Genomic DNA, 57,671 nt, shown 5'->3' on the forward strand with positions numbered 1-57,671 from the left:
CGTAGCAGATAATATATCCAGAAGAGAACTTTGTCAGGAGCTTATTTTGTTGGACATTAAAGAAGGACTGGCCGAAGGCAAGGCAATGGATATGAGCCAGGCGGCTACGATTCTTGGATTAGACACCAAGGTTATTGGCTGTACTAATGATTACGCTCGGACTGCAGGAAGTGAAGTAGTAGTGATTACTTCAGGCATTCCTCGTAAGCCCGGCATGAGTCGTGAAGAATTGATTGGCACTAATGCCTCGATAGTGAAAGGCGTGGCAGATAACATTTTGAAACATTCACCAAATGCCATTATTGTGGTTATCAGCAACCCGATGGATACGATGACTTACCTAGCACTCAAATCTACTGGTCTGCCCAAAAACCAGGTAATAGGAATGGGAGGAATTTTGGACAGTGCAAGATTTAAATTTTATCTCAGCCAAAAACTCGCCTGCTCTCCAAGCGATCTTCAAGCAGTTGTCTTAGGAGGACACGGTGACACCACCATGATTCCGATGACAGGATTGGCTTCTTTAAATTCTCATTTAGTCAGCAATCTACTTTCTAAAGAAGATTTGTCAAAAGTCGCTGCCGACACCATGGTGGGTGGAGCTACGTTGACAAAACTAATAGGCACTTCGGCTTGGTATGCTCCCGGCGCAGCAGGGGCTGTTTTGGTAGAAAGCATTGTACGCGATAAGAAGAAAGTATTTACTTGTTGCGTATTGTTGGAAGGAGAATACGGTCAGAAGGACATCTGCATGGGTGTTCCGGTTGTAATCGGAAAATCAGGTTGGGAAAAAATTATCGAATACAAGCTTTCTAAAGAGGAAACAGAAAGTTTTGCAAAGAGTGCAGATGCCGTGCGCAACATGAATAGTGTACTCAGCACCTTGAGTATGTAAACCTAATTAATTTGCTATCCGCAGATTATTGCCAAAAGGAATTACCTTTTTCTGAGTAGGACCGTGTGTTCCGGTGCTTGCGGCCTCGGGTGCTTCTAAGGAATGAAACGTAATCTCTGCTGAAACCATTTTCTTATTAAATTCATAAGTTGGCTTGTCTTTTCTTGATAGCTGAAATATGTGGTCCAAGCCTGTCCATGTAGTGAACCACGCAATCGGCTCCAGAACCATAGGAATGTGGTTGATATATCGGATGTGTTCAACACTCGTTGACAAAAAAACGAGGGCAATAGAGAGCGCAAATCCTCCACTGGTCATGAAATATCCCTTGTTGCGGAGGGCAATCATCTCTTCCTGAATCCCCACCGCTATCCGATTAAAGTGAATCCGAATATTTTCCATGATGATAGCCTCCGTGGATAAATCACGCTGATTGTCCATCAATCGAAAAGTGAATTTGACATCTGACTTAGGCTGATTAACCACCATTTTCCTGACTTCGGTCAGGAAATCTGTAGAGAGCACCCTTTCGCTATAAGTGCGCGAATCAAAATCCGAGAAAACATCATCATACTTATCAATCCAGATGCTTATTTCCGAACTGTTTGATTGGTCATTATTCTCTGATTCCATGGGGTTCCTACCTGTCTTTTATACTGGATGATTTCTTCTTTATATTCTATACGGGCATTTGTATTATAAGTTACACAGTTTGTAATTATCACGAAAGCCGAGTAAACAAGCGGCTATTTCCTCTTCGCTAAGTTGTACCTGATATAGGTCAGTCTTAATATAGAATAGACTACTAAGTAGTACAATCCACCCTAAGTATTCATGAAAAAGGAGGGTTTATGCACTTTGGCCTAATAATTGCCATTTAAGTCCATAATAAAAAAATATCAGGATGGATCCAATAGTCGCTTTAATAGGGATAGCAATCTTACTCGGTGTTTACCAGATTTTTTTTGTAAAAGATCTGGATAAGCTAGATAACAAAGGAAACCCTCTTTTCAAAAAGGAGAAGTAATCTTCCTTCTCCTCTAGATATCCTACTCTAATCATTACAAATCATGCATCGTGTGTTTCCACTTGATGTTGCAGCCAATGCTAGGTCGCTGATCGGGTGAAAGAGGCTTGCCGGACAATACGTTATCAAGAGCTTTTCGAATATCATAGCCGGTGACTGGCAATCCGTTTGAAGGCCGGGAATCGTCCAACTGTCCACGGTAGACTAATTTCATATCTCCATCAAATAAATAAAAGTCAGGAGTACAGGCGGCATCATAGGCCTTAGCCACTTCTTGTGACTTATCATATAGATATGGGAAAGGGTATTTTAAAGCAAGTGCTGTTTCCTTCATCCGGTCTGGGGAATCATCAGGATAAGCCTCCGCATCATTGGAACTAATGGCAATGAACTTCACTCCTTTCGGCATATAATCATGTGCCAGTTTCACTAATTGCTCATTCACATGCTTTACATAGGGGCAGTGATTACTGATAAACAGGACCAATGTTGCTTTATCTGATTGTAATTCTTTCAGCGTAAAAGTCTTGCCGGATACCGTATCGGGCAAACTAAAGTCGGGGGCATTTGTCCCCAGAGGAATCATGTTTGAAGGAGTGCGAGCCATAAAATATTTTTTATTTCGTAAGAGTAACGAAATTAAAGATTTAGAGTTAATGAGCTAAATAAGTCACCCCATCGTTCTCATGCTCCAAGCCTCCGGTCTGTCAGCAAACCATTTTTTAACCGTTTCCCAGGTACTGTCAAATAAGGGAGAGTTGCGGTAAGCCTCCAAGCTGGCTTCGTCTTTCCATTTGCTGTAAGTAAAAAAGACATTAGGCGTATTAATGTCGCGCAACAAATCCACACCGGCGCAGCCTTCTGAGGCAGCGATAAAACTTTTCCTGCGATTAAATTCTGCAATAAAGTCATCAGCCTTCCCTTCGGCGAAAGTCATTTTTACAATTCGGATGAGCATAGATTTAATTTATCGGGCCATGATAAGAATAGGCGAATCTACTTTCAATCCCAAAAGATTCTCCGCCTTGCCTTTGTTGATTGCTACTTCCAAATAGCCGGTAGCATTGAAAAAACAAACCAGTTCGCCTTCTTCTACGTCGGCGTATTGGGTGCTGAGGTCATTCGTACTACCGGTTCCGCTTACCTGAATCGTAAAGGGTCTTAACGCTATAAACTGTTCTAAAATCGTGCGCGTGATATTGACTACCGCATTGCCGAAATGGTCTATATAAATCACTGTCCCGCGAATTTGACCGGAAGAAGTAATCGGTTGAAGCAACCGAAGATTCTGAGATTCGGTAATCAGGTGTGCAAAGTCTGAGGGTTTATATTCCGTCAAAAGCAGGTTCACCACTTTGGCAATCGCTTCCTCCACAATCAGGCTGTTGTTTTCCATTAGCTCCTCATTGACGAGATAGGTTTGGTGTGGAGTCTTTTCAAAAGCAATAGACAGCAAACCATTGTCAAAGGTGATAATATAATGACCATTCACGAATGCCAGCAACAAGCGATTTCGAGCATCGGTGGAGTTTACATGAACGATATGAATCGTCCCTTCGGGGAAATATCTGTAGGATTGACTAATTGTAAAAGCCGCTTCTTTGATATTGAAAGGAGCAATAGCATGAGTAACATCCACCATCGCTACCTCCCCCGCGTGGGACATAATCGCGCCCTTGAGCGCCGCGAGATAAAAATCTCGCGTGCCTAAATCTGAGGTGAGCGTAAGTAGCGCCATGAAATATTTCTAGTCGCAACAAAGGTGAACGAAAAATTCAGGCCGGGTAACCCAGTTGGTGGACAAAAGTGTGGATAGATATAGTTTGCTATACAGTCGGGCTGATTACCTTTGGGCATACAAAAAACATAAAGATTTGACAGAAATAACGATTAACATTGAAGGAATAGACTCGATTGATTTTTTCGGTGTCAATAATTCCCGATTCAACTTCATCAAGAAAAGCTTCCCCACGCTCCGAATGGTTTCGCGAGGCAACACTATCAAAGCCGAAGGCGCCGAGACCGATATCGCTACGTTCAAGCAAAAAGTAGAGCGCATGGTGGATCATATTGAGCGCTATGGCAAGTTGAATGAAGATAATATCGAAAACATCATCCAGACCGAAGGCGATAAAAAAGAGAAAATGGAAAAGGATTCATCTGGTATCATCGTTCATGGAAACGGAGGGCTGGTGGTGCGGGCGCGGACCGATAACCAGTTGCAGATGGTGAAGGAAAGCGAGAAGAACGATATTGTTTTCGCTATCGGGCCTGCCGGTACGGGCAAAACCTATACCGCTGTGGCGCTGGCCGTAAGAGCTTTGAAAGAAAAAAACGTCAAGAAGATTATCCTTACCCGTCCGGCTGTTGAGGCCGGAGAAAGCCTCGGCTTTCTTCCCGGTGATTTGAAAGAAAAATAGACCCCTATCTGCGTCCGCTGTACGATGCCTTGGATGATATGATTCCGCCAGATAAGTTGACATACTATATGGAAAACCGGGTGATTGAAGTAGCGCCGCTCGCCTTCATGCGCGGCAGAACGCTCGACTATTCTTTCATCCTTTTGGATGAAGCGCAGAACTGTACCGACATGCAGTTGAAAATGTTCCTGACCAGAATTGGTGCCAACTCTAAATGTATCATCACCGGCGACCCAACACAGATTGATTTACCTCCTAAAGTAAAATCTGGTTTGCTCACCGCGTTGCGGATTCTTCAACCCATTGAAGGAATCTCCACCGTGCAATTGAACGAAAGCGATGTGGTGCGTCACCGCCTTGTAAAAGAAATTATTAAAGCCTACGAAAAACTGAATGAAACCAGAGAGATTGACAATGCCACCCCTACAACACACTAATTTTCGTTTTCCGGGACAAACCAATGTTTATCACGGCAAAGTTCGAGATGTATATACCATTTCGGAAAAACTGGTAATCATCGCCACCGATCGCATCTCGGCCTTCGACCATATTCTGCCAAAAGCCATTCCGCACAAAGGCGCGGTGCTGAACCAGATTGCCCAACACTTTTTAAAAGCCACCGAAGATATTGTTCCTAACTGGCTCTTGGCCGTTCCTCATCCCAATGTATCGGTGGGCAAAACCTGCGAACCGGTGCGGATTGAAATGGTGATTCGCGGATACCTGGCCGGTCATGCGGCGCGCGAATACAAGGCCGGAAAGAGAATGCTCTGCGGCGTGGTGCTGCCCGAAGGGCTGAAAGAAAACGATCCACTCCCCTCTCCTATCATCACCCCATCCACCAAAGCCGTGGAAGGTCATGATGAAGATATTTCGCGAGCGGATATTTTGAAGCGACAACTTGTGCCGGAAGATGTTTACACGCAAATGGAACAATACACTTACGCGCTCTTCAAACGCGGGCAAGAGATGGCCAACCAGCGGGGTTTGATTCTGGTAGATACCAAATATGAATTCGGCATCTCCGAAGGCAAAGTCATGTTGATTGACGAAATCCATACGCCCGATTCTTCCCGCTATTTCTATCTCGAAGGCTATGAAGAACGGCAGCAAAAAGGCGAGCCGCAAAAACAACTGAGCAAAGAGTTTGTGCGCGAATGGCTGATGGAAAATGGTTTTCAGGGCAAGGACGGACAAACCATGCCCACCATGCCCGATGAATTTGTGGCCACCATCACCAACCGCTACATCGAACTATACGAAACCATCACCGGCAAGGAATTTATCCGCTATTCATCTCCCGATATTTTGAAGGAGATAGAAGATAGCGTGGTGAAGTATTTGGCCTGAAAACCAGATTGACAATCCTAAAAACAAAAAAGGCGCTCCCGGTTAGGGATGCGCCTTTTAATGCGGAATGAAAAAATTACTGGTTCAAAATCCAGATAGCCACCGGTGCGGTGTACCCGTCATATCCTGCGTGGCTAAGTGTGGCCACACGAAAGAAGTAACGCTCTCCGGGATTCAGGCCGCTGACAGAAGCAGAAGTCTTTTCAGACTCCGTATAGCCGGGCCATACCGGGTTTTCCAGATCCTGAGTCCACTGAACAAGGTAGCCTGAGTTCTTCAGCACCTTCTTCCACTTCAGATTAAGTTTGCCGAGCGTTTTCGTGTTTGAAATCACGAGACCGGTTGGCGAAGGAAGAAACCCGATATTAGTTTTTGGATTGTTCGGCTCCATACCGCTGCTGGCAGCGATAGCTATATCTCCCGCAGAAGTGAAGTCCGCATAGAACTGCTTTCTGATATTAGAAACAAACTCACCAAAAGTTTTACGCTGAAACTAAACCTGCCTGACGTGGATGATCAGTTGGCAGCAGATATAGAAACCATACTTTCCAAATATCCCGGCAAAACAAAACTCCGCTTCAAATTCCTCGATTATGATGAAGGACTGGAAGTGAGCCTAAACGCATCTTCCAAAAGCATTGAATTGAGCAATGAACTGCTCAAAGAGTTGGACCAGAAGCATATTGGGTATAGTTTGAATTAGGTTTTAGATTTCTTGCTGAGTCGCTAAGTTGCGAAACGGCAATTAAGACGGTACCTCCTTCATAGATAAATACCAATGCCCTCTATGCTAATTAGCAAGAACCCTTATGCTATATAGCAGGACATCTGATGCTAATTAGCAATGCCCCCTATGCTATATAACAGTACATCTGATGTTAATTAGCATTGCCACCCATGCTATATAGCATGGCACAAGATGATAACTAGCAATAACCCTCCTGCTATATATCAGGGCATGAATTACTAATTAGCAATGGCATCATGGCTATATATCAATAGCATCGTTGTTATTTATCATGGCTTTATCTGTTGGTAGCATTAAAGGAAACGCAATATGAAGTGCTGAAATTTCACTGAAATGAGGGAATGAATACTACCTAATCTGTTTAAGATGCAATTGCAGCATCAAAAAAATGACATTAAAATGACAAAACATCTGCAATATCTGGAGGGTGTTCGCGTATATTATGGTATGGGCCGGTAGATAGCAACCCGGCAAACGATTAAACAGAGGATTCATGAAACATCAGAACAGCTAAAAATCAACGATTCATCCCGCAAAACGGGAAATCAAAGACGGGTTTATTCCTTTTCCTTTCTGATATAGAGAGGAGGGGAGCAGGCACCACGAAACAACAGCCTTGATGTCTTTATTGTTTGTTCTTTTTTAAAATTTAATCGTTATGAAAACTCAAAGTACCCGTTCGCGCAAACTGAAACGCGGACCCAATCATCATCGTGTAAATCGTTTCCGCAACCAGCGCAGACCTTTATTATTTGTCACCCATCCTTTATTCATTTTGGTGACTCTTACCTACAATTTCCGGGCATTGACTACCGCTGAAAAGGTCTTGGCGCGTTTGCGATTGCACATTTTAATGCTGACCGGAAATGTCCATTTCCCTATCGTATCGCCAAGTTTAGCCGCCTTGCAAGCAAAGGCAGATCAGTTGGAAGGATTGATTGATAGCGCCAAAAGTGGCGATCATTTGATTATATTAAAACGCAATGGAGTGATGAAAGAGGCTATTGAATTAATCAGGCTGCTGGGTTACGACATTCAGAAAAAAAGCGACGGCAACGCAGAAAAAATTATCAGTGCTGGTTTTACCATTCGCAAGGAGCGAAATTCCTCTGCCTTATGTGCTAAGGTGCTGATAAAAAAGGTGAGGGCGCTTCTTTCGGCCAAGATTCATTTGGAATGGGAACGGGTGAATGATTATACGGTATATGTGATTGAAGTCAGCACCACGCGCGAAGGTGGCGAATGGTATTTGGCGGCTCATTCCGACAATCATTCCATCAATATTACCGGATATAAGCAGAGTGGGGAGTTTATTTTCCTAAAACCGCAACGACGATATTATTTCCGCATGTATGCCTGGAATTTTTTGGGTGATGGCGATTACAGCGAGACGGTGAATATGATTTGTATTGATTAGGATGAAAGTCGCATCGCTTTTGTTGTTGTTTTAATTTTCATTATTTATTGTAGGTCAAGCGCCACCAATGCCAAAGGCATGGATTACCACAAACAATCTTGGCGGTGGTTGTTGGTGACGTTCTTATATTTACTTTTATGGATGAACTAAACACCAGCAACGTCAAGCGTATGAAAAGAAATCTACTTCCCCTATTATTCCTTTGCTTTTCTGCTTTATTATCTGCGCAGACCTACCGCCCGCTTCCGGAAAATGCAAGGTGGCTATACCAGCAGATTGATGATTACGGCCAACCGACGCCTATTTCTTGTTCTTATGCTCTCAATGGGGACACAACCCTCAGTAATCACACTTACCGGAAGATGATAAAGGATGGATATTCTTATGAAGGGGCAATAAGAGATAGTGCCAGACGAATTTATTACAGAGGTAGCCGAGATATAACCGAACATCTTCTCTGTAATTTTAATTTCACTGTAGGTGATACGATTATCGCTCCATATCCGTTAGGCGGGAACGGAAGTGTTTGTGACACCGTTGTAGTGATTCGCGAGGATTCTTTTCTAATGAACGATGGTTATCACCGCATGTTAGTTATGGAAGCTTGTGCGCCCGCCCAATGGATAGAGGGAGTGGGAAATCATGCATGGATAATGAACCCCTATCTTATTTCAGTTTCAGGAGGCTACCGCTTCACTTCTTTTTATGATTCTACTAAGTTGCTCTACCCGTTATGGCAAGACAATGGCTATTCGTACGATAGGGTTAATGGAGAAGGCGCAAGGTTAAAGTTCAATGTCTATCCCAACCCCGCACAAACTTCTGTTTCTATTGTTACTTCTGAACTAAGGCAAACAATTAGAGTTACTAACGTTTTAGGCAAAGTGGTCTTTAGCGAAACGATTGCCAACGGCAGAAAAGAGATAGATGTTTCGCAATGGCCATCAGGTTTATACTTTATCAATAACCGAAAGTTTGTCAAGCAGTAGTTCTCGTATCGGATTAATTTGGATAGCCAGTAACAATTCGCATGATGGTTGTGTTATCGAAATTAAGCGTGGAAACGGTAGGGGTTCAATATTTTGAACCCTTATAGAAATCGGTTCGAGAATATCAGGTTCAAGATATTGAACCCTTACGGAATTCTGCGCTAATGAAAGTGTAAGCTAACCTTCAACCTCAGAGTCCTTTTTTTCTTTTATTTTCGCTGAAAAAGAGACTCTGAGAGGGGGGGAGTTATGCAAAAAATAACGCGTCTAAGTTGCTGTCTTTTTATTTTGTGCTCATTCCTATTCTTCAATGGGTGCAAACCTGATGATGCCCCCCCAAAAAAACTAATTGAAATTGCTCTTAGGTATGATTCACCCCAGCATTCGTATAATGAGGCGTCGATTTATTCTTATAACAATTCAAACTATGCTTTATATAACGATGCTGAAGTTGTTAGTTACGTACATGGTGACAGCGTCCTTATGATTTATACTTGTCTGATACAGGACACTAATCACCGCTATGCTCAAATAGCTATTTCTAAAATGTTTCATCGTAATCGCTTGGATGAAGATGCTAATGGTATATACTCTCTCAAAAGCAATCAGGATTTTCGAGATGTGTTTAAAGTAGGTACTCAAAGTATTGTTTATGCAGACACTTCGAGCCATAGATCAGATGGGTTAGATATGGTGTTGGGAATTGAGGCGACGCGGACTTTACAGTTTAAATGCAATTATTCAACAGGCACATGTGCTCCGGTTCAAGCACATTTAGACACCGTGAACAATTTTGAAATCTCAGAGGTTTATTTTAATCAGTTCTACGATGCACAAGTTGACTGGGAGAGTTTTATTGTAAATAATAAAAAGTATCCATCAGACTCCAAAATTGCATGGGTTACGATAAAATTTCGTTGTAAATTATTTGATTCAATGTTGCCATTTGATTCAATTGTATTTGATAATGGTGTTTTCAGTGGAGTTTTTTTGGATAGACAATAGTTGTATTCAATTTTTCTTATAGTCAGCCTCTCCGTTTCAGGACCCTGACGGAATGATTAGCCACCTTGACGCAGACCCGCCTGACCGGACGGGCAGGGTTCTTTTTTGCTTTTATTATTTTTGAAAAAGAAACCCTGCGGGCACAAAGAAGCTAATACCTTAAAGAGATAGAATATGGTAAACAACCGCAAGCAAATTGAACTTTGCATTACTTTTCTAATACTTCTTGCAGTCTTTAGTAAAAGCGTGTATAAATTATTAGGTTTTGGTCCATCAATCGATCTTTTTTGGCGCACGATACATGTTTCGAATGTCATTATATGCACTATATTACTGACAGTATTGATTATAAATTTTTTGAGAAATAAATAATTCGATTCTGCCTCTCTCGCCCTTGATGGTGTTTAGTTTTCCAAAAGCTAATTGCACAGCAAAGGTCACCAGCAAGCAACTCACATTATGGTTGTTGGTGACGTACATTATATTTATTTTCCGATGGATGAAGGAAGCACCAACGGCAGCAGAGGCTTCGGAATTTCTCTTCCTCAAAAATATATGGATATTTGAAAATGATTTGTTCTCGGAAACAGAGTATGCTGGTCTGTGGAAGGGAACACCGACCACGGCGAAAACCAAATCTATTTTTTACAACTAAATTGAAATACATGAAAAAGATTTTTCTCTTCCTTCTGACAATAATTTGCTTGCAGGTTTTTTCTCAGGCTCCGCAAAGTATGAACTATCAAGCCGTGGCACGAAATGCCGCTGGAGCTATTATTCCAAATCAAACCATAACGGTTCGGTTAACTGTGCATGACGGAAGCGCAGGCGGCTCGGCTGTTTATATTGAATCTACCTCAACTGCTACCAACCAATTTGGTTTGTTTACTGTAAAAATTGGCACAGGCTCACCGTTAGTTGGAACCTTTGCCGGTATTAATTGGGGTAGCGGAGATAAGTTTCTGCAAATTGAATTAGATGCGGCTGGCGGTTCGAATTATTCCGACATGGGTACTGTTCAATTATTGAGTGTTCCCTATGCTTTGTATGCCGCCAATAGCGCAGCCGGACCTGTCGGTGCAACCGGTCCAACGGGTGCAGGCGGCCCAACGGGACCTACCGGTTCATCGAATGTAAGCGGCACCCTCAATTATGTGGCCAAGTTTACTCCCAACGCTACCACCGTTGGCAACTCTCAAATTTTTGACAATGGAACCAATGTAGGGATTGGCACCACCAGCCCGACTTCAAAACTACAGGTTGATGCCGACATAAGCGTGAACGGACTAACCATAGGCAAAGGAGCCAGCAGTTCGTCTGAAAATACAGCGGTTGGCGCTTATTGTCTTGCCTTTAATACTACAGGTCCGTTTAATACCGCCGTGGGTTATCAGGCGCTGTATTACAATAAGTCCGGCAGTTCAAATACAGCCGTGGGTGACGGAGCGCTAAGAGGCAATGTTACCGGTTTCGGGAATGTAGTGATGGGTGTAACTGCAATGTATGCAAATTCTGCCGGCGGTTCTAATACGGCAATCGGGTATTGGTCATTACAAAACAATACTTCATCTAATAATACGGCAGTAGGTTTTAAATCACTGTTTGGGAATACCACCGGAACAGGAAATACCGCTATCGGAATCCAGTGTATGGATGCCAATATCTCGGGCAGCTATAATACATGCTTGGGTAATAGCACTGATGTGTCAACAGCAGCATTAACCTTTGCCACTGCTATAGGTGCATCTGCCACCGTAAATGCAAGCCAGAAAATACGATTTGGCAGCTCGGCTGTAACCGTTATTGAGGGGCCAGTGGCTTACTCATTTCCTTCGGACGGGCGGTTTAAATATAACATTACCGAAAGCGATGTGAAAGGGCTCGATTTCATTAAACGGCTTCGACCGGTAGAATATAATTTCGATACTAGGAAGTTTGAAGATTTTTTAACCAAGAATTTGCCCGACAGCATCCGGGCAAGGCATTTTGAAAATATTGATTTCGGCGCATCGTCTGCTGTCCGTCAAAGCGGCTTTGTGGCTCAGGATGTGGAACAAGCGATGAAAGAAAGCGACTATAACTTTAACGGAGTTCATAAGCCCGTGGATGAGAACGATAATTATAGTGTAGCTTACAGTTTGTTTGTAGTACCGTTGGTAAAAGGGATGCAGGAACAGCAGAAGATGATTGAAGAACAAAACAAAATTATTGGAGAACTAAAAATGGAAATTAAGGAGTTGCAGAAAAGGTAATCTCCCAACTGAGGATAGGCTGTGCCTGCGTTCAAGAAAGATAGCAGCTTATAGCTGTCCATAGCAGAGTGTCCGCTTCGAGAGAATAAAATATCCTGTTTCCTCTTTTTGGGCTTATTGGTTACAATCCTTAGGTGCTAGAATAATTACTTTGTTTTCTCCTTTATCAGTATGATAAAAAGACAGGCGCAGCGTGGGTATTTTCTCTTCATAGGTTTTCTTTCTCTTTTTGGCAAAGGTGTATTCCTTGATTAGATGCTTGCCCGCTAAGAAGTCACTTTTGGTTTCGGCATATATATAAGAAGAGTCGAGCGCGCTTATGATTTTTTTAAGGTAGTCATTTGTCACAGTTTCGGCTTGGTCATAACTGGAGCTATTGTACATTTCACATTTGCAACCCTGACTACTAAAATTGGTGGCGCTTAAATCTATTTCGCAACTTTTCGCCTTATCAAGCGGATAGAGTACTGTATATATCTTGCCCCCAAATGCCTCCTGACCGGCGCTTAATTTTTTCGCTTCCCCTTTAATTCCTTCAAAATCTCGCGGAGCGGACTCTGCCATTTTAAGTAGTTGCCGGGCAAATAAACTTCCGTCGCTGCCACCGGTCAAAGTATGAAAAACCGTAGGGTCGCGGAAATAATAGAGTAGCCTCACTTCATAGCTGCCACTGCGGTCTGCTTGCAAAAAGGTCTGATATTTCACAGAGGTGAAGCCATCATTTTTGATGTCGCCAAAACACATCTTCCGATTGTTTGGATACTGGCTTAATACTTCTTCTTCGTTCCAGTTATCATCATTTTTTGTCCGTATAGCTCGTTGTGTTATTTCGTTGTAAATACGATCAGCCTCTGTTCTGTTGGTTCCTTTATAAAATCTGGCGACAAAAAAATCTGATCCCATAGAGCGCTCCACATAGCTTTCAGCACCGTCAAACTGCACGGAGCTTGAATAGATATTTGCAAATGACTCCTTGCGAATCAGTTTGGCATCAGTCACATTCAAATCTCCTAAAAACTTGTTTAACGCTACTATATTCATGTTTCTCCTGAAGCGGTCATCTAATTCCTGTTGTATCTCTTCCTCCTCAGCCGCCTGCTTGTTTTCATTTGAATAGGCAGGCGCTGTATTACTAGACGGAGGAGGAACGTCCTGAGCAGAAAGGAACCGAAGGAAAACAATAAAAGTGAATAGCAAGGTTATTTTAGAGCGTGTAGCAGTTTTCATTAGCCCAATTTTTCTGAAAGATAGAAAGATTGGAAATACTATAAAACAGATAGAAATGATATCCCCTGCTTTTGCCTCGGTTGGTATTTTTCTTCATCAACCGTTAATTCTTCCCAAGCCGCCCTGCGCTAGGCTAACTACCGGGCATCGTTTTTCGTTATCTTTACTTTGCAAATAATCTGTTATGAAAAAATCGGCCCTCATCATAGTGCCTCTTACCTTTATTCTTTTTTGCATGGCATTCTCGGTTCGCGAGAAGCCGAGCGCTGACAGCGAAATTAAATGGATGACTTGGAAGGAAATGCAAGCAGCACAGAAGAAGCAACCTCGCAAGGTAGTGATAGATGTTTATACGGGTTGGTGTGGCTGGTGTAAGAAAATGGATGCCTCTACTTTTGTTCATCCGGAGGTGGTGAAATATGTGAACGAGAACTTTTATGCTGTAAAGTTTGATGCCGAGAGTCGCGAAACTATCCGGTTTAAGGATAAGGATTATAAGTATGTTGCTCAGGGCAATCGAGGCTATAATGAGTTAGCCGCCGAAATGTTAGGTGGCCAGATGAGCTACCCGACCTCTGTTTATCTGGATGAACATCTCAATCAGCTTTTTCCGGTGCCGGGCTATATGGAGGCTAGGACTTTTGAAAGGGTACTTAACTTTGTGGCCAGCAATAGTTATAAAAGCCAGAAGTGGGACGAGTTTGATAAAAACTTCAAGGGCAAAATTGATTAGGAACTTTTCAGGAAACATTGTTCATCCCTTTCTTGCGCTTTAGCGCATTCTCTGGTAATTATCGTTAAACACTTCTTCGCTATCCGATAGGGGCGAGTATCTTCGCCCCATGAACACGAGGCTAGTCAATATTATTATTGCTGGTATATCCATTGCACTTATAGGGCTGATATACATTCAGGTGCGGTGGATAAAGGAGAATTATTTGGTGCGCGAAGAGCGTTTCGACCAAGGTGTTTATCTGGCACTCAATAATTTGTCTCGTGAAATAGAACGGACCGAAGCCACTAATTATTTTGCAGCAATGGGGCTGAGAGAATCGGGCAGAGATATGGAGCAAGTCTATGACTCGGTTGCCAGCGTCCGTTCAGAAAACGCCCGTTACTCTTTGGTGGACTCTATGGGGCAACATGCCATGAAGTTTGGCTTCAGCGATTCGGGGGGGCGCTTCATTTCTAAGTTCATGGGGAGTATTACCTATTTGCAAGAAAAGGCCATGCGTCTGCATCAGTTGAATGTAAAAGACGTTGCTAGTCGCGAAGAAGCAAGAGAAAGGCATATCATTGAAATGCAGTTTAAGAAATACAACCACATGTTTCAGGATTTGGCCATGCAGTTTATGCTGGATGATAAATGCCTGAAAGATCGCGTGAACGGCGACGCAGTGCAAGCCATGCTGAAAAATGAACTTAAAAAGGAAGGAATCCATACGCCCTTCGAGTATGCCATTTTCGACAATTGGAGCAGCGGTATGCTCTATGGGGATTTGCTTGCAAGCCGCGAAGAAGCACTCTCTACCCACTTTTACTCCATCCGGCTTTTTCCCAATGACCTCTATGAAAATTCGGGGGTGATGGTCATTAACTTTCCCGAAAAGCGGAACTACATCTTTCACTCTATGTGGATGATTCTTTCGGCTACTGCTGCCTTTATCCTGATTATACTGGGCTCATTTGCCGGTTCGTTTTATATCATCTTCCGACAAAAGAAATTGGATGAACTGAAAACCGATTTCATCAACAATATGACTCACGAATTCAAAACACCGGTCGCTACTATTTCGCTTGCCAGCCAAATGCTGAAGACAGAGAAGGTGTTGGGTGATAAAGAGAGAATACTGAACTACTCCAATATCATAGATGAAGAAAACAAACGACTGAGTGGTCATATCGAAAATGTATTGCAGGTAGCCCGGCTGGATAGAGGAGAATTTAAACTGAAGCCCGAGCCGATCAATATCCACGAACTGTTGAATGATATTGCGGATTCACTGGCGTTGCGTATCCAGAACAAGCAAGGGACTTTGAGCCGCGAGTTTCGTGCTGCGAATGCGCTGATTACCGGCGATGTTTTTCATCTTCAAAATGCTATTTATAACCTGTTCGACAATGCCATAAAGTATAAGTCTGAAGAGAAACTGAATATCACCATCAGCACGAAGAACAACGCTAAGGGTATAATCCTGAGTTTTAAAGACGATGGAATCGGTATCTCTAAAGAAGCACAAAAGCGCATTTTTGAAAAATTCTATCGGGTGCCTACAGGCAACATTCATAACGTGAAAGGTTTTGGGTTGGGGCTGTCCTACGTACAGGTGATTGTCAATATGCACGGAGGCGATATTCGGGTAGAAAGCGAACCGGGCAAAGGCAGTCTTTTTATTGTTTTCTTGCCCTTCGACTTTGTTAATAAATGAAAAGTCTTTTTGATTACTGTTAAACCTGATGTAGCTTTGAATTGTCAAATCTAAAACTAGACCTAAATGAACTTAAAGAAAAAAATATTGGTAGCCGAAGATGACACCAATTTGGGTGTGCTGATTCAAGATGCTTTAGAGTCAAAAAACTATGAAGTGACCTTGAAGCGCGACGGTGAAGAGGCGCTTACTGAGTTCAAAAATGGCAAATACGAAATGTGTGTGTTGGATGTGATGATGCCGAAAAAAGATGGCTACACACTCGCCAAAGACATTCGCAAGATAAATTCCAGAACACCTATTATTTTTCTGACAGCAAAAAACCTCAAGGAAGACACCATAGAGGGATTGAAGATTGGTGCTGATGATTACATGACCAAGCCATTTAATATAGAAGAACTGGCCTTGCGCATGGAAAACATCTTCAAGCGCTTGCCTAAAACAGAGGCTGGTGATAAATCAGAATTCAAGATTGGGAAATATGAGTTCGATAGTTCAAGGCGTATTCTGAAAAATGGTAAAGAAGAAGTCAAACTCACGACTAAAGAGTCCGAGTTGCTCAAGTTGTTGACAATCTTTGCCAACCAGACTTTAGAGCGCGAAGTGGCGCTGAATGAAGTGTGGGGCAACAATTCCTATTTTGCCGGACGGAGTATGGATGTGTATATTGCCAAACTGCGCAAATATCTGAAAGCTGATTCAAATATCGAGATTCAAAATATTCATGGTACAGGCTTCATGTTGATAGTCCGTAATTAAATTTTTTGTGGGGTGGTTAGCCCGGTCGTGTTTAATTACATGGCCGGGTATTTTTTTGCTCGGTTCTCAAGCCGATGGTATCTTTTACGGGACTTAATCTTTGCCAAGGTTAATATTCACCCTCTTCGATTTTATCTGAAATTTCCTTTTCTCAAGTGTCATGCCCCCTTTGCTGTTCTTGATTTCCAGCCCTTTCTTATCCACGCCTATACCACTTCCTCTGCTGTTATGTGCGCCCACAGTTCCCTTTTTTGCCTCGACACCAGCACCTCGCTGGTTTTTAATCTCTGTACCTTTGTTGTTCACCACCGCCTTACCTCCGTTGCGGCCTTGCACACCGGCCTCCCCCTTTTTTACCTCTGCTTTGCCGCCTTTGGTGCCACTGACCGTACCTGATTTATTGTTGATCTCGACTCCCTTTTTAGCACTGCTTTGTTGGCTATAGGTGTGAAGACTTGCAGTAAGGAGAAGCAATAAAACAACGATAGTGTTTTTCATGATGTTTTGGATTTTAGCTGGCTAAAGTAGACAAATTATACGGCGATCATGAGGGGGCTATTCAACGCTGATATTCTTCCTCCAAAACCAGAAAGACCGACCGGTTAAGGTTTTCACCCTAACGAATATTCCCACAGCGGTCCTTTTTTGTTCTTGGTCCTGAATTTCTTCATGCTCTCTGAAAAATCTTTATCTGGGAAAATCCAATTTTTACCGGTTGCTTTTGCTCTTTGTTTTAATGTGGACGTTTCTACATCCTTTGAAATATAGTAACGCGGTTCTATTAAGTCATCGTCTTTACTTATGGTTCCATCCTCAATTGCCAGATCATGAAGTTTAGTTCCCGGGTAAATGCGCATACCCACAAAAGGGAAGAAGGCGGTAGTACCTATTCGCTTTGAATTCTCAAAAGTTTCGTTTACAGTTTCATCGGTTTCTCCGTATCCGGCAAGGATGATAAAATGAATAAAGTTAATTCCAAGTCGAGTACACATTTCGCTCTTCTCAAGCACTTCGCTTACCGAGAAGCTTTTGCCATATTTCTTTAATACTCTGTCTGATAAAGATTCTGTCCCAAATTCTAAATGAGTTAAGCCCGATTGTTTCAGTTTTATAAGTAACTTTTCTTCTAAATTTTTGAAAGTAAAATAAGCACCCCACCTGATTTTTATTCCACTTTGAATAATCTTTTCAGCCAACTCTAGGTTGTATTCGTTCTCGATATTGAATACTGAATCAGTAAAGAAAATATAGTCAACTCCCTTGGTGTAATACAAATAGCTGAGCGAGTCTAAAATCTTATCGGTGTTGAGTGTTCTTATTTTCTTTCCTTCAATAACCGGATAGGAACAATAAATACACTGATAGGGACAGCCTCTTTGCGTTTGCACACTCAACATACCACTGTTTTGCCAGTAAAAGTCAGTTAGTCTATCATTAAAGCTCAAGGTTAAATCCTGACAATAGTTCCCTCTTTTATTCTTTACTATCTGTTTATGGTTGTCGTAAATCAAGCCCTCAATGTGTTGATAATCTGATCCTGCATCTAAGCAATTAATCAGCTCATAAAGACTTTTTTCCCCTTCGCCACAAATGCCGAAATCGGGTTGAAGCATGGTGAACAGTTTTTCGGGAAAAATGGAAAAGCCGGCGCCTCCTATGACTATCGTGGCGTCGCTCAATGTCCGAATCTTTGAAATTATTTTACCATAACTATTAATAAAACTTCCATTGTTTAGAGAGTTTGAATCATCCACATTTCTCAATGAGATTCCAATGTATTTTGGCTGAAGTTCACTAATTGCTAATTCCAGTCTTTCAAAATCATCCAAATAAATATCAAACATCTCAATGGTGTATTGGGATAATCTTTCTTTAAGATAAGTTGAGAGGTAGGACAATCCTATTGGGTAAACAGGATAGGGCTTGTCAAATTGATTTAGCGATATCAATAAAATATTTTGTTGATCAGCCATCCTTATATCAGATTTAATGAAGCCAAATAATATTCCAATACGATTGGGGTTTTAATAAAAAGCGAAAGTAGGAGTTGCGTATGGGTTAGGTGTAATTTCGAACTTGATTTACATCAATTTAGAGAATGTCATTTAGTACTTTTCGATGTTTACAACCCCATTTGTGATGAAGTGTTCATCGCTTGAGGTATGCTTATGAAATAGGGATGAACACGAAATGGGTTCAAATCGTTTTTGTTTTTACAAAATAAATCATTGCATGACCTTTATCAGCGGTTGTATTAAAGAAGCCATGCAGTTTTGCGCAAATTGAAAATAATCCTTTTGCTTTTGATATTTCGGCAGTTTTGTACCCTTAACCCGTCTGATAGACTGAGGTTCGAGACCGGATACAGGAATAACCTTTTTAAGGGGGATATAATATCATGATTTACGAGACATATCACTGGTTGAGTGGTGGGGAGATTTGCTGCTGTTTAAGATTAAAAGCATAACACAGCATGGAGAAAAATCTTGAACTCTTTATACACGCATCAATAGCTATCATTCTTATATTGATAGTGTGTCATGCTGTAGGTTCTTTAATGAAATACATAAAGCAGCCAGCCGTAGTGGGCGAGATGATTGCTGGTGTTTTACTTGGACCTACTCTGTTTGGGAATATAACCCCCGGGCTTTTTGCTGCTGTTTTTCATCCGACATATTCCGTGGGAATAAAAATGGCAGATATCAACGGCATGCCAGCTCCTCGCGATATAGATATTATATCAGTCATCTTTATGTTCAGCAATATTGGGCTGAGCTTTTATATGTTCTTAGTAGGCTCCGAAATTGATTACAAGTATTTCGATAAGAAGTCGCTGAAGCAAGGCGGGTGGCTATCTATTACTGCTACGGTTACTCCTTTTGTGCTGGGTGCTGCTGCCGGATGGTATTATTATAACAGCGACCTGTGCAATTTAGCAGTGGTGAACCGATTTGGATTTATGATTTTCATGGGCACCGCTATTTCAATTACGGCCTTTCCTATGCTTGCACGTATTTTGCAGGAGAACAATCTCATTAACACCAAATTGGGAATTATATCCTTGGTTTCTGCCAGCATACAGGATGTTGCCAGTTGGATAATGTTGGCGTTTGTATTGGCTACTTTGAAAGGAGAAGGCTTAACCGGCGGGTTTATCACTTTCGGAGGTGCCTTTGTTTTTATTGCCGCTTGCTTCCTAGTACTAAAGCCTTTGCTGAAATATTTGGAAAGATCAGTCGTGCGCGCCAACCGGATGACTGGAAATCACTTTGCTATTGTTCTAGTGATAGTGTTGGTGTGTGCTGTAATTACCGATAAACTTGGTTTGTATTGTGTATTCGGTGGTTTTTTCAGTGGACTGGTTATGCCCCGTAACGCTCTATTTCAAAGAGAACTGCAGGGGAAACTTCGCGATATAGTGATGATATTTTTTCTGCCCATGTTCTTTACTTTCTCTGGTCTAAATACCGACCTTACTCACATTGTCAATTTAGAGGTGGCAATGCCATTTGTTGTAATCATGCTGCTTGCCTTTGTGGGTAAATATGTACCGGGGTTGCTCACCATGCGAGCGCAGGGTTTTTCGTGGCGCGAATCATCGGGTATTGGCTCCCTGATTTATGCTCGCGGTTTAATGGACCTTATTGTAGCCAACATTGGGTTGGCCTATAACATTATTACACCCAATACATTTGCCATTATAGTACTGGTGGCGGTGGTTAGCACCCTTGCCGCCACGCCGCTCTTTTGGTTAACGATGGCAAAGGTGCTGAAACAACCTGATTAGAACTGTTTGGGATAAACCTAATCAACGCGGTTTACCTCAATGCTCTTTAACCAATATACATGGCGCGGTCCGGTTTTGATATCGTTCTTACAAATCAAAATCATGTCGCCTTGGGTACCAATGGGTTGGCCGTTTTCTTCAAAAATGATGTAAGTGTTTTGGCCTGTGGGGTTGTTGAATATCTCTGCCCATGAAAAAGTAGCTTTGTAATTATCGGTAGCTCTTGCTACAATGTAAAAGTTGCGGTCTTTATGCCCACTCTGTTTGATAACAGCCTTCTCTAAAATATCTTTTAGCAGAACTCCTTTGCAACTTTTATCTTGTTTCATAGTTGCTCCACTTTGGCAAACTACGGTAAAGCTGTCAATGTTGACCACCTTCATTTGTTTCAGCGAATCAACCGTCAGGTTCAGCGGTGTTATCACCTCGCCCTTGACTTCTACGTTTTTACTGATGTATTTAATACTGTCCCCTGGAGACACAGACATACAGGCATCGGAACTTCCTTTGGGTTTGGAAGTACTTGTTTTATCACCGCTGTTTGATTCCCCGGTGTTAGAATCGTTGCAACTATTGAAAGTAATTACTACAGTTAATAAAGCAATCAGGATAGTTAGATTTTTCATGTTTTTATTTTTGTATAATGGTTAATGATGGAACAGAAATTTGTTTTAGTTCAATTTATTTGTGAGCAAATACCCTTAGCGTTACATAGAAATTCCTCCCTTCTTCCGGGTAACCTTCAGTGAGGGAATAGTTCTTGTCGAGCATATTATTCACACCAGCATCTAAGCCTATGTATTTCCATATTTTTGATGAAACAGCTAAGTTGACAAGAGCAAAACCACGGCTTTGTGTACCATAGCTAGTACTGTATCGTGCGCTGTTATATTCTACACTTGTTATAATTTTGACTTGTTCAACAGGCTCATACTGTATAAAGGCAAAGACCTTGTGGGCTGGTATATCAGTGAAATATAGTTTTGGATTGGAAATATTATGCCGGTAGAGGTATGTATAGTTTGCCCCTATCTGCAAAATCTTTTTGTACACGTCGTAATTCAATTGTGCTTCTACACCGGTGAAATATGCTTTGCCTGCATTTTGCATTTGCGCTTTGCCAGGCTGCACGTTGCTAACGTTTATCATCACATCGGTGAGGTAACTGAAAAAGAAGGCTGGTTGGAAAGTAACTTTATTGAAAAATCTTCCGGTGTACGAAAGTTCTACATTTTCGGATGATTCGGGTTTGAGGGTTGGATTAGGAAGTGCAGTGCCCATGCGATATGAGTAGCGATCCTTGATAGTGGCAAATCGTGTTTTGTGTGCGTAGGTCAATCCTAATTTATGGTTATCCTTAGGGGAGTAGAAGATGCCCAACTGCCCGTTATAAGCATAGCTTACTGCGGCTGTTTGAAAATTATATACTGAATCTTCGCTTGAATTGTAATTTTCGGCTTTCATGTTCTTACGCATGCTAAAACTAAAGCCGGGCATAATTGCCAATTGTTTTATCGGGTGGTAAATATCTTCAATGCCGACAATGAAGGTTCCGTCGCTATAGTGCCGCACCTTTTCGTTCAGGTTGTTTTCGCGATGTATGTCCTGTTTATAATTTACAGCAATTTTCAACTCATTTTTGGGAAGGATGGTAGTGCCGTATTCAATGTTGCCTCCCAGTGTATAATCGTTGTAAAAACTGCTAAACGCATAAGGTTTAGATTGAGTTGTGTAGGTAGAATCATCAAAACTGTTCAGCCTATTTTTAAATGCATCGTAATAAAACTTTGTTTTTATGGCATGTTTGCCATCACCGAAATTCGTTCTTGAAAGAAAGTAAACAGTTTCCTTATTCCAAGCAGGCCACTGCCAGTAGCGCGGTTTGGCTAACAACGAATTGAGCGAATCGGTACCACAATATACCGGAACACCTTTTTTTCCCATCTGGTTTATATATCCAATTACATACTCGTGGTTTTGATTGGGGGTGTAGCCTATTTTGACATTTACTTTTTGGTCAGTACGGTAGGAATTATCTCTGGTTTTCCCGTTTTCGCGCGCAGTAGGCACAAAATTTGACGACATAATATAAGAGTCACGGTGTAAATAAGAGTAGCCGCCTTGAATAAAAAATTTACCAAAATTTGAACCCGCATTCAAGGCTCCTCGATAGCCATTTATATTGATCATACCTAAGGACCCGTCTATCTCAAATTTATCCACAGGCTTGCGTGAAATAAGATTGATGGCTCCGCCTAAAGAGTTAGCGCCATATAGCACCGATGAAAATCCCTTGGCTACATCAATAGCCGCGAGATCGAAAGTGGTAAAACGAGCCAGATCCACGTAGCCATCATAGGGGACGTAAACCGGTATGCCATCCATAAAAACAGGCACCTGACGTAAATCGAAGCCGCGCACGCTTACCATTGATTCGTTCCTTGCCCCTGATACGGTGGTGCTAATGCCCCCCAGCATGTTTAATGCCTGAGCTACATCTGTCTTGTTTAGCGACTCCATAGTTGCACTGCTGATTCTGTTTTGCACTGCTCCGTCTTTTTCTGTAGTTACCAATACCTCTCCTAATTGAAATACTTTAGACTTCTTAAGCGAGTCGGTCTTTACGGTTGTGGCGAAATCTTGTTGCGAAAATCCGATGATGGGTATTAGCATTGCTGCGAGTAGTGTTTTTATGTTCATTGTTATTTGGTTTAGACGATGTGTTTTTAATAGCATATCGGTGGTTAAAAAAAAGTTAGAGTTTAGTTTGTGCATTTAGTTTTTCAGCAAATGCTTTTAGCTGTTTATCTATTTTGTAAAATTGTTTAATAGCTACTTCACCCGCAGGGGTAAGAAAAGCTCCGCCCCCGGCACTTCCGCCAAGTTGTTTTTCTACCAATGGCTTGTCGGAGCATTTATTCATATCAGAAACCAATTGCCATGCCTGACGGTACGACATCTTCAACTCTTTTGCCGCACCGGTGATAGAGCCGGTAATCTTAATTTGCTCTAACAAAAGCACTCGGCCAATCCCCAAAAAGGGACCGCTTGTTTCATCTACCCAAAACCGGACTCTGATGGTGTATTTCTTTGGCTTTGGCACTCGATATGTATTTTGAAGCACAGCGCAAGATTAGTCTGGCGCATCAGGATAGTCAATGAGGTTAGTCAAGCAGGATTATAACAAATGACACTTTTCTTCCGACACAGGCTCTTTTCTCAATAGATATAAGCGTAGAAAGGGCTCTACGCTATTTAGTTTGCACTTTCATTTGCGCAGAGTTCGGAAGAGGAATATCTGCGGCGAGAGCACCACCAACACAATTTAGAGTTTCCGTAGTGGTTCAATATTTTGAACCCCTACAACAAACATTCCCGGCCTTGCACAATGTTCAGTGAATAATGACCTTCTAGGGAATAATCATCCAAACTTCACCATCAACTTTACCTCATCCCAAAGGTTAGGAAGGAAACCTAATCGAAAACAAGCCTCATATTCTTTCTGCATGAGCTACTTTTCATTTTGAAGTAGTTCCTTTTCTTTCTAAGGCAGATACTTTTCTTCGTGGGGTAGCTCCTTTTCTTTCTATGGTAGATACTTTTCTTCGTGAAGTGGCTCCTTTTCTTTGTAGAGTACCTCCTTTTCTTGCAGAAGTAGCTCCTTTACTTTGTAAAGTATGTCCTTTTCTTAGAAAAGTAGCTCCTTTTTTTCGAATAGTAGATACTTTTCTTTGTGATGTAGCTCCTTTTCTAAGAAAAGTAGCTCCTTTTTTTCTTGTATGAACTACAGGGTAGGATATTTTTTCACTCCATCCGGCTCGTACCTGTTCCGGTTATACATATAATACAAACCAGCGAAAGTTTGCCAACCGGTACCGGTTCTGAAAATATTTTTCGTATTTCGTGTAACCTTTTTCTAACCGGTTCATTTACTATGACATCTTCGGTACGCAACCGGTTCTAAAAAGAAGGAAGAACCGGTGGCCGAAAGAGAGAAATCCTTCAATATTTTATTTATTATTTAACCAATTTTTAAACAAATTACAATGTCTAAAAAAGAATTTAAAAAAGAGACGAAGCGCATAGAGCGCAAGATTGGGAAGAGCTTAACTTCTGTAAATCAAAGCAAGGAGGCCATTGAGGCAGAACTTTTGGAACTCGAACTCGGGGCGCTTGATCCTCGTGGCCCGGTCATCTGTTTCATGGTAAAGCTGGGTTTCGATGCCAAGTCGGTAGCGAAGCAGTTATATACCAGCCGAGACGTGATCGGTTGCATGAATGGCAATCCTAACTTCCCTTCGCCCCTCCCAACGCTGGCAGATATAACCACAGCTGCGGATGCACTGGAGTTGGCGCAGAATAACATGCGCACCACACCGGGCGGCAAATCCATCCGCGATTTGCGTAGACAGGAGTTGGTGGTGTTGATGAGGAGATTGTAGAGCTATGTGGACTTCACGGCTGCGGGAGATATAGCGATCGCTGCCAGTAGTGGTATGGAGGTGAACGATCCGGCCACCAGTATCGGTTTCCTTCCTTCGCCAACCGGTCTCGTGATTTCAAACACGAAAACGCTCGGCAAGCTTAATCTGAAGTGGGAGAAGGTGCCGAAGAACTCGGGCTACCTTATTCAGTGGACTCAGGATCTGGAAAATCCGGTATGGCCCGGCTATAAAGAGGCAGAAAAGACTTCTGCTTCTGTCAGCGGCCTGAATCCCGGAGAGCGTTATTTCTTTCGTGTGGCCACGCTTAGCCGCGCAGGACATGACGGGTACACCGCACCGGTGGCTATCTGGATATTGAACCAATAAGCTGTTCATTCAGCTTTATAAGGCGCTTCCTGTTATGAGCAGGAGCGCCTTTTTTGTTTATTCCAATCCGTTGAACCCAAGTTTGAATCACCCCACGCTGAATTGTTTGGTGATCGGTGCATGGTTGGCGGATTCAATATCCATAGAAATTACCTTTCGGGTATCAAACGGATCAATGATACCGTCCGTCCATAGTCGGGCAGCCGCATATAATCTGGGTTGTTCGCTCAATATGGTTTTCATCATTCACCCAATTTGCAGACATTAAAATAGTTGCTGCTTACTATCAAAAGATAATTTCTGGTCTAAGCAAAATCATTTATAACAGTCATCATCGCGTTTATTTTGCGCACCTAAATTTTGTATTTGGTCTATACAGACAAATGGAGAAAGATTCGGCACTGGTCTATGAATTTTACAAGGATAACCGAAGAATTGACAGTCATATCTAAACGACTAATACAAAAGGTATTAAGGCAGAGTGAAACAATATTTATAAATCAAACCAATAATTAGCACATGAAAAATTATGATGTAGTGATTCTGGGTGGGGGCATTTCAGGGCTTACCCTTTCTATTCAGTTAAAAAGAAAAAACCCTGACATGAGTATTCTGGTGCTCGAGAAAAGAAAGGAGATGGCACCTGATTCCGCTTTTAAAATTGGCGAATCTATCAGCGAGCTTGCCAGCCACTACTTTCGCGAGGTGCTTGGACTTAAAGATTACCTCGTTGAACACCAGTTGCCCAAATATGGACAGCGCTTTTTCTTTAAGTCAAGAACCAAAGATGTTATTGAATCGCGTATCGAACTTGGTCCACGCAAATGGCTTTATTCCCCAAGCCACCAGCTAGATCGCGGCACTTTAGAAAACTATCTCGTTGGTTTGGTGCAAGTGGAATACGGCACCGAATTTTTGTTGGATGCGGATGTGAAAGATGTTGAGTTTGATAAGGATTGCAGTGTAGTTTCATACACACACCAAGGTGTTCCTATGCAGGCCGGTGCCCGTTGGGTAGTGGATGCCACCAGTCGTCATAGTTTCTTGAAACGCAAACTCAAATTTGCCAAACCCTTAGACCATCCTATCAATTCTGTATGGTGGCGTTTAAAAGGAGTAGTAGATGTGGGCAGTTGGAGCGAAAGCGAAGCTTGGAAAAATTATCCAGAAGTGAAACTGCGCCATTTAAGTACGAACCACTTTTTAGACACCGGTTACTGGATTTGGATAATTCCGCTAGGCACTAAGAATACAAGCATAGGCATTGTTGCTGACCCGGCGTTTCATCCGTTTGAAAAGTTCGATACCTATGCGAAGGCGATGGAATTTCTCAAAGAAAACGAACCGCTGCTTTACAATAAATTGGAGCCTATGAGCGGAAACAAATTGGACTTTAAAATTTCAAAACACTTTGCCCATCACAGCAGCCGTCTATACGATGGAAGTATGCGCTGGGGTGTGACCGGCGAAGCAGGTGTATTTCTCGATCCGTTTTACTCTCCGGGCTGCGATCTTATTTCCATTAACAATATGTGGTTGGGCGATCTTATTCTGCGCGAATTAAGTGGTGAAAACGTAAGTTTCCGTGCCGAAATATACGAGCAAACCCACCTCGGTCTGTTTGATGCTTGGGTGCCTATTTACCACAACAAATACCAACTCATGGGCAGTTCGCAAATAATGACGGCAAAGATTTTGTGGGACTGGGCGGTTTATTGGAGCATTCCTACTTTGCTATACACCAACAATGCTCTTACCGATTTATCTGTACTCAAACTATTATTTTCCAACCCCAAGGGACTCGGTTCAAAATTCAAAAAGATTCACGAGCAAATGCAAAACTTGTTTGTTGCCTGGGGTAAATACGACAACAACCAGATTTTTGAACGTAAATTTATTGACCCGCTCGACCTCAGTTACTTGCTCGATTTTCAAACGAACGTAGGGACACAGTACGGCGATAAATTAGTTGAGCGCGCTACCCACAACATGGAAATACTTGAAAAAGTAGCGGCTGAAATTTTTCGCAGGGTTAGCCACTTTGCTAAAGGTACTTCGCTCGATATGGCCGTAAACCCTTACACCATGGATCTAGATAATCCGGTGCCTACGCACAACGAAGATCTCAACATTCCGCGTGACGAACAAATCGTCCGCGATATTGATAACATCTGGTTTTACGGAAAGGAACAAACCGCATAAAATCTAATTATGAAACGTGAGTGGTCAGGTGAATTTTAGTCGCCTGACCACTTGTCATTTATAATCAGATCAAGCACATTTAACTATAAACGATTACGATTTTCTCTTGATTCCTTCTTGCAGTTCGGGGAGTAGAATTGTCATTGAACAGAAGCAATAAAAGTATTGCAGTGCTTTTTTGCTTGTAATTAAAATAATTCTATTTTTGCATCATAATCAAATCAAAAAAACAATGGAAACTATAGAACAAAACATCCTTAATGTTACCTTATTGGAACCCCGCGAAAAACACCCTACCATCTTTGCTCGCTTTGATGAGCTGAGCGAGGGCGAGACTCTAACTATCCACAACGACCACGATCCCAAGCCGCTGTATTATCAGTTGTTGGGTCAGCGGGGTGATATTTTTACTTGGGAATATTTAGAACAGGGTCCTGTCTGGTTCAGAATAAATATTACGAAACGCATCACCGGTGAAGGATCGGAAACATTAGGCGAAATCGCGGCTAAAGATTTGCGCAAGGCACAGGTGTTTAAAAAGTACGGTATTGATTTTTGCTGTGGAGGTAAAAAAACTGTGAAGCAGGTTTGTATTGAAAAAGGATTAGACGTTGCTAAAATTGAACAAGAACTTCAGCAGGCTGATCAGGTAGTTGCCTCTCGCCCTTTACCGTATAACGATTGGGCGCCCGATTTCTTGGCTGATTATATTGTGAACACTCACCACAGCTACGTAAAAAAGAATTTGCCCGACATTCGCGGCTATGCTGATAAAGTAGCCCGGGTACATGGAGGTCGTCACCCTGAACTATTGCCGATTAATAAATTGGTAGAAGATATTTACGAGGAATTTTCAGGGCACATGATGAAAGAAGAGCAGGTATTATTTCCTCTTATCAAGCAGATGGTTAAAGCCATAGAAACGAACCAACCACTGACCACATCGGGTATTGGCTCTGTAGATAGTCCTATCAGAATGATGGAATCGGAACATGAGTTGGTCGGCAATTACATGGCAGAAATCAGAACACTTAGTGATAATTATACCTTACCGGAAGATGCCTGCGCTAGTTACAGTTTGCTTTTCCGTATGCTTGAGGAGTTTGAAGAAGATTTGCATATCCACATTCATCTCGAAAACAACATTCTTTTCCCTAAGGCGCTGGAATTAGAAAAGCAGTTTGTATAATTGGTAGCAAACGATTGTTTGCTAATAAATTTTAATCATCCTATCCGTAAACCTAAAGATGGTGTTATGAGTATATGTAAGAAGTTTCAAAAAAAGAAGGTGACTGTTTATATCTGGGCGATGGTGTTGATAGCTACTTCGGGCTTTTTAGCCTCTTGTCAATCGAATCATAAAAGCGAGAATGCTACTGGTACTGAAACTGTGGAGCACGATTCGCATCATGCACGAAAGCGCTGCCGCTCTTACTTTAAACAATGGAGCAAAGTGGAAAGCGGATGCTAGTACCAATACAAACGTAGTGGCCTTAATGGATGTTATCAACGCAGCAGCTCCTACCACAGTGGAAGAATATCACCATACCGGAAACGGGATACAGGAATCACTCAACAAGATGATTAGCGAATGTCAGATGCAGGGCGAAGATCACGAAGCCCTGCACCACTGGCTCGAGCCTTTGCTCGAAATGAATAAAAATCTATTGGGTAGTCAAACGGTAGAGGAGGCAAATAAAATATTTGGTAGCGAGCGATATCAAATCAATCTTTATCCTCAATATTTTGAGTAATGAAGCCCCTCAATGCCAATACGAAGATTGCTGCAATAATCAAACAAAACCCTGATGCCTTAGAAGCCATCATCAGTATTTCGCCAAAGTTTGAAAAGCTGCGCAATCCTATTTTGCGCAAGATAATGGCCGCCAGAGCTTCTATTTCTATGGCCTGCAAAATAGCCGGGTGTACTGCTGATGACTTTTACAATAAACTAGCCCCTCTCGGATTCACAATAGATAAATTGGCACCAATGGAAAATACAGTTGAAAGCAAACGCCCTGATTTTTTAGAGAAGGCAAAGTCGGAAGATATAGTAGAGTTAGATGTGCGTCCGGCGCTTGCACAAGGCAATGATCCCTTTACAATTATCATGGACAAGGTTAAAACCTTGCAGGCGGGTCAAATACTAAAACTCATCAACACCTTTGAGCCGGTTCAGCTGATTCCGCTTTTGAGCAAAAAAGGATTTGAATCTTATACTGATTTCAAAAGTGAAGATTTAGTAGAAACCTATTTCTACAAAACTACCGAAACGACTGCGCCGATAATTGAACCCGACATCAAAGACGCTACCGATTGGGACGCCGTTTTGTTGAAGTATAAAGACAAGATGCGGACGGTGGATGTGCGCGAATTAGAAATGCCCTTACCGATGATGACCATTCTGGAAGAGTTAGAAAACCTACCCTCCGATACTGCTTTGTTTGTTTACCACAAGCGAATACCACTCTTCCTTTTGCCCGAATTAAAAGAAAAAGCATTTGACTATCGCATCAAAGAGATCAGCGATTCGCAAGTGCATTTACTGATTTTTAAGCTCTAAAATGTTTGCCCCCGGACTTGGACAGGCTGTTCAAAAAACTACTTCATACAAAGTGGTTTTGCCCTTTTATGCCTACGCCGCTATTTCTTTTTAGTCGCTACGATTCTGCTTTTCTTTTCAACCGATGCGTTTAGGCAGCACTACTTTCATCCACACACTTTGGCTATCACGCATATCATGACTTTAGGCTGGGGCACTATGATGATTTTCGGTGCCAGCCATCAACTGGTACCGGTTCTGATCGAAGGCGAGCTATACAGCAACACGCTGGCATACGTCACCTTTGCGCTTGCTGCTTTAGGGATTCCTTTGTTCGTGGTCGGTTTCTTTTTCTTCAATCTGGGTTTGCAGGCACAAGTCGGCGCCGTGTTGGTGAATGTTGCCATTCTTGTCTTCCTCATCAATCTGGCTATTAGTATTTCCAACAGCAAAAAAGAAAACGTACATGCCGTATTCATATTCACCGCCACCGGTTGGTTGTTTCTAACTACTCTATTTGGATTGCTGCTGCTACTCAACTTCACCATAAAAATTTTTCCCGACGATTCCTTGCGCTATCTATCCTTACATGCACATCTCGGCATTCTCGGTTGGTTTCTTCTGCTGGTTATCGGTGTTGGCTCGCGTTTGATTCCCATGTTTTTGATTTCCAAATACAATAATCCAAAACTATTGTGGTGGATTTATGGTTTAATAAATGCAGCCTTGCTTTTGATCATCGCCACACAAACATTCTCTCGGCTTGCTGCCTTTGCTTACGCGCCCGCAATTTTTGTGTTTGCTGCCGTTCTGTTGTTTGCCTATTTCATCTATCAATCGCATCAACAGCGAATCCGAAAAAAAGTAGATGAACCCATGCGCCTTTCCTTGCTTGCCATCGCGCTGATGCTGCTGCCCGGTTTGCTTTTTGTCGCCACCTTGGTCGTCGTTTCGCGCGGCAACGAAAGCTCCATGGTCTTGGCCTACGGATTTGTCATTTTCTTCGGATGGATCACCTCACTCATCATGGGCATGACATTTAAAACACTGCCCTTCATCGTGTGGAATAAAATCTATCATACAAAAGCAAAGGCCGGCAAAACCCCCAGTCCGAAAGATTTATTCAATACCAAAATAGTCACCGCCATGTCCGTTTTCTATTTCGTAGGCTTTATATTTTTCGTCATCGGAATCATTACCGGCAGTGAAATTATTTTGAAAATTGCTTCCGTCATCTTGGTGCTCGCCGCACTGCTTTATAACGGCAACGTATTTAAAATCATCTTTCATAAATCCCTTTCATAATGGATATAGAGACCAACAACCTTGAAAAATGTACCATCGCTCTAAGCGGTTTAAAGTCCGTCATAGACCCTGAAATCGGCTTGAACGTAGTGGACCTCGGCCTGATTTATCAGGTAGATTTTGAAGAAGAAGAAAAAAATGTGCAGCTCGTCATGACCCTCACCACCCAATTTTGCCCTATGGGCGAAGCCATCCAAAGCGACGTGACCGACTCACTCACCACTTCCTTTCCCGGCTACAACATCAAACTCGAACTCACCTTCGACCCGGCTTGGAAAATGGAAATGATTTCGGAAGAAGGCAGACAGTTTCTAAATCATTAATAAACTATGCTAAGCCAAGCCTGCAAAGCCGCCATCAAAGCGGTCGTATATCTTGCCTCCAAACACGATACCGGTGAACGAGCCATGATTAAAGAGATTTCTGGAAAAATTAATGAGAACGAACACACCGTCGGCAAGGTGCTGCAAACCTTAGTCAAGCAAGGAATCATCAACAGCGTCAAAGGCCCCTCCGGTGGTTTTTTTATTTCCAAACCACAAATGAAAGAACCCATCATCACCATCGTAGAAGCGATTGACGGCATCAATATTTTCAAAGAATGTGGCTTGGGTTTAAGCAAATGCTCCGAATCACATCCCTGCCCCATCCATCACGAATACAAAACAGCGCGAAACCTGATTGAAAAACTATTTACCGACAATAAAATCTCATCCTTCCATTAGTCCGTCAACCAAGGCCTATCCTTCCTAATGGGCTAACGCTCACAGCCTGCCCTGCCGAAATTTTTTTTAAGAATGTGGGCGTGCCTCCATCCCGATTCCACTAAAATATTTTTGGAAGAATCGGGATGGAGTCAGGCTATCCGTTCCAATCTTTTCTGACTCTGTTAATTTATTAAAGAAGAAAAGGATTTCCACTTCTATCCTTCACGCAGCTCGGCGCTCATCAATATAGATTGTCCTTACAAGGCCTTTTCAAATCAAGAAAAAATTCCACGCAGAGCGCGCAGAGATGCAGCGCATGGAGTCTTCTTTACTGTATTTTCTCTGTGTTCCCAGCTACGCTGCGCCCTCTGCGTGAAATAAAGTCAAAACCAAAGGTTTTAAAGACTTTTGTAGTCTTCGGCCATTTTTAGCAAAAGGCGTACCTTTTTCAGAAAAGGCGTACCTTTTCGGAAAACGTACGCCAAATAGGGTAAAACGTACGCCAAATAGGGTGAAAGGTACGCCCTTTTAAAAAAAGGTACGCCAAATAGCTTGAAAGGTGCGCCCTTTTTTAAAAAGGTACGCCTTTTCTGGAAAAAGGTACGCCAAACAGGCTAAAAGGTACGCCTTTTTTGCAAAACGGCGTACCTTCTCCGAAAATGTACTATATCTTGTTTTAAAGAGTTTCAAATCATTAAAAAGAGGCAACATCCCCCGCCGCGGAGGCTCTTTTTTCAATAGATATAAATGTAAAAAGGACTCTGCGGATTGAAAAGGGATAATCTGCGAGAGGGCAATTTGAATCTCCTTTCTATTACTTAATTTCCATTCCTCACAAATTTCTATTTTGCCTCCTCAAATTTCATCTATGGCCAAGCAACAACCCAAACCGCAGCCCGCTTCCGCAAAAAAGAAAGAAGATAAAACCGAAAAGCCTTTGGTTCCGTTCATTGCCGAGCCGCTGGCCAAGAAAATTTTCTTTGTCTTGGCCGCCTTGCTGTTGGTGTTGATGACCACCGTGAGCCATCAATACGGCATATCGGGCGATGAAAACTATCACAAAGAATATGGCCATCACGTAGTAAATTTTTACACCTCGCTGGGGCACGACACCACCGCCGCCACGCGCAACGGGCTGGACTCGATGATGGTGTTTTATGGCGGCTTTTATGACGGCACAGCTACGGTCTTGGCCAAGGCGCTGCCCATGTTTCACGAATATGACGTGCGCCATTTCTGGAACTCTATTTTTGGTTTTGTTGCCATCCTCGGCACCGGACTGATAGCAGTAGAAATTATGGGATGGCAGGCCGGTTTGCTGGCCTTGTTGTTCATGGCTTTCTCGCCCCGTTTTTTTGGCGAAAGCATGAACAACCCGAAGGATATAACGATGACGACCGGCTATGTGCTGGCGTATATTTTTATCATCCGATTTATAAAACAACTGCCCAAACCCAGCCTGAAAACCGCTTTGGGGCTGGGCGCGAGCATAGCCGTAGCGATGGGTATTCGTATCGGGGGCTTGTTGCTGATTCCTTATGCCTTTATGTTTTATGGTTTGATGATGTGGAGCATTTATGGCTATCGCGAACTGTTCGATTTTTCGCGCTTCAAAGATAATGTGTGGCCCAGTTTGCGGTGGTTGTTGCTCGCTACGTTCATCGGCTATTTCGGCAGTTTGCTTTTCTGGCCTTATGGTTTGGTCAGCCCGCTGGAACATCCCTTTGAAATATTGCGTGAAGCACAGAAATATCCGGTCAACATCCGTATTCTTTTTGCCGGCGGTCATTTATTTTCTTCCGAAATTCCGTGGAATTATATTCCGCAGTGGTTGGCCATCACCACGCCGCTCTTTGGTCTAATCGGCTTGGCGCTTTCGTTCTTGCTGATACCGGTGATGCGGAAAGAGAAGAAGTTGTTGCTCTTGTTCTTTCTCTATTTCACCTTGGTTTTTCCGGTGACTTATGTCATCTATCAAAAAGCGGTGCTGTATGATGCCATGCGCCACTTATATTTTGTTTATCCCAGCATCATACTGCTCGCCGCACTGACGTTCAATTATTTCCTGAATGCTGCTTCGCGAAATACCAGATACATGACGGCAGGCGCTGTGGTGGTGCTATTGTTTCTACCGGCGCGGTTCATGGTGGCCAACCATCCGAACGAGTATGTTTATTTCAATGAACTGGAAGGAGGCATGAAGGGAGCTTATGGTAATTATGAATTGGATTACTACATGAATTCGGTGAAGCAATGCGCCAACTGGCTGCATGAAAACGAAAAGTTTGAAAAGAAGGACGGAGAGAAATTGTTGCTCTGCTCCAACGCCAATCTTCCTTGCAATTTTTATTTCGCGCCCGATTCAGCCAATCTGAATGTGGGCTACATCAGCTATCGAAATAGAACGAATACAAACGCTGATTACCTGATTCTTTATAACCGGTTTGTGGATAGAGAGCTTTTGCTCAACGGGGCTTTCCCTCCCGAACAAACGATTCACACGGTAGAGGTTGACGGCGTTCCCATTGCCTGTGTGATAAAGAAAACCGACAAGGGAGATTATTTAGGTCAACAGGAAATAGAAAAGGGAAATTATGCAGGAGCGCTGCAATATCTGGAACCTTACTCGGCTAAATATCCGAAGAATGATGTGGTGTTGAGTAGCTTGGGTTTGTGCTATCTCAATGCGCAGCAGTTGGATAAGGCGATCAATGTGCTGGGCCGCACTTTGTCGCTGAATCAGGATAATATGAACGCAGGATATTGGCTGGGCTTGGCTTATCTGTATAAGCAAGACTATACGCAAGCCGCGCAGATTTTGAAAACGGTCGTGGAAAAGAATCAATATTTCCCGGCACCGTATCAGGCCTTGAGCGAATGTATGGCTCGCTTAGGCTATAGGATCAGGCCGCTTATTACGCCAATATTTATCAGCAGTTGGGGGAAGAAGATAAGCGTCGCGCTTATTTATCTACGCAGGTGTAGCCTTGCAGACGGAGGTCAATAGATTTATCTACCACGTCCGCTTTATTATTAGCGCATACCTCTTCTGAAACAATGGTAGTGTCGGAACTGGTGATAGTCCAAGTGCCGGTAGCAGTGGCGCAAAGAGATTTCATGTTGTTATAAGCAGTTTTGCCATCTTTTTCACAGCCTTGCGAAATATCGAAACCGTTTACCGCACATTTGCCGCAATTTAGGACCGTAGTAAGCGAACAGTCTTTACATTTTTTGCAAGAAGGGAGGAAGGTTACTAATCCAGCAAATAGAAAGACTGGGAGCAACAGAGAATAAATTTTTTTGAAGGAGAGCATGGTTATTTTTTTTAGGTGATGGTTATTTTAATGAAGCGTAAATCTAAATAATGCTTTGAAATTTGAAAAGTAATCTACTAGCCAAACAAAAAAGGGCGAAACAGGAATACTCTTCCTTGCTTCGCCCTTTGGGTTGATAAAAGCGCTCGACTAATGTTCGTCCATAGGCTTTTGACAGCAGTTGGGAAGTTTGTCAAAAGCGGCTTCGTTTTTCTTTACATCGTCTGCGTCATACCCCGTATTGGCAATAGTCTGCCGGATTTTGTCGGGCGAGGTTTTTGCCGGGTCATATTTCACTTTGATTTTTTTGTTGTTCAGATTCAACGATGCTTCCAGAACACCTTCTGTAGCTTTCAAGCTCTTTTCTATTCGCTTCTTGCAGGATTCGCAAATAGCTGAGGTATGAATCGTAACCGTTTCGGACTTGGGCTTCACGGCAGCTTCCAGACCAGCAGATAGTAGTATAATCAGACCGATGGCGCTGAAGAATGATTTGGTAAGTGTACTCATGGTTTCTAATTTTGGTTTTAAAAATAATGATTCAAAGTAAAAATGTCGGATTCGGAATATCCTTTTAACGTACTTTAATTCTTACGGAACGGGGATGGAATGATGAGCGCCCGTATGAGTTATCAGTTCAGCACAAATCGAAATCCGGCGAAAGCCATCGCTCCCCTGAGTGGCGCCCAAATCAGCGAAGCATCGAACTGGTTGCTGAACGGCTGGCTACTGGATATAATCGGATTCTTTTGGCTGAAGTTGGTCAGGTTCTCTCCACCCAAATAGATTTCCCATTTCTTGATCTTGAAGGTGATCTGTGCATTGAGTTGGAAGAAATCTTTGGATTGAAGCAGTCTTTGGTTTTCAACATCGTTTGGTGATGTATCCGGAATCCGCGTTTTGCCAAACCAGTTGAAACTGGTATTAAATCTCCAGCGTTCCTTACGGGTTTTATATTGCAGCGACACTAAGCCACGATGTTGTGGCCGTAAGGGAATTATTTTTCTGCCGCTTTGATAATCTGTCTTGGTTTGCTCGAATTTATAAGCCAGTTTGACATCAAAGCCCTTGATAACTTCATAGCTTAATTCAACCTGCATGGCATTGGCAAAGGAATGACCATCGAGGTTATAGAATTGTAACTTTCGTGCGTTTTCCAAATCAACCACGACTTGACGAATGAAATCTGTCCGGTAATAATCAATGCTGATTAATCCTTCTCGGAAGTTCAGGAAGTATTTATAAGTCAGGTTGGCGCCATAGTTCCAGGCCTCTTCCACTTTGATATTGGGATCAATGAAGATTTCGCGGTTGTTTGCCAGCAAGCCGAAATTTTCGGCAAAGAGAGTAGGTACTCGGTATCCCCGCCCGCCGCTTACACGAAAACTTAAATCAGGAATAATATTCCACTTCATGTTGAACCTCGGCGTAATGAAGAATCCGTAGAGATTATGATAATCGGCTCGCAGGCCACCGACGAGGACAATATTCTTGCGTTTCCCAAAACTAAAAGCTACTTCCGAGAAAATTCCCGGAACAATTTCTGTTCGGTTTCGGTTCAAGGTGTCGAACACTTCATTCACATAATCTATCTGGCCGGAAGCCCCGAACTTTATCAGGTCATCCTTTTCATTCAGATTCTTTTGGTAGATGAAATTGAGATAGCCAAAATGTTCTAAGCCGGTATAATCTCTTCTTCCGATGTAGCCAAACTGATGGTGATAGATGTATTTGTACTGTATCCCGATGAAATTTTCTTTTGGCAGATTGAAGGCGGTCTTGGCAAAGGCTTCTACCCGTTCTGTTTTGAGTCTTAATCCCCAATTGTCTTGAGTCAATCTGCCTTCGTTAGGATTGAAGGCTGACTGCCCTCCCCGACGGTCTTCCAGATTGACCGTGACGCTGCTCCAGAATCCAAATACCTTTCCGCTTTCATAATTAAAGCGGTTAAAGAGGTTCAGATTTTTAACCAGCGGATTATCCATAAATCCATCATGGTTCAAATCCATTTTCAACCAGTTCAATTGTCCATGCACCGCCGAAAGTGTACTCCACTTGCTGCTGAGTTTGGTAGCAGAAATCAGGTTGAGTTCGGTGCGCATATCTTGATTGAGATATAAGTTTACGTATAATTTATCGGCCAGTCGGGGCTTTTTCAATTCCACATTGATTTGACCGGTCATGGATTCATAGCCGTTCACTACGCTTCCTGCTCCCTTGTTCAGTTGAATTGAACTCATCAATGGGCCGGGAATAAAATTCAGCCCGAAAGTGTTTCCCAAACTACGGATGGAGGGAATGTTTTCAACCAAAATTTGAGTATAAATACCGTCGAGACCCAGCATCCTTATTTCTTTAGCACCTGACACAGCATCGGTGAAATTCACATCCACCGAAGCAGAGCTTTCAAAACTCTCACTGAGGTTACAACAGGCATCTTTTACTAAATCAAGAGAATTAATCACCTCCACATTCATGGGGGTAGTTTCAAGCCGTGATGCTTTCCTTCGAGTGATTTCCACGGCATCTATGGTCAGCGGAAACAGCGAAATGGTCATCATCGTATTTCCCTTTAGGTAAACGGTGTCGCTCTGATAACCAAACGCAGTGACCAGAAGTGCATCTACATCGGGATTTACTTCATGAATGACAAAGATGCCCAGGCTATCAGTGACAACTCCGTTGGTCGAGTGAAACACCGAAACAAAGGCTCCCGAAATCGGTACGGTTTTCCCACCAGCCAACTCTTCAACCACATGGCCATGAACCGTTTGCGCCCATAGCGACTGAAAGGGTAAAAACCCTAAAACAATAAACAATAAATATTTCATTACCTGCTATTTATATTAACGAATGATCCTCCAAAAAGATTAGGAAGATGATTCTAACAGCGGTACACCTGAAGCAGCGAAAGGGAACTGGAATCCTTTAGAGGAGGATTGAAATGAGAAAATGGAAAATGCTCTGAGTAGGTTGTGATAGTAGAGAGCCATGAAGAAAATGCAAGGAAAAAAGTGGGTGCAGGAATTAACTTTTGAAAATCATCACCCAGATTCACAAATACCTGTTTGATATATTTTGCTGTGTCTTCACAGCAGGAGGTCCCCCGGAAGCAAGTGGCTTCATTATTCAAAGGCTCTGAACAACAATGTTTAGTAGGGGAGAAACTGTAGCTCGTTTCGCCGGACTCCAAACAGGCATGGCGATGAATCATCTGCCCGTTGTCGGCAAAGACCATCACCAAAAGAAGAAAAAAGACCCCTACTCTTCTGAAAAGCATCAGCCAAAGTTAACCGATTGGAATTATGTATCAATAAGAAAGGACAGAATTAGGAATATTTATCATCAAACTAATGTGCAATCATGAAGCAAAAAATGCCGATGCTATTTTTATTTATTTCCCTCATAGGTCTGCACATCTTCATGGAAGAACTCTAGGGAAACGCCCGCTTGCTGAAACATGGTTTCGCTTTCGGTGCCTGAATGATATTTCCTTTGGCAAACTACCCTTTTGATACCGCAATTGATGATAAGCATAGCGCAGACCCGACAGGGAGTCATGCGGCAATAAAGTGTGGCACCGTTTAATGATACTCCGTTCTTGGCGGCTGGCAGATAGCATTCTGCTCTGCATGAACCGTGCGCACACAATGCTCTGTCACGGTTCCATCTTCATGCACTACTTTTTTGATTTGATGCCCTACATCATCACAATGTGCCATACCTACCGGAGAGCCTACATAACCGGTTACAAGCAATTGGTTTTCGCGTGCAATCACACAACCACTGCGGCCACGCCCACAGGTGGCGCGCTTGCTGATGGCATCCATCACTTCCATAAAATACTCGTCCCAAGTAGGACGAATGTAGTGTGCTTCGGTTTTTTCACTCATAATGTTTCTCGCTTTTTTATTGAAATGCGTCTAATGAATTTGTTGCAGAACCGTGTCAATATGCTTATAAAGATCATCAAAACTTCCATTGTTATCAAAACAGAAATCGGCCAATTTCATGCAAGCGGAAAGATTCTGTTTGTTTGGATCGGTGGCATTCATTTCCCTTGCTTCGTTGGCTTGAAAAGTTTCGAATGAAATGAAGTCAGTTTCAGAGGCTCGCTCCACGATGCGCTGGTAACGAACCTGTTGATCGGCATCCACAGCGAAAAGATGAAAGTTCCCTTTTCCACGCAGAGCATGGATTTCACCTACCGTTCGGATGCTTTCGATGATACAATCCTTTCCGCTTTGCAAAGCTTCATGGTATAATTCTTCTACGATAAAGCTCGGTGAATTTTTCGCGCGCAGTTCATTGGCTTCAGCCACCATCGTGTCGCGATTTACTTCTAAACCTTTAGCGCGGATCAATTTGGTGAGGTAGCCCCGCACCGAAAAATGGATAAAACCTTTATACTTCGTCAGGTAATCAACGATGGTCCCTTTTCCTGAGCCTAAAGTTCCGGTGATGCCGATAATTTTCACTCAATAATTTTGGGTGAAAATAAATAGTTGCTGGAACTTGCCTCTTGCTGTGAATAACTTGCTGTCTCTTGTGAAAAACGAGATAATATTGGCGAATGAAAATTAAAAGAATAGGTATATTGATTGCCCTCGCCCTGCTGGTGGTTCTGTATTTCTTAAACCGTGCGGACATTGTTTTGGTCAGGCAGGATAAATTTGAAATCTATCAGCTTTCTGCGGAAGGATATGAATTAAAGTCCTTGATTCATTTAGACAATCCGAATCTCCTTTCTTCCACAGTTGAAACCATCCGGCAAGAGTTTCGTGTGGACGGAGTGGTGATTGGCATATTTGAAATGGAACTGAACCAAGGAATCCCCGGCAGGAAGGAGACAGTTTTTCCGGTTAGTATTCGTTTTGGTAATGATGCTATATCGAGCAGTTCACCGGATTCATCTACCCGAAATGTAGAAGTGGAGGTAAAAAGCAAGATCGCTTTCCATAACTTTATTGGCGGCGGAACCATTCAAGCAGACCAAAACTATTCGGTGACTCGTTGAGCCTTAATCTTGCTCGTCTTGTAATTCAAGCGAAACAGTTATAACTTTGAAGCCCTCTATATTCTATGAAGAGTATTCGTTTTGCTAAATATTTCTCAGCCTATCTCAGCATCGGGGTCATCCTCAGTTCGCTGGCGGTGGGCGGGATAGCTGTTTTTATAGCTCCTTTCTACGTGTTCATTGTAATTCCACTCATGGAACTTTTCTTCGGAGGAGATCAAAGCAACATGAGTGAAGTGGAAGAGGAACTTGCAAAAAAGGATTGGAAGTTTGATTTGGTGGTGTATAGCGTAGTCCCATTTCAATTTGCTGTTTTCTTTTTCTTTCTAAACAGAATCAGCGATGGCAGTTTGGCTTGGTGGGAAATTATCGGAATGATTTTCTCTTTTGGGATTTCATGCGGGGTATTCGGAATCAATGTAGCACATGAGTTAGGCCACCGGAATAGCTGGTATGAGAGATTAATGAGCAAAATGTTGCTGCTTACTTCGTTGTATATGCACTTCTTTATTGAACATAACCGAGGACATCATAAAAACGTTTCAACCGATGAAGACCCAGCCTCAGCTAAGTATGGCGAGTCCCTCTATGCTTTTTGGTTTCGTTCGGTAAAAGACGGTTGGCTTTCTGCTTGGCATTTGGAAGGGGGACGCCTAAAAAAGGATAGCAAAGCCTTTTGGAGTATTCATAATGAAATGCTTTGGTATCAAATCGTTCAGGTCTCTATGTTGGCTGCGATTACATTCGTTTGGGGTTGGGAGGTGATGCTCTTTTATCTCGGCGCGGCATCCACCGGCTTTCTTCTGCTTGAAACAGTGAATTACATTGAGCACTATGGGCTGAGAAGGAAAAAAAATGATAATGAGTATTATGACAAAACCATGCCAATCCATTCCTGGAATTCAAACCATCCTATGGGACGCATTATGTTATTTGAACTTTCCCGCCATTCAGACCACCACTACATGCCTTCTAGGAAATATCAAGTCCTTCGTAACTTTGATAATAGCCCGCAAATGCCTACCGGATATACAGGGATGATGGCCATGTCCACCATTCCTCTGCTTTGGTTTGCTATCATGAATCCGAGAATCGAAAAATACAAAGCCACTTTAGAAGGGGCAGCATTGGATTAAAGCTTTCCTCATATCCTCATATCAACCTCATGAAATACTTTACACCGGCTCTCTTCAAATTCCTCGATGGAATATCTAAGAATAACAACAAAGAATGGTTTGATAAAAACAGAACCATTTATGAAAAGGAAGTAAAGGAGCCACTCAAAAGATTGGTGGAGAATATGATTGAAAAACTTTCCAAAGATATACCTGAACTTAACCGCAACCCATCGAAGGCCATCTTTCGTATCAACCGCGACATACGCTTCTCGAAAAACAAGTCGCCCTATAAAAACCATGTGGCAGCGGTATTCAGCAGAACCGGCACCAAGGATTTAGTCTATCCTGGCTTCTATCTTCACATCGGCATAGATGAGATTATGGTAGGAGGGGGAAAGTACTTTTGCAGCAAGGAAGAATTGGCCAATATTCGGCAAGAGATTTACTACAACAACAAAGATTTTATCAAACTGTTAAATGATAAACCATTCAAACAAAAGTTTAAAACGCTGGATGGGGAAAAGAATAAGGTGCTGAAACCGGAATACAAAGACTTCCTTCGGGAACAACCCTTGATAGCCAACAAGCAGTTTTGGTACGGGGCTAAACTTACCCGAAAGGAGATAACCAGCGACAAATTGGATGCTTTGTTGTTATCATATTTTAAGGCGGGGTATAAGATGAATAAATTCCTGTTGGAAGCCAGTCACGGCTAAACAAAATTCAAAATGAAAATACTTCTTTGCATATCCTCCTTAAAAGATATTGAATCTACCTTAACTCATTTTAATGCCCAACCGGAACAGAAGCAGACTTTAAAGTTCATCCATTTTGCCAAAATACTTCATCATGAGGTAGATATTGTAGAGACCGGTGCAGGTATATTCCAAACTACCTATAAGATGGCCAAGGCCTTATCCATTCAGAAATACCATCTAGCTCTAAAGGTAAGTTTAGCTTGTACCTACAATGAAAATATTCCGGTGAGTTCCGTATTAAATATAGTGAACGAGAAGCCGGGTGATTGCGGGATGATGGTAAATGGCGAATGGAAAGACTGGTATGACTTAGACTTAATAAACCGGATGGATGACCCGCACCAAAGAGGTGGTTTTATCAATCTGAACAATGCCTACATGAATGTGTTCGCTCCGTTTAAAAAAGTAGTGGGAGTGACTGTGAATCATTATGCAGATAGAGAATCCTTCCTAATGAAAAAGGAAAAATATAAAGCTGATTGCGAAACTTTGGATAGTCTAGGATTTGTTTACCCCTGCCTGTTTGAAAAGCAAAACTTTTTTCAACTTGGTGTGATAGAACGAAACTTGGCCACCGGGGAGGAAAATCTGCAACTGGCGCAAAAGACCTTGAACAATACCCTGATGGATTTATTAGCTAAGTTATAACCTATAATAAAACGTAAAGTTTACCGGCTTTGGAGGAACGATGTCATCAAAAACATCTACCAGTTCTCCATAGAAACCCGGTCGGCAGCAGAGTTGACAGCCCAAGAAGGTACCGTAACGGTAATGTCCTCCATCTTTCCTTTCAGTTGCACCACTTCTTGCGAAGAGGCCGGGACACCCCAGCGACGCATTTTGCAATCAAACTCGGCGGTCATCACACAATACCGGCGGTCAGGGCTCCATTGACGCTTGGTAATGACAAAATGTGTTTCGCTGGCTATGTTGGAATATTTATCGTTGTTGAAATGCAACATCACCGTTCCTTCTTCCACCGGGCCCATCGTGTTTTCATTGAAAGCATATTCAAAGTTGATGCGCTCCTCGGCAGTGTTGCCTGATTCATCAAAAAACTGATTGCCAAAAAAGGAAATGTGGTTCACCAGTTTCGTAATCTTTTGAGTGCCGGTACCGGTTCGCGCGGTTTGCTCGGTGCTTTGGTTCACCAGTTCGCTGCTGTACCGGTTCTCATCGCGCACAGTGAAATATTTTCCGTCCACCATAGCCGTAAAATGGCCATCCTTCTTATAAATAACAGATGGAGACGGTGGCTTGCTCTCAAATGAAACTGTGGACAAAAGGATAATAATAGAGACTATCGGGGTGAGAAGTCGCTGCATATTTTTATATTTTAAGATGCAAAGAAACCCGTTCAGCCGCTCTTCTACCAATGATTGGGATAAAAGAGATACACTTTCTAAGTCATCTGTTTACTAAATAATACAGTTATCCACATTTGAAGGCTGGATTTATGTGTACGTCCGGGAAGCGGCGAAGGCCTGCTATATCTGACTCTCCGCTCTTACCAGTATTAATGCTTTAGAAATAGATGGAAATGGTGATACGCGCCGAGATAAACACTATCAATACTTCGCTATCCGCATCACCGCTGTTCCTTTTCCGGTTTTTATTTGGAGCAGGTAAATACCGGGATGAAACGCTGAGATTGAAAAGGTGGTTTGTGTTTCAGTTTGAACCAAGGCACCCATAGCATTATAGATGTTGATAGTTTCAACCGGTTCATCTGTTTGGATATTGACATCTGAATGAGTGGGGTTAGGATACACAAGTACTTCCGTGTTATTTGCAGAAACATCACTGATGCCTGTTCCGTTACCTGAGATTTTGTATAACGAGTTGGTATAGGTGCTTTGATCAACAAAAAATAATGAACCGTTATTTTCGGCCATAAGACCTGTATATATAAGAACATTCACGCTGTCTCCAGAGGCATGTTGTATAAGTTTTGTGTTGGCAGGAGTTCCATCCGTCACCCATAAATCGTTGCTTAATTGATTTCCGCTATCGTTAGGCCCATTATAATTGCACAGGAAATACAATTTGCTACCGACCTCGATGAATTGTCTATTAAAATTTGTGCTGTGACCACCTGGCAGTTCACTTAGCAGCGTGGTGCCTTGATGTGTGCCATCAGATTTATATAGGGCATATTCAAAAAATGGTGCTTTATAGCCTGAAATTTTACCGAGATAAAGATGCCCATTGTAAACACAGGTCATTTGAGCGGCACTGTCTTGGAAAATAACGGTCCCGCCAGGCGTTCCGTCAGATTCCCACAAGTTGTTAGGATCGAGCCACGAAGCAAATGTTGCTGAAGTAGTAAAATATACTTTGCCATTATAAGAGGTGAAATATGCTGGCGATGAACCAGAGGGGCCGGGGTTGATGTCTTTGACCAGTGTGGTGTTGCTACCGGTTCCATCGCTGACCCAAAGTTCTGATCCTTCTAAGTCGCTGCTTGCCTCAAAAAACAGTTTGCCGTTTGCAACAGTAAAAAACCTCGGATTGCTGGAGCCTGCTGAATTAATATCCTTAACCATCGTTGTGCCGACCATAGTGCCGTCAGAAGCCCAAAGTTCGTCCCCATTGGTTCCGTTATTTGCCGAGAAATATAACTTCCCGTTATAAATTCCTATTTGCCAATTGATGTTCGATGTGAATGTTATTCCGTTGCCATTTCCCGGATTGATATCCTTTACCATCTGGGTGCCTAAAGCTGTACCATCTGTTTGCCAAAGTTCTTTCCCGTTTATACCATCGTTACCAATAAAATATAGTTTACCATTGAACGCTCCGAAAATATCAATGCATCCCGAACCAGAAGGATTAAGCTCGGTTAATATATTTGTGCCGGACGTAGTGCCGTCTGTTACCCACATCTCCACCCCACCATTGGTATCTGCACCTATGAAGTAAGTTTTGCCGTTATAGGCTGTAAATTTCCCTGCTTCTACAAGTGAGTTCCCTGTCTGTTTCAGTAAATGAGTGCCTGCAGTGGTGCCATCTGATATCATTAGAGTATCACTTTTGGAAAAAAACAGGCTTCCATTGGCAGATGCTAAGTTCTCTGCCCATATTGGCACTACAAGTTCAGGTGTTTGGCTGTGAGCAAAAGCGGCAACCAGTAACATAACGATTAGAGTAAAAACAAACTTTTTCATAATGGTTTTTTAGTTTTTAAATTAGAAATGTACTCACCTAGGCCCCTGTATATTTTCTAAGCCCTTGTTGATACATTGTTTATCAGCTAAAATTACAATTTTTCAAATACCACCAACAATCGCAATCCTTTTTTTCTATTTAGAATCAGCTCGACCTTCGAGATAAACCTTTCTCGCACAGAGTCTGTTTTCCAATAAATATAAACGCAAAAAGCACTCCGCGCTAAGTCAGTTTACTCTTTCATTCGCACAGAGTCCGAAACGAAATTCTGAGAGGGGGGGCCTTGGATTACCTCCCGTCCTAAATAAATTTTTTCACCTTATGCAAAAAAAGGTGCTTCCTTAACTGGGAGCACCTTTTTTGTTTTTTGCAAATCCGTTGAACTCAAGTTTGAATTACCCCTACGCTGAATTGCTTGGTGATGGGCGCATGGTTGGCGGCTTCAATACCCATAGAGATTACTTTGCGAGTATGAAGCGGATCAATGATACCGTCCGTCCATAGGCGGGCAGCCGCGTATTTCGGGTCAAGTGTTTTAAAATACTTTGCCTTTATTTCATCAAGCAATTTCTTTTCGTCCTCCGGCTTGATTTCCTGCCCTTTCGATTTCAAAGCTGAAACCTGAATTTGTAATAAAGTATTGGCCGCCGCGTCGCCACTCATCACGGCAATGCGAGAACTTGGCCAGGCATAAATCAATCGCGGGTCATAAGCCTTGCCGCACATAGCATAGTTTCCGGCTCCATAAGAATTGCCTACCACAATCGTAAATTTAGGAACGATGGAATTGGAAACGGCATTCACCATTTTCGCTCCATCTTTTATAATTCCACCGTGTTCGGAACGAGAGCCGACCATAAAGCCGGTTACGTCTTGTAGAAAAACCAGCGGTATTTTTTTCTGATTGCAGTTCATGATGAACCGCGCAGCTTTATCAGCCGAATCAGAATAGATAACGCCTCCAAATTGCATTTCTCCCTTCTTGCTCTTCACCACCTTTCTTTGGTTGGCAACTATGCCGACAGCCCATCCGTCAATACGAGCGTATCCACAAATAATTGATTTGCCGTAATCCTGTTTATATTGTTCTATCTCCGAATCATCCACTAGTCGCTTGATGACTTCCAGCATGTCGTACTGGTTAATAATGTTTTCGGGAATGAGGCCGTATATTTCATTTTCATCCAGCGCGGGCTTGACCGGTTCAATGCGGCTGAACCCCGCCTCATCTCGCTTCCCCAATTTATCTACCAATTTGCGAATGGTTTCCAGACATTCTTTGTCGTCCTTCATCTTGTAGTCCGTCACGCCAGAAATTTCGCAATGGGTAGTTGCTCCACCCAAAGTTTCATTGTCTATGTCCTCTCCCACTGCTGATTTTACCAGATAACTCCCGGCAAGAAATACGGACCCGGTTTTATCCACTATCAATGCCTCGTCGCTGAGAATAGGAAGATATGCTCCGCCCGCCACGCAACTGCCCATGATGGCTGCAATCTGCGGAATGCCCATAGCGCTCATCACCGAATTGTTTCTGAATATTCTTCCGAAATGTTCTTTGTCTGGAAAGATTTCATCCTGCATAGGAAGAAATACACCGGCACTATCCACCAGATAAATAATAGGTAATTTATTTTCCATCGAAATTTCCTGAGCGCGAAGATTCTTTTTGCCCGTTATCGGAAACCAAGCTCCGGCCTTCACCGTGGCATCATTGGCCACCACCACGCAGAGCCGCCCTTTGATATAGCCCAAGACCACCACTACCCCACCGGACGGACATCCGCCCACCTCTTCGTACATTCCGTAGCCAGCAAACTCGGCCACCTCCGTAACGGGCCTTCCCTTATCGAGCAACATTTCAACTCGTTCGCGGGCGGTCATCTTCCCTTTGGCTTTGTGTTTTTCTATAGATTTTTTGCCACCGCCCAAATGAATCTGCTCTGAAAACTTCTTCAGGTCAGAAAGCATCATTTTCATCGCGTCCTCGTTCTTATTGAAATCTAAATTCTTGCTCATAATTCAGGGAAAAATTGAGTGGCGAAACTATAATTTTTTGGCAGTGCTGAGTTTGGAATTCTGAATGATGAGAAAAAATGGTAGGAGTCTGATATTATGGATCCGATGCCTCCAAACCAGTTTCTACAGGGGTTCAAAATATTGAACCCCTACGACATATCGAACAAACAGTCCCGGACTTGCACAATGGTGAGGATATAATGACTGTTGAGGAATAATTATCAGAATCTCAATAACATCCGTGCCCCATCTCAAAGATTGTGATGGAAACCTAATCCCAAAACAAGCCTCATGTTCTTACCAATTTCGCTCGCATGATGCGAGCGTGGGTTAAAGTGAACCCTGCATTTTTAGTCTTTTTTATTGCCGGAGGCCATAAAAACTGTCAGTCGCTGGACGCGAGCAAAAGTGGGAGCTAAAAGGGTATTTGATTGAAAAAGGGCTGTTTTTGTACCATTTATAGGACAGAAATCGGGTAGATTTTCAATTTTAACAATCTGGAAGGGCTGTTTACAGCGGTTTTGAAAATGGTTACATTGCTTACCTCGATGCTTACATTGACTACCTCGATGCTTACATTGCCTACCTCGATCATTACATTGCTTACCTTGATGCTTACATTGAGCATCTTGGTCATTACATGGGCTACCTTGATGCTTACATTGCTTACTTCGATGCTTACAATGCCGATTTTGGTCGTTACATTGCTTTGTTTGATGCTTACGGAGCGTTTAGGGATGGTTGTTTGTTTCGATGGGTGAGAAAACTGTATTTCACGCAGAGGGCGCAGGGTAGATGGGAACACAGAGAGAATACAATCATCAGATTCAGTTCTCTGCATCTCTGCGCCATCCGCGTGAAATTTTTTCATGAAAGGCTCCTAAATTTTTGATGGCCGAAGTGGCGAGGATTGACGAAGCGGCATGGATAGAGCCGGCATCCCCCGGCGTTTCAGCCGGGGATATAGGCGAAAGCCCGGCTGCTGCCCAAATGAAAAAATATTGGAGGCTTGACAGCGCAATCCCGAAAGCAATGGGGATGCGCCTTTTTTGTTTTTATAAGGATTAATTAAGCTCGGCTAACCATCTCCTATTCTTAATTCCCTATTTCATTTTATATTCGCGCCCAGTTACGGTGGCTGTAGCTCAGTTGGTTAGAGTAATGGTTTGTGGTACCATTGGTCGTGGGTTCGAGCCCCATCAGCCACCCTTTTTAAAGACCGGAAGTTCCGGTCTTTTTTATTTTTGACATTCAATTGTGAAGATGAGAAAGATAAGATACAGAGAAGCGTTGCGCGAAGCCATGAGTGAAGAAATGCGTCGCGATGGACGAGTGTTCCTGATTGGCGAAGAAGTGGCTGAGTATGATGGCGCTTATAAAGTGAGTCAGGAATGTTGGCGGAGTTCGGTGCCAAAAGAGTGATTGACACGCCTATTTCTGAATTAGGTTTTACGGGCATTTCCGTCGGTGCCGCCATGAATGGCGTTCGCCCGATTGTTGAATTTATGACTTGGAACTTTGCCATCCTGGCTTTTGACCAGATCATTAATGGCTCGGCCAAGATGCTTTCGATGAGTGCCGGAGAGTTTGGCAGTCCGATTGTTTTCCGTGGGGCACAGGGCAGCGCGGGTCAGTTGGGTGCGCAGCACTCGCAAATGCTGACCAATATGATGGCTTCTGTTCCGGGCTTAAAGGTGATTTCTGTTTCTACTCCTTATGATGCGAAGGGCTTGTTGAAGTCGGCGATTCGCGACGACGACCCGGTTATTTTTTTTGAAAGCGAGGTGATGTATAGCGAAATGGGAGAAGTTCCTGAAGAGGAATATCTGATTCCTATTGGCAAAGCAGACGTGAAGCGCGAAGGAACGGATGTGACGCTGGTGAGCTATAACAAGATGATGAAGATAGCGCTGAAAGCCGCAGAAGAACTTGAAAAGGATGGCATCAGTGCCGAAGTGATTGATTTGAGAACGATTCGTCCTTTGGATATTGATACGATTATCGAATCGGTGAAGAAAACAAACCGCTTGGTGGTGATTGATGAAAGCTGGCCTTTCACTTCAATTGCCAGCGAAATATCCTTTCAGGTGCAAAGACATGCGTTTGACCATTTAGATGCTCCGGTGTTGAGAGTAACTGGTGCGGATGCCTCGATGCACTATGCACCGAATCTGGTGGAGGCCTATCTTCCTTCGGTAGCGAAAGTGATTGATGCGGTGAAGATTGTGAGTTACGCGAAAGGATAGGCCTCGGCTCCGCTCGGCCTCCTCCTAAATTCTTCTCCGAAGGAGAAGGACTTTAACAGCCGGCATCTACTGATATTTGAATTCCCCGTACTGGCTTTTTATTACTACTTCATTTTTATCGGAGGCCTCCACGTGGCCAATTACCTGAGCGGCAATGCCAAACGATTGAGCCACATCAATGATTAAGGAGGCGTATTTTTCGTCGGTGTATATCTCAAGCCGAGTACCACAGTTCATCACCTTGAACATTTCTTTCCAATCTGTTCCCGATTCTCTTTGAATCAATTGAAACAAAGGAGGAACGGGGAGCAAATGATTCTTCACCATCCGTAGATTTTCAACGTAGTGTAGCACCTTGGTATGCGCGCCGCCTGTACAGTTGACAAGCCCACTCACCTTTCCGGGAATTTCTTCCAGTATCTTTTTTATCACCGGAAGATAAGTGCGGGTAGGAGAAAGTAAGGCCTTGCCGATATTAAGGGGTGTGCCGTCTAAATCGTCCGTTAGTTTCTTGCTGCCACTGTAAACAACCGAATCATCAATCGCTGCATCAAAAGATTCAGGATACTTGGTCGCATATTGTTTAGCCAACAAATCATGTCGGGCAGAAGTCAGGCCGTTGCTACTGATGCCGCTGTTATATTCCTCCTCGTAGGTGGCATGACCATAAGATGCCAAACCAACAATCACATTGCCCGGTTGAATATTTTGAGTGAGAATGAGTTTATCTTTCTTCATCCTGACCACCATCGAGGCATCTACCGTCGTAGTACGAACGCAATCGCCCAGGTCAGCAGTTTCTCCGCCCATGAGTTGAATATTCACACCGTGGTCTTTCATCCGCTCAATAAACTCGTTGCCGCCTTTAATAATCTCGGCAATCACTTCACCGGTAATCAGATTTTTGTTGCGGTTGATTATAGAGGTATAAACAAAGTTATCAGTCGCACCCACACAAAGCAGGTCATCCAGATTCATGACCATCGCATCTTGCGCAATACCGCGCCAGACCGAAATGTCGCCTGTTTCTTTCCAGTATAAGTAGGCCAGAATAGATTTGGTGCCAGAACCATCACTGCTCATGACGTTGCAGAAGCTGTCATCCCCTCCGAGATAATCGGGATAGATTTTACAAAAGGCCTTTGGATATAAACCATGATAAAGGTCTTTCACCGCAGCGTGAACCTCCTCTTTCCCAGCCGAAACGCCTCGCTTTTCGTACTTCTCCATCTTCTCTTTAAATCTAAATCACTTTATATCCCACCGCGTCTGCCACCTTCTTCAAACTGGCATGCAGGTTTCTAAACTGCTCGAAATTCAATTGCTGCTCGGCATCGCTCATCGCAACCTTCGGATTCGGGTGTGTTTCAATTAGTAATCCATCTACACCCATCGCGACACAAGCTCGCGCCAAATCCGGAACTCCATAAGCATAGCCAATCGCATGACTGGGATCGAGGATAACCGGAAGATTTGTGTTCTCCTTTAACCACGCCACGCCACAAAGATCCAACGTGAATCGAGTCTTTGTTTCAAATGTGCGAATACCCCGTTCACAAAGAATCACATGAGGATTGCCGCCGCTCAAAACAAACTCTGCAGCTTGAACAAACTCTTGAAGCGTCGTCCCAAAACCTCGCTTAATCAATATGGGCTTTTTGCTTTGTCCGCATTTGCGAAGGATGCCGTGGTCATACATACTCTTGGCACCAACCTGAATGATGTCGGCATATTCAATCACTTCATCCACATGAGTACTGTCGCGCACTTCGGTGATGATTTTCAATCCGTATTTGCTACGCATCTTATCCAGCAACTTCAGTCCCTGCAAACCAAGCCCCTGAAAGGTATAGGGAGAAGTGCGCGGCTTGTATGCACCGGCGCGAAGAACCTTCACGCCCAATTCTACGCAGAGTTTAGCCGCTTGCTCAATTTGCTCTTCTGATTCTACACTACAGGGACCGGTGATGACCAAAGTGTTATTAGTGTTGCCACCAATACTTACCTCACCAATCTTTATCTCCCGCTTTGCAGGTATATACTTTTTACTGGCCAATTGAATATCACTCTCGGTAACAAACACTTCATCTGCCGCGTCTCTTAGCTCCTCATCGGCTGCCTTGATCTTGGAAGAGGTAACCAAAACAAACCTTCCATTCTCGAAAAGTGTGCTCTGATACTTCAAAGCCAATCTCTCGGCCTCTGCTTTGTTTATTTCCTTTTTTAGATGGATAATCATCAAACTCTAATTAAATTATTCAGTAAAACCGTGCCCTTTAGTTGGCCATTTTCATTCACGACGGGCAAAAATAGTACAATAAAATTCAGGTCATTCAAGAGGCGAACAATACCCGACACGGTTGTATCTTCTCTAATAGCAATCGGATTTCGATTGATCACCTCTTTCAAATTGACCGCGTTAAAATCTGAGGTACTGCTTAATAGTCCTCGTCGAATATCTGCATTGCTGACCACCCCCGAAAGCTTTCCGTCATTATTAACTATGAGTGCGAAGCCCAGTTTATAATCCTCGATAGCTTGCAAGATTGTTTTGAAATCTAGATGCTCTTCATAAAGAACCGGCAAATACTTTGTCCCGGTCATGAACTCCTGCACTTGGAAATTGCGATGACTCTCTTTAGGGGGCTGATGAAAACTCAACATGCCCGAAGTCAGCGATTCATGATTGACCAGATAGCTGCCCGAAACCACCGCATTCACCCCCAACATCCGCAGGATATAGGCAATCTGATCGTTGACACCGCCATCGGCATGTATCTTTTTCTTCGGAAAGCGGTGTTGGAAAGAAATGATCCTTTGAAAACTTTCCCGATTGAACTCTCCCCCACTCTTTCCGGGAGTGGTGCTCATCATCACCACAAAATCATACGATGCTTCTACTTGCTCAAAAACATCTATAGGTGTAGAAGAAACGATTGAAAGCCCAAATTTCGTGTTCAGTCCTTTAGGAAGAACAGGAAATTCTTTCAGGTTCTCATACTGAAAGCTGACGAATTCAATCTCCAGGTTTTCAATGTGCGAAAAATATTTTTCCGGTTCCGAAGAAATAATGTGGAGGTCAATAGGGGTTTTGCTAACCTGCCGAATCCGCCGGATGTCGTCAAAAGCTTTGTCATCATCAGCACAATCCACATGAAGCATATCAATAGCATCGGCATCCAGGTCTTTGACCAATTGCTCTAAACCCTTTTCTTTTCTGTAAGAATATATAGATGCTGAAATCTTCATGTCGTTAAAACAAATAACCGACTATTCGATATCGTATTGCAAACGCAACAAGTTGTTGTAGATGCCCTGTTCCATTTTTGAAAGTTCATCGTGTGATCCTTGTTCTACAATTCTACCTTTCTTAATCACCAAGATTATATCTGCTTCGCGAATGGTAGAAAGGCGATGAGCAATGATAAAGGTGGTGCGATTTTTCATTAGTTCATCTAAAGCCTGTTTCACCAGCTTTTCACTCTCCGAATCTAAAGCCGAAGTGGCTTCATCCAAAACCAGAATCTTAGGATCGCGGAGAATAGCCCGCGCAATAGCAATCCGTTGTTTTTGTCCTCCTGAAATCTTTATACCCCTCTCTCCTACTAAGGTATCCAAGCCTTCGGGAAATGAATTGATAAACTCCAGAGCGTAGGCCTTCTGAGCGGCTTGAGTGATTTCTTCTTCCGAAGCACCGGTCTTTCCGTAAGCAATATTTTCGCGAATGGTTCCTCCAAAGAGCATCGTGTCTTGTGGCACCGTTCCAAAGTTCTTACGAAGCGCTGTTATGTTATAATCACGGATACTCTTCCCGTCAATCAAAATATCGCCGCCTCCAAAAGGATAAAGCCCTGAAAGCAGTTTGACTATCGTTGATTTACCCGAACCACTTGGGCCAACCAGCGCTACCTTCTTCCCGGCATCCACCTTAAAAGATAAATCATGAAACACGGGCATGTCCTGACGGGAGGGATAGGCAAAGGAAACGTCCCTGAATTCTACCACCCCGCGAACCGGTGTAGAGATGAACTCATCTGCTGTCCGGGTTTCACTGACTTCCTCAAGGATTTCATTGATGCGCTCCGAAGCACCCACCGTCTTTTGAAGTACCGTGTAACTTTCACTCAAACCAGCCAGAGAACTGCCGATGAAGATTGTGAGCAGGAAAAACTGAATCAAATCACCCATGGATATCCCCCCCTTCGCCACTTCATTCAATCCGGCGTACACAATCAGCACAATGGTTCCGAACATGGCAAAGATGATGAACGAAACAAAAGCCGCCCGATACTTCGCTGCGAACATTCCAATATCAGCTACACTCTGGGCAATGCGTGAATATCGGCGAGTTTCATAACCTTCATTCGTAAAGGCTTTCACCACATCTACCGCCTGAAATGTTTCTTCAACTATTGTATTCGACTCTGCTAATTCATCTTGTGCCTTGCGCGAAATGGTGCGGATGTATCTTCCAAACAAAACTGCAGAGACCACCAACACCGGCAACAAGGCAAGAATGATAAACGTCAACTTGACTGAGACGGCCAACACAAAAGGAATACAAACGATGGGCAACACTAATTGCCGGACAAAAAATGCCAACTGGTTGGTCAATGCCTCTTGCAGCTGCGTCACATCTGAAGAAATCCTTGACGTGAGGTTACCCACCCGGTTGTCCTCAAAAAAGCGAATAGGCAGCGTAATAATCTTTTCATACAGCGTCCGTCGGATGTCTGCCATTGCATGTTGGCTAACATATTCAAACAGATAAATTCTGAAAAAAGAAAGGATTGCCTGGATCAAAAGCACTGCTCCCAAAAGCAAGCCTATCTCTTTCAGCTTCTCGGGACTGATTTCGGAGGAATAGGCATTCACTAAAGCATTGATCTGCTGCAATTTATTTTCGGCAGCCATATTGGAACTCAAAACGGCCTTCAGCTTCACCACCATTTCTTTGGCCGGAGAAGCCGCATCCACCAGCTTGCCAAAACCACCGGGTATAAAACTAACTACACCGGTAGCCACTACCAAGCAGATCATCCCTACAATAAAGCGCCATTTATAGGGCAGGATAAACCGATAAATCTTTAGTGCGCTAACCATTTCCTTCCCGGAAATGATTTTCTTCTTTTTCTTCTCTTCACTTAATGCAGCCATGCAGAATAATTGCAGTGCAAAAGTATTTTTATTGAGGACTAAGAAGGGAGGGACTTAAAACAACATCCTGTATTGAGGCAGAATAAACAGCCCTTGCTGGTATTCGTTGTTTAGGGTATTTGTGCGTGGGTTATACACCTTGCGGAAAATATTCTTGATATTAAATATGTTCTGGAAATCGGTAGAGAATTCATGCGTCATCTTTTTAAAGCTAAATCGGTAGCTCAGTTTCATATCCATGCGGAAATAGTCCTTATACTTCTGCGAAAATGCCTGCTTATCAAGCAACACCTCGGCGCGGGCTGCTTCACTGGCCAGGAGGTCAATCGGAGTATAATAACGACCGCCGGCAGTGGTGATCTTAGCATCGGCGGCAAAGGTATGGCGCTTCACTTTGTTCTTTTTTCCTCCAAACAAAATCTGGTAACCGCCCAAAGCATTCACTACATACTTTCCGTTGAAGGCCGTGTTCCGCCAAATATTATCGCTCGCTTTATAATGCGATTGGAAGATGGAACTGGTCACTAAGAAGTAATATCCCTTGCTGAAAAACTTCTCTGCCGTAATTTCCAAGCCATAGTTTCTACCCTTCCCCTTATTCACCAGATAGGTATTATCGGGTGTTCCAAAATCGGCACCGGCATTCAACATGCTGAACGAACTGCGGAACTGCTCAATCGGCACTTTGTCAATATATTGAAAATAGGCCTCGGCCTTGATGTGGAAATCCTTTAGAAAGAACCAGTCATAACCCAACACCAAATGCTGACTGCGCGAAAAGCCCATGTTGAGGTTGGTTGGCTTGCCGTCCATAGCGACCAGATCGTAGTTATAGTAAGTAGGCAGGGGCTGCACTTGGTGATGCAAGCCATAACCCAAGCTGACCGACTGCTTCTCGGTGAATTGGTATTTCAAACTGACGCGCGGCTCGGCTGCAAAGCTTTTGCTGATGCTGAAGAACTGAAAGTGCAGCCCGCTATTGAGCGACAACTGTTCGCTGAACTTATGCTTCCACATACTGTACAGTTGCGCCAGCGCACCATAACCGGTGCCGTATTTGCGCGGATAGAAACCTGTTTGAATCAGCACGCTATCAATAAATTTAACGTCATAAACATCTACCATCACGCCGGAAGTAACCGTATTGCGCGAATCTATTTTGTAGTTATACATCAAGTGGGCGCTATACTTATTCTGCCGCATCAATACCTTTTGATTGCGCACAATCTCTTCGCGATTATCCGGATTGATAGAATCAATATTCACCACTGCGGCTTATGGTGCGAAGCCCCCAACATCAACTTGTAGTAAGATTTTTTGTTGATGAAGTAGGTGTGCGAAAAACCAACGATACCGGTGCGCACTTTATTATAAAGGTCTATGTTTTCATTTCCATAAAGATTGCGCTGGGGTTTGCTAAGATCCACCGATGAACCGAGCAATTCAATCTGGCTCAAACCACCCAAGCCCCAAAAACGGAAGACACCGGCCTTCTTGGTCGGCACATCTATCTTGAAGTTCAAATCCTGATATTGAGGCACCGCCGTTCCGGTTCCGAAATTTGCTTTCAGCAATTTGAACAGCGCCAGCGTGGAGTAGCGATAGTTAATCAGAAAAGTTGCCTGACTTTTCTTCTTCGCAAAAGGCCCTTCGGCTCCGGCTTCAATCCCGTTGAAACCCAACTGCGCCATGAACTCATACTTATCCTTATTGCCTGAGCGCAAAGCCAGATCAAACACGCCGGAAAGCGCATTGCCATATTCGGAAGGGAAAGCCGAGGTGATGAAATCGCCGCGCTGGAGCGTGTTGTTGTTCAACATGCTCACCGGTCCACCGGTGCTGCCGAAACCGGCAAAGTGGTTGGGGCTGGGAATATCAATCCCCTCCAAACGCCACAACATACCCATCGGCGAATTGCCCCGGATGATGATGTCGTTTCGCGCATCATTCGCACCGCTCACACCCGCAAAGTTCGACGCCATGCGCGAAGGGTCGTTCCGGTTGCCGCTGAAGCGGCTTGTCAATTCCACATCAAATGAACGAGCGCTCACCACCGCGAATTCATTATGCACCTGTCCGTTTTCTTTTTTTGCCGAAACCACCACCTCCGACATCTCGTTCACCTTCTCCTCCATCTCCAAATTCAGGTTCACTTCCTTACCGGCAATAATCAACAGGTTTTGTACCGTCACGTCTTTATAGCCCATGTAGGAAACCTTCAGCGCCAATCTGCCCAGGGGAACTCGAAGATTGAAGTAGCCGTTTATGTCGGTCACCGTACCGTTCACGGCACCGGTATCTATCACCACCACCTTCGCTCCTATCATTGGATATTTGGAATCCTTATCCAACACGTGCCCGCGAATCATCTTCCAGTTATCGGCAGCATGAAGCCCCTGCAAAAAAATAAAGCAGAGCGCCGTGAAAATGATTTTATAAAGTGTAGAAGATTTCAAATGCAACACCTGTAGTTTTCGCGCCGCAAACAAAATGAAATTCAGTTAATTAGCAATGACCTATACGCTTTTGACAAGGGGTCATGACCCCTTGTTACACTCTACCCTCTACTCTCTCTATATAACAAGGAGTCGTGACCTCTTGTCGTTCTCTGCTTTCTATTACAATCCCACTTCTGCTCATCCTTTTATTAAAAAAGCCTTCCCGCATTTCGCGAGAAGGCTTTTGTCGAAACCTTCCAAGTCTTTGAGACTTGGAAGGTTTGCTCACCTCCTGATGTACACCCTCGCCATACCGGTCACGAGGCCGGGGTTGTTGAGGATAAGGAAATTGCGGCCCGGTGCCCAGCCCAGATCGGCGGCGTGTTCTTCGCGGGCTATGTGTTGTGTGAAATCGAGCATGATAGGGCCTACGCCATCGTTGGTGGCAGAGAAACCCGCCTGAAACGGCACATTGTCGGGGCTCATATTTTGAATCGTGATGACCGTATCGGCTTTCATTTCTTCCAGAACGTAAGAGAATAAAGTAACCACCGTTAAACCAGA

At 43.2% G+C, this 57,671-nt stretch carries 54 protein-coding genes, 1 tRNA gene and 4 pseudogenes (2 of these 59 only partly in view); 29 read left to right on the forward strand and 30 right to left on the reverse strand.

Annotated elements, in window-relative coordinates:
* Positions 1-895, forward strand: the 3' portion of a protein-coding gene (locus IPP77_00710) for a malate dehydrogenase (protein MBL0308258.1). The gene continues 41 nt to the left of window position 1, outside the view; only the last 895 of its 936 coding nucleotides appear in the window; the start codon falls outside the window, past its left edge; it ends in the stop codon at positions 893-895.
* Positions 896-901: 6 nt separating this feature from the next.
* Here IPP77_00710 and IPP77_00715 read toward each other — a convergent pair whose 3' ends face one another.
* The 4 genes from IPP77_00715 to IPP77_00730 all read right to left on the reverse strand — a co-directional run bounded on the left by IPP77_00715 (position 902) and on the right by IPP77_00730 (position 3,660).
* Positions 902-1,528 (reverse strand): hypothetical protein, encoded by a 627-nt coding sequence (locus tag IPP77_00715; GenBank protein MBL0308259.1) that lies wholly within the window; start codon positions 1,526-1,528, stop codon positions 902-904.
* A 428-nt stretch (positions 1,529-1,956) separates the two neighbouring features.
* On the reverse strand, positions 1,957-2,529 hold the full coding sequence (locus tag IPP77_00720; GenBank protein ID MBL0308260.1) for a thioredoxin family protein: 573 nt from the start codon (positions 2,527-2,529) through the stop codon (positions 1,957-1,959).
* Between the two features lie 63 nt (positions 2,530-2,592).
* Entirely contained in the window at positions 2,593-2,880 is a 288-nt protein-coding gene (locus tag IPP77_00725) for an antibiotic biosynthesis monooxygenase (GenBank protein ID MBL0308261.1), read from the reverse strand.
* A 9-nt stretch (positions 2,881-2,889) separates the two neighbouring features.
* Positions 2,890-3,660 carry an SAM-dependent chlorinase/fluorinase gene (locus IPP77_00730; GenBank protein ID MBL0308262.1) on the reverse strand — a complete coding sequence of 257 codons (771 nt, stop codon included), beginning with the start codon at positions 3,658-3,660 and terminating at the stop codon, positions 2,890-2,892.
* A 136-nt stretch (positions 3,661-3,796) separates the two neighbouring features.
* On the opposite strand from IPP77_00730, the pseudogene IPP77_00735 reads away from it, so the two are divergent.
* Together IPP77_00735 and IPP77_00740 are read left to right on the forward strand one after the other, a co-directional pair.
* Positions 3,797-4,779 (forward strand): annotated as a pseudogene (locus IPP77_00735) (PhoH family protein).
* Positions 4,757-5,692, forward strand: coding sequence for a phosphoribosylaminoimidazolesuccinocarboxamide synthase (locus IPP77_00740; protein ID MBL0308263.1), 936 nt, complete (start codon positions 4,757-4,759; stop codon positions 5,690-5,692). The pseudogene IPP77_00735 and the gene IPP77_00740 overlap by 23 nt, the downstream one beginning before the upstream one ends.
* Positions 5,693-5,768: 76 nt before the next feature.
* Here IPP77_00740 and IPP77_00745 read toward each other — a convergent pair whose 3' ends face one another.
* Positions 5,769-6,083 carry a fibronectin type III domain-containing protein gene (locus IPP77_00745; protein MBL0308264.1) on the reverse strand — a complete coding sequence of 105 codons (315 nt, stop codon included), beginning with the start codon at positions 6,081-6,083 and terminating at the stop codon, positions 5,769-5,771.
* Positions 6,084-6,200: 117 nt separating this feature from the next.
* Between IPP77_00745 and IPP77_00750 the strand changes: the two genes are divergently transcribed.
* From IPP77_00750 to IPP77_00765, 4 genes are all read left to right on the forward strand, one after another.
* Positions 6,201-6,395 carry a hypothetical protein gene (locus IPP77_00750; protein ID MBL0308265.1) on the forward strand — a complete coding sequence of 65 codons (195 nt, stop codon included), beginning with the start codon at positions 6,201-6,203 and terminating at the stop codon, positions 6,393-6,395.
* Positions 6,396-7,098: 703 nt separating this feature from the next.
* Entirely contained in the window at positions 7,099-7,857 is a 759-nt protein-coding gene (locus tag IPP77_00755) for a fibronectin type III domain-containing protein (protein MBL0308266.1), read from the forward strand.
* 137 nt (positions 7,858-7,994) lie between these two features.
* Positions 7,995-8,846 carry a T9SS type A sorting domain-containing protein gene (locus tag IPP77_00760; protein ID MBL0308267.1) on the forward strand — a complete coding sequence of 284 codons (852 nt, stop codon included), beginning with the start codon at positions 7,995-7,997 and terminating at the stop codon, positions 8,844-8,846.
* 483 nt (positions 8,847-9,329) lie between these two features.
* Complete coding sequence (locus tag IPP77_00765) at positions 9,330-9,851, forward strand: hypothetical protein (GenBank protein ID MBL0308268.1); 522 nt, start codon at positions 9,330-9,332, stop codon at positions 9,849-9,851.
* A gap of 330 nt (positions 9,852-10,181) precedes the next feature.
* Here the strand turns inward: IPP77_00765 and IPP77_00770 are convergent, their stop codons facing one another.
* Complete coding sequence (locus IPP77_00770; protein ID MBL0308269.1) at positions 10,182-10,400, reverse strand: hypothetical protein; 219 nt, start codon at positions 10,398-10,400, stop codon at positions 10,182-10,184.
* 116 nt (positions 10,401-10,516) lie between these two features.
* Between IPP77_00770 and IPP77_00775 the strand changes: the two genes are divergently transcribed.
* Positions 10,517-12,103: a tail fiber domain-containing protein gene (locus IPP77_00775; GenBank protein ID MBL0308270.1), complete on the forward strand. Its 1,587-nt coding sequence runs from the start codon at positions 10,517-10,519 to the stop codon at positions 12,101-12,103.
* Between the two features lie 114 nt (positions 12,104-12,217).
* Here the strand turns inward: IPP77_00775 and IPP77_00780 are convergent, their stop codons facing one another.
* On the reverse strand, positions 12,218-13,330 hold the full coding sequence (locus tag IPP77_00780) for a hypothetical protein (GenBank protein ID MBL0308271.1): 1,113 nt from the start codon (positions 13,328-13,330) through the stop codon (positions 12,218-12,220).
* Between the two features lie 184 nt (positions 13,331-13,514).
* Here IPP77_00780 and IPP77_00785 point away from each other — a divergent pair, with 184 nt between their 5' ends.
* The 3 genes from IPP77_00785 (at position 13,515) to IPP77_00795 (ending at position 16,518) form a co-directional block, all read left to right on the forward strand.
* Complete coding sequence (locus tag IPP77_00785; protein MBL0308272.1) at positions 13,515-14,063, forward strand: DUF255 domain-containing protein; 549 nt, start codon at positions 13,515-13,517, stop codon at positions 14,061-14,063.
* Between the two features lie 109 nt (positions 14,064-14,172).
* A complete protein-coding gene (locus IPP77_00790) occupies positions 14,173-15,759 on the forward strand; it encodes a HAMP domain-containing histidine kinase (protein MBL0308273.1) in 1,587 nt (528 codons plus the stop codon).
* Positions 15,760-15,825: 66 nt separating this feature from the next.
* Positions 15,826-16,518 (forward strand): response regulator transcription factor, encoded by a 693-nt coding sequence (locus IPP77_00795; GenBank protein ID MBL0308274.1) that lies wholly within the window; start codon positions 15,826-15,828, stop codon positions 16,516-16,518.
* A gap of 93 nt (positions 16,519-16,611) precedes the next feature.
* Here the strand turns inward: IPP77_00795 and IPP77_00800 are convergent, their stop codons facing one another.
* Both IPP77_00800 and IPP77_00805 read right to left on the reverse strand, forming a co-directional pair.
* Positions 16,612-17,016 (reverse strand): hypothetical protein, encoded by a 405-nt coding sequence (locus tag IPP77_00800; GenBank protein MBL0308275.1) that lies wholly within the window; start codon positions 17,014-17,016, stop codon positions 16,612-16,614.
* A 113-nt stretch (positions 17,017-17,129) separates the two neighbouring features.
* Positions 17,130-18,491, reverse strand: coding sequence for a radical SAM protein (locus IPP77_00805; protein MBL0308276.1), 1,362 nt, complete (start codon positions 18,489-18,491; stop codon positions 17,130-17,132).
* 500 nt (positions 18,492-18,991) lie between these two features.
* On the opposite strand from IPP77_00805, the gene IPP77_00810 reads away from it, so the two are divergent.
* Complete coding sequence (locus IPP77_00810; GenBank protein MBL0308277.1) at positions 18,992-20,305, forward strand: cation:proton antiporter; 1,314 nt, start codon at positions 18,992-18,994, stop codon at positions 20,303-20,305.
* Between the two features lie 17 nt (positions 20,306-20,322).
* On the opposite strand, the gene IPP77_00815 is transcribed toward IPP77_00810, so the two are convergent.
* Genes IPP77_00815 through IPP77_00825 form a run of 3 tightly spaced genes read right to left on the reverse strand, consistent with a single transcriptional unit; the run spans position 20,323 to position 23,408 of the window.
* Positions 20,323-20,931: a molybdopterin-dependent oxidoreductase gene (locus tag IPP77_00815; protein MBL0308278.1), complete on the reverse strand. Its 609-nt coding sequence runs from the start codon at positions 20,929-20,931 to the stop codon at positions 20,323-20,325.
* A 55-nt stretch (positions 20,932-20,986) separates the two neighbouring features.
* Positions 20,987-23,005 carry a TonB-dependent receptor gene (locus tag IPP77_00820; GenBank protein ID MBL0308279.1) on the reverse strand — a complete coding sequence of 673 codons (2,019 nt, stop codon included), beginning with the start codon at positions 23,003-23,005 and terminating at the stop codon, positions 20,987-20,989.
* A gap of 55 nt (positions 23,006-23,060) precedes the next feature.
* Positions 23,061-23,408: a LysR family transcriptional regulator gene (locus IPP77_00825; protein MBL0308280.1), complete on the reverse strand. Its 348-nt coding sequence runs from the start codon at positions 23,406-23,408 to the stop codon at positions 23,061-23,063.
* Between the two features lie 943 nt (positions 23,409-24,351).
* On the opposite strand from IPP77_00825, the gene IPP77_00830 reads away from it, so the two are divergent.
* Positions 24,352-24,747 carry a hypothetical protein gene (locus IPP77_00830; GenBank protein ID MBL0308281.1) on the forward strand — a complete coding sequence of 132 codons (396 nt, stop codon included), beginning with the start codon at positions 24,352-24,354 and terminating at the stop codon, positions 24,745-24,747.
* A gap of 6 nt (positions 24,748-24,753) precedes the next feature.
* Positions 24,754-25,116 carry a fibronectin type III domain-containing protein gene (locus IPP77_00835; protein MBL0308282.1) on the forward strand — a complete coding sequence of 121 codons (363 nt, stop codon included), beginning with the start codon at positions 24,754-24,756 and terminating at the stop codon, positions 25,114-25,116.
* 87 nt (positions 25,117-25,203) lie between these two features.
* On the opposite strand, the gene IPP77_00840 is transcribed toward IPP77_00835, so the two are convergent.
* Positions 25,204-25,362 (reverse strand): hypothetical protein, encoded by a 159-nt coding sequence (locus tag IPP77_00840; GenBank protein ID MBL0308283.1) that lies wholly within the window; start codon positions 25,360-25,362, stop codon positions 25,204-25,206.
* Positions 25,363-25,635: 273 nt separating this feature from the next.
* Here IPP77_00840 and IPP77_00845 point away from each other — a divergent pair, with 273 nt between their 5' ends.
* The 8 genes and pseudogenes from IPP77_00845 to IPP77_00880 all read left to right on the forward strand — a co-directional run bounded on the left by IPP77_00845 (position 25,636) and on the right by IPP77_00880 (position 34,879).
* Positions 25,636-27,318, forward strand: coding sequence for an NAD(P)/FAD-dependent oxidoreductase (locus tag IPP77_00845; GenBank protein MBL0308284.1), 1,683 nt, complete (start codon positions 25,636-25,638; stop codon positions 27,316-27,318).
* 232 nt (positions 27,319-27,550) lie between these two features.
* A complete protein-coding gene (gene ric / locus IPP77_00850; GenBank protein MBL0308285.1) occupies positions 27,551-28,507 on the forward strand; it encodes an iron-sulfur cluster repair di-iron protein in 957 nt (318 codons plus the stop codon).
* A 181-nt stretch (positions 28,508-28,688) separates the two neighbouring features.
* Entirely contained in the window at positions 28,689-29,072 is a 384-nt protein-coding gene (locus IPP77_00855) for a hypothetical protein (protein MBL0308286.1), read from the forward strand.
* Complete coding sequence (locus IPP77_00860; protein ID MBL0308287.1) at positions 29,072-29,881, forward strand: DUF2249 domain-containing protein; 810 nt, start codon at positions 29,072-29,074, stop codon at positions 29,879-29,881. Before IPP77_00855 ends, IPP77_00860 begins: the two co-directional genes overlap by 1 nt.
* Position 29,882: 1 nt before the next feature.
* Positions 29,883-31,165 (forward strand): annotated as a pseudogene (locus IPP77_00865) (cytochrome C oxidase subunit I).
* Positions 31,165-31,488 (forward strand): metal-sulfur cluster assembly factor, encoded by a 324-nt coding sequence (locus tag IPP77_00870; GenBank protein ID MBL0308288.1) that lies wholly within the window; start codon positions 31,165-31,167, stop codon positions 31,486-31,488. Before IPP77_00865 ends, IPP77_00870 begins: the two are co-directional and overlap by 1 nt.
* A gap of 6 nt (positions 31,489-31,494) precedes the next feature.
* Positions 31,495-31,890 (forward strand): Rrf2 family transcriptional regulator, encoded by a 396-nt coding sequence (locus IPP77_00875; GenBank protein MBL0308289.1) that lies wholly within the window; start codon positions 31,495-31,497, stop codon positions 31,888-31,890.
* Between the two features lie 850 nt (positions 31,891-32,740).
* Complete coding sequence (locus tag IPP77_00880) at positions 32,741-34,879, forward strand: tetratricopeptide repeat protein (GenBank protein MBL0308290.1); 2,139 nt, start codon at positions 32,741-32,743, stop codon at positions 34,877-34,879.
* Here the strand turns inward: IPP77_00880 and IPP77_00885 are convergent.
* From IPP77_00885 to IPP77_00910, 6 genes and pseudogenes are all read right to left on the reverse strand, one after another.
* Entirely contained in the window at positions 34,836-35,186 is a 351-nt protein-coding gene (locus IPP77_00885; protein ID MBL0308291.1) for a hypothetical protein, read from the reverse strand. The two genes, IPP77_00880 and IPP77_00885, sit on opposite strands and share 44 nt — an antisense overlap.
* A 150-nt stretch (positions 35,187-35,336) precedes the next feature.
* Positions 35,337-35,696, reverse strand: a complete 360-nt coding sequence (locus IPP77_00890; GenBank protein ID MBL0308292.1) for a heavy-metal-associated domain-containing protein — start codon at positions 35,694-35,696, stop codon at positions 35,337-35,339.
* 122 nt (positions 35,697-35,818) lie between these two features.
* Positions 35,819-38,017 (reverse strand): TonB-dependent receptor, encoded by a 2,199-nt coding sequence (locus IPP77_00895; protein ID MBL0308293.1) that lies wholly within the window; start codon positions 38,015-38,017, stop codon positions 35,819-35,821.
* 53 nt (positions 38,018-38,070) lie between these two features.
* Positions 38,071-38,466: a hypothetical protein gene (locus tag IPP77_00900; GenBank protein ID MBL0308294.1), complete on the reverse strand. Its 396-nt coding sequence runs from the start codon at positions 38,464-38,466 to the stop codon at positions 38,071-38,073.
* 110 nt (positions 38,467-38,576) lie between these two features.
* A pseudogene (locus IPP77_00905) lies at positions 38,577-39,079 on the reverse strand (cytidine/deoxycytidylate deaminase family protein).
* A gap of 30 nt (positions 39,080-39,109) precedes the next feature.
* Positions 39,110-39,664 carry an AAA family ATPase gene (locus IPP77_00910; GenBank protein MBL0308295.1) on the reverse strand — a complete coding sequence of 185 codons (555 nt, stop codon included), beginning with the start codon at positions 39,662-39,664 and terminating at the stop codon, positions 39,110-39,112.
* A 95-nt stretch (positions 39,665-39,759) separates the two neighbouring features.
* On the opposite strand from IPP77_00910, the gene IPP77_00915 reads away from it, so the two are divergent.
* From IPP77_00915 to IPP77_00930, 4 genes are all read left to right on the forward strand, one after another.
* On the forward strand, positions 39,760-40,203 hold the full coding sequence (locus tag IPP77_00915; GenBank protein MBL0308296.1) for a hypothetical protein: 444 nt from the start codon (positions 39,760-39,762) through the stop codon (positions 40,201-40,203).
* A 65-nt stretch (positions 40,204-40,268) separates the two neighbouring features.
* The gene (locus IPP77_00920) at positions 40,269-41,339 is read left to right on the forward strand and encodes an alkane 1-monooxygenase (GenBank protein ID MBL0308297.1); all 1,071 of its coding nucleotides are present in this window, start codon (positions 40,269-40,271) and stop codon (positions 41,337-41,339) included.
* A gap of 29 nt (positions 41,340-41,368) precedes the next feature.
* On the forward strand, positions 41,369-42,037 hold the full coding sequence (locus IPP77_00925) for a DUF2461 domain-containing protein (protein MBL0308298.1): 669 nt from the start codon (positions 41,369-41,371) through the stop codon (positions 42,035-42,037).
* A gap of 12 nt (positions 42,038-42,049) precedes the next feature.
* Complete coding sequence (locus IPP77_00930) at positions 42,050-42,727, forward strand: hypothetical protein (GenBank protein ID MBL0308299.1); 678 nt, start codon at positions 42,050-42,052, stop codon at positions 42,725-42,727.
* A 56-nt stretch (positions 42,728-42,783) separates the two neighbouring features.
* Here the strand turns inward: IPP77_00930 and IPP77_00935 are convergent, their stop codons facing one another.
* The 4 genes from IPP77_00935 to IPP77_00950 form a co-directional block, all read right to left on the reverse strand.
* Positions 42,784-43,404 carry a hypothetical protein gene (locus tag IPP77_00935; GenBank protein MBL0308300.1) on the reverse strand — a complete coding sequence of 207 codons (621 nt, stop codon included), beginning with the start codon at positions 43,402-43,404 and terminating at the stop codon, positions 42,784-42,786.
* Positions 43,405-43,647: 243 nt separating this feature from the next.
* On the reverse strand, positions 43,648-45,246 hold the full coding sequence (locus IPP77_00940; GenBank protein ID MBL0308301.1) for a T9SS type A sorting domain-containing protein: 1,599 nt from the start codon (positions 45,244-45,246) through the stop codon (positions 43,648-43,650).
* 385 nt (positions 45,247-45,631) lie between these two features.
* The gene (locus IPP77_00945; GenBank protein ID MBL0308302.1) at positions 45,632-47,266 is read right to left on the reverse strand and encodes an acyl-CoA carboxylase subunit beta; all 1,635 of its coding nucleotides are present in this window, start codon (positions 47,264-47,266) and stop codon (positions 45,632-45,634) included.
* Positions 47,267-47,723: 457 nt separating this feature from the next.
* The gene (locus IPP77_00950) at positions 47,724-48,137 is read right to left on the reverse strand and encodes a hypothetical protein (GenBank protein MBL0308303.1); all 414 of its coding nucleotides are present in this window, start codon (positions 48,135-48,137) and stop codon (positions 47,724-47,726) included.
* Between the two features lie 17 nt (positions 48,138-48,154).
* Here IPP77_00950 and IPP77_00955 point away from each other — a divergent pair, with 17 nt between their 5' ends.
* The 3 genes and pseudogenes from IPP77_00955 (at position 48,155) to IPP77_00965 (ending at position 49,512) form a co-directional block, all read left to right on the forward strand.
* Positions 48,155-48,334, forward strand: a complete 180-nt coding sequence (locus IPP77_00955) for a hypothetical protein (protein MBL0308304.1) — start codon at positions 48,155-48,157, stop codon at positions 48,332-48,334.
* Positions 48,335-48,400: 66 nt separating this feature from the next.
* Positions 48,401-48,474: transfer RNA gene (locus tag IPP77_00960), tRNA-His, on the forward strand.
* A gap of 55 nt (positions 48,475-48,529) precedes the next feature.
* Positions 48,530-49,512 (forward strand): annotated as a pseudogene (locus IPP77_00965) (pyruvate dehydrogenase complex E1 component subunit beta).
* A 66-nt stretch (positions 49,513-49,578) separates the two neighbouring features.
* On the opposite strand, the gene IPP77_00970 reads toward IPP77_00965, so the two are convergent.
* From IPP77_00970 to IPP77_01000, 7 genes are all read right to left on the reverse strand, one after another.
* On the reverse strand, positions 49,579-50,742 hold the full coding sequence (locus IPP77_00970; GenBank protein ID MBL0308305.1) for a phosphoribosylformylglycinamidine cyclo-ligase: 1,164 nt from the start codon (positions 50,740-50,742) through the stop codon (positions 49,579-49,581).
* A 13-nt stretch (positions 50,743-50,755) separates the two neighbouring features.
* Positions 50,756-51,751: a 3-deoxy-7-phosphoheptulonate synthase gene (gene aroF, locus IPP77_00975; GenBank protein MBL0308306.1), complete on the reverse strand. Its 996-nt coding sequence runs from the start codon at positions 51,749-51,751 to the stop codon at positions 50,756-50,758.
* Positions 51,751-52,761 carry a CBS domain-containing protein gene (locus tag IPP77_00980; GenBank protein ID MBL0308307.1) on the reverse strand — a complete coding sequence of 337 codons (1,011 nt, stop codon included), beginning with the start codon at positions 52,759-52,761 and terminating at the stop codon, positions 51,751-51,753. The genes aroF and IPP77_00980 overlap by 1 nt, the downstream gene beginning before the upstream one ends.
* Before the next feature lie 21 nt (positions 52,762-52,782).
* On the reverse strand, positions 52,783-54,669 hold the full coding sequence (locus tag IPP77_00985; protein MBL0308308.1) for an ATP-binding cassette domain-containing protein: 1,887 nt from the start codon (positions 54,667-54,669) through the stop codon (positions 52,783-52,785).
* Positions 54,670-54,723: 54 nt separating this feature from the next.
* Positions 54,724-55,935: a TonB-dependent receptor gene (locus IPP77_00990; GenBank protein ID MBL0308309.1), complete on the reverse strand. Its 1,212-nt coding sequence runs from the start codon at positions 55,933-55,935 to the stop codon at positions 54,724-54,726.
* Entirely contained in the window at positions 55,932-57,134 is a 1,203-nt protein-coding gene (locus tag IPP77_00995; protein ID MBL0308310.1) for a carboxypeptidase-like regulatory domain-containing protein, read from the reverse strand. The genes IPP77_00990 and IPP77_00995 overlap by 4 nt, the downstream gene beginning before the upstream one ends.
* Before the next feature lie 258 nt (positions 57,135-57,392).
* Positions 57,393-57,671 carry the 3' portion of a hypothetical protein gene (locus IPP77_01000; GenBank protein MBL0308311.1) on the reverse strand. Its footprint extends 717 nt past the window's final position, so only the last 279 of its 996 coding nucleotides appear in the window; its start codon lies off the right edge, out of view; it ends in the stop codon at positions 57,393-57,395.

The organism is Bacteroidota bacterium (assembly GCA_016722375.1).
Lineage (GTDB): Bacteria > Bacteroidota > Bacteroidia > Chitinophagales > LD1 > Bog-950.

Coding starts and splice junctions, on each gene's coding strand:
- IPP77_00715 (MBL0308259.1), bottom strand. CDS start 1,528: ATGGAATCAGAGAATAATGACCAATCAAACAGTTCGGAAATAAGCATC.
- IPP77_00720 (MBL0308260.1), bottom strand. CDS start 2,529: ATGGCTCGCACTCCTTCAAACATGATTCCTCTGGGGACAAATGCCCCC.
- IPP77_00725 (MBL0308261.1), bottom strand. CDS start 2,880: ATGCTCATCCGAATTGTAAAAATGACTTTCGCCGAAGGGAAGGCTGAT.
- IPP77_00730 (MBL0308262.1), bottom strand. CDS start 3,660: ATGGCGCTACTTACGCTCACCTCAGATTTAGGCACGCGAGATTTTTAT.
- IPP77_00740 (MBL0308263.1), top strand. CDS start 4,757: ATGCCACCCCTACAACACACTAATTTTCGTTTTCCGGGACAAACCAAT.
- IPP77_00745 (MBL0308264.1), bottom strand. CDS start 6,083: ATGGAGCCGAACAATCCAAAAACTAATATCGGGTTTCTTCCTTCGCCA.
- IPP77_00755 (MBL0308266.1), top strand. CDS start 7,099: ATGAAAACTCAAAGTACCCGTTCGCGCAAACTGAAACGCGGACCCAAT.
- IPP77_00760 (MBL0308267.1), top strand. CDS start 7,995: ATGGATGAACTAAACACCAGCAACGTCAAGCGTATGAAAAGAAATCTA.
- IPP77_00765 (MBL0308268.1), top strand. CDS start 9,330: ATGATTTATACTTGTCTGATACAGGACACTAATCACCGCTATGCTCAA.
- IPP77_00775 (MBL0308270.1), top strand. CDS start 10,517: ATGAAAAAGATTTTTCTCTTCCTTCTGACAATAATTTGCTTGCAGGTT.
- IPP77_00780 (MBL0308271.1), bottom strand. CDS start 13,330: ATGAAAACTGCTACACGCTCTAAAATAACCTTGCTATTCACTTTTATT.
- IPP77_00785 (MBL0308272.1), top strand. CDS start 13,515: ATGAAAAAATCGGCCCTCATCATAGTGCCTCTTACCTTTATTCTTTTT.
- IPP77_00790 (MBL0308273.1), top strand. CDS start 14,173: ATGAACACGAGGCTAGTCAATATTATTATTGCTGGTATATCCATTGCA.
- IPP77_00795 (MBL0308274.1), top strand. CDS start 15,826: ATGAACTTAAAGAAAAAAATATTGGTAGCCGAAGATGACACCAATTTG.
- IPP77_00800 (MBL0308275.1), bottom strand. CDS start 17,016: ATGAAAAACACTATCGTTGTTTTATTGCTTCTCCTTACTGCAAGTCTT.
- IPP77_00805 (MBL0308276.1), bottom strand. CDS start 18,491: ATGGCTGATCAACAAAATATTTTATTGATATCGCTAAATCAATTTGAC.
- IPP77_00810 (MBL0308277.1), top strand. CDS start 18,992: ATGGAGAAAAATCTTGAACTCTTTATACACGCATCAATAGCTATCATT.
- IPP77_00815 (MBL0308278.1), bottom strand. CDS start 20,931: ATGAAAAATCTAACTATCCTGATTGCTTTATTAACTGTAGTAATTACT.
- IPP77_00820 (MBL0308279.1), bottom strand. CDS start 23,005: ATGAACATAAAAACACTACTCGCAGCAATGCTAATACCCATCATCGGA.
- IPP77_00830 (MBL0308281.1), top strand. CDS start 24,352: ATGTCTAAAAAAGAATTTAAAAAAGAGACGAAGCGCATAGAGCGCAAG.
- IPP77_00840 (MBL0308283.1), bottom strand. CDS start 25,362: ATGATGAAAACCATATTGAGCGAACAACCCAGATTATATGCGGCTGCC.
- IPP77_00845 (MBL0308284.1), top strand. CDS start 25,636: ATGAAAAATTATGATGTAGTGATTCTGGGTGGGGGCATTTCAGGGCTT.
- ric (MBL0308285.1), top strand. CDS start 27,551: ATGGAAACTATAGAACAAAACATCCTTAATGTTACCTTATTGGAACCC.
- IPP77_00855 (MBL0308286.1), top strand. CDS start 28,689: ATGCTACTGGTACTGAAACTGTGGAGCACGATTCGCATCATGCACGAA.
- IPP77_00860 (MBL0308287.1), top strand. CDS start 29,072: ATGAAGCCCCTCAATGCCAATACGAAGATTGCTGCAATAATCAAACAA.
- IPP77_00870 (MBL0308288.1), top strand. CDS start 31,165: ATGGATATAGAGACCAACAACCTTGAAAAATGTACCATCGCTCTAAGC.
- IPP77_00875 (MBL0308289.1), top strand. CDS start 31,495: ATGCTAAGCCAAGCCTGCAAAGCCGCCATCAAAGCGGTCGTATATCTT.
- IPP77_00880 (MBL0308290.1), top strand. CDS start 32,741: ATGGCCAAGCAACAACCCAAACCGCAGCCCGCTTCCGCAAAAAAGAAA.
- IPP77_00885 (MBL0308291.1), bottom strand. CDS start 35,186: ATGCTCTCCTTCAAAAAAATTTATTCTCTGTTGCTCCCAGTCTTTCTA.
- IPP77_00890 (MBL0308292.1), bottom strand. CDS start 35,696: ATGAGTACACTTACCAAATCATTCTTCAGCGCCATCGGTCTGATTATA.
- IPP77_00895 (MBL0308293.1), bottom strand. CDS start 38,017: ATGAAATATTTATTGTTTATTGTTTTAGGGTTTTTACCCTTTCAGTCG.
- IPP77_00900 (MBL0308294.1), bottom strand. CDS start 38,466: ATGCTTTTCAGAAGAGTAGGGGTCTTTTTTCTTCTTTTGGTGATGGTC.
- IPP77_00915 (MBL0308296.1), top strand. CDS start 39,760: ATGAAAATTAAAAGAATAGGTATATTGATTGCCCTCGCCCTGCTGGTG.
- IPP77_00920 (MBL0308297.1), top strand. CDS start 40,269: ATGAAGAGTATTCGTTTTGCTAAATATTTCTCAGCCTATCTCAGCATC.
- IPP77_00925 (MBL0308298.1), top strand. CDS start 41,369: ATGAAATACTTTACACCGGCTCTCTTCAAATTCCTCGATGGAATATCT.
- IPP77_00930 (MBL0308299.1), top strand. CDS start 42,050: ATGAAAATACTTCTTTGCATATCCTCCTTAAAAGATATTGAATCTACC.
- IPP77_00935 (MBL0308300.1), bottom strand. CDS start 43,404: ATGCAGCGACTTCTCACCCCGATAGTCTCTATTATTATCCTTTTGTCC.
- IPP77_00940 (MBL0308301.1), bottom strand. CDS start 45,246: ATGAAAAAGTTTGTTTTTACTCTAATCGTTATGTTACTGGTTGCCGCT.
- IPP77_00945 (MBL0308302.1), bottom strand. CDS start 47,266: ATGAGCAAGAATTTAGATTTCAATAAGAACGAGGACGCGATGAAAATG.
- IPP77_00950 (MBL0308303.1), bottom strand. CDS start 48,137: ATGAAAAAATTTCACGCGGATGGCGCAGAGATGCAGAGAACTGAATCT.
- IPP77_00970 (MBL0308305.1), bottom strand. CDS start 50,742: ATGGAGAAGTACGAAAAGCGAGGCGTTTCGGCTGGGAAAGAGGAGGTT.
- aroF (MBL0308306.1), bottom strand. CDS start 51,751: ATGATTATCCATCTAAAAAAGGAAATAAACAAAGCAGAGGCCGAGAGA.
- IPP77_00980 (MBL0308307.1), bottom strand. CDS start 52,761: ATGAAGATTTCAGCATCTATATATTCTTACAGAAAAGAAAAGGGTTTA.
- IPP77_00985 (MBL0308308.1), bottom strand. CDS start 54,669: ATGGCTGCATTAAGTGAAGAGAAGAAAAAGAAGAAAATCATTTCCGGG.